Source organism: Parapontixanthobacter aurantiacus (assembly GCF_009827635.1).
Taxonomy (GTDB): domain Bacteria; phylum Pseudomonadota; class Alphaproteobacteria; order Sphingomonadales; family Sphingomonadaceae; genus Parapontixanthobacter; species Parapontixanthobacter aurantiacus.
The window spans coordinates 535,691-590,603 of the sequence record NZ_WTYW01000001.1 but is presented as its reverse complement, the minus strand read 5'-3'; the positions used below and the strand labels follow the sequence as shown (position 1 = coordinate 590,603).

Here is a 54,913-nt window from a genome sequence, read left to right as displayed (position 1 = left end):
GTGTCGCCTTCGCTGCCCCAGGTGGAGCGGGTCTGGAACTCGGTGCCGTCGGTCATCTTGACCGTGATCGTGTGATATTCGGGGTGCGTATCGGTCTTCATGATAGTCTTCTCCGTGCGCGACATGCCGGTTCCGACCGGCACAGCAATATGGATGGCTGAAAAGGATTGCGCGCGCCTAACGACAGGCAGCGCGATTGGCAAGCGATTTAGCCGTGGCGTCGTCGGTTACGCCTGCTCCGGCGCGTCCGCGATCATCGCGGTGAACTCGACATCGCAGGTCGTCTTGCCCTCGACGCTGGCGACGCCCTTGAACTTGCATACCCGCGCGCGTTTCTGGACGAACTCGACATGCAGATCGAGCAAACAGCCGGGTTCCACCGGACTGCGAAACTTCGCATTCTCGATCGCCATGAAATAGACGAGCTTGCCGGAACCGGCGAGATCGAGCGTTTCCACCGCGAGAACGCCTGCAGCCTGCGCCAGCGCCTCGATCTGGAGGACGCCGGGCATGATCGGCCTCCCGGGAAAATGCCCCTGGAAGAAATCCTCGTTGAAGCTGACCGCCTTGACCGCGTGAATGCGCTCGTCCTTCACGAGGCTCGCCACGCGGTCGACGAGCAGCATCGGATAGCGATGCGGCAGGGCCTTCAGAACCTGCGCGACATCCATCGCGCCCGTTCCGTTCGATTCCGTATCACTCATGGCCCTGCCCCGTCTCTATTTCTGTCGCTCTTACGCGGCTCAGCGGCCCTGCGGCTGCGGCGTAGCCGGCTGCTGCTGCTGACCTTGCGCGGCCGCCTGCGCAGCCTGCTGCTGGGCGACGGCACCGACGATCTGCTGAACCGTCTGGTGCAGTTGAACCGTTTCGCGACGCGGCTGCCAGCCGGCAGGCGGCGTCGTGCTGACCGTGGGCAGACGCTGATCGAGCGCGGCGGTGATGTCGTTCGTCACGTTCGCGGATTCCGGCGCATATTGTACTGCGTCGGGCGCGAGGATCATCGTGATGTTCTTCTGCTGAATGACCTGGTTGCGGGCATTCTGGTAGTCGTTGACCAGTTGCTCGATGACATAGAACTGCGCCATCTGGATCGGCTGGGCGATCTGGGCGATCTGCTGTTCCTTCGTCTGAATCTGCTGCACGACATTAGGGTTAGCCTGAATTTCGGCGTCGGTCAGCTGGCCGTCATTATTCGTGTCGAGGCTGCGCTGAAGGTTCGTCAGTTCTTGCTGGCCCGTGCGAATCTGCTGGATCTGCGTCGCATAGGTCGTCTGGATCTGCTGCTCGGCAGCAATGCGTGCGGCGGCGCGCACGATGACCGCTTCGGGGCTGGCGACGGCGATGCCGTTGACCTGGGCCGCAGCAGGAGCGGCAAGCGAAACAGCGGCTGCGCTCGCGGTGAGCGACAGGGCGGCGAAAGACAGTTTGGTAAGTTTCATCAGAATTGCGTTCCTACGTTGAAGGAGAAGAGTTTGGTATCGTCACCGGGCTCTTTCTTGAGCGCATGAGCCAAATCGATCCTGAACGGACCGAAGGGCGAATTCCAGTTGACGCCGACGCCCACGGAAATGCGCGGGCTCATAGTGTCGCCGAAATAGAGTTCCCGGAACGGTCCGATTTCGCGGGTGGCCACATTCTCGGCCCCGTCCGCATCGGTCGGCGACAAGGTCAGCGTTCCGGTAAGATTGTCGCGATAGATCGTGCGCGCGTCGGGCAGGATTGAGAGCAGCTGCGGATCGGGCGCGTTGTAGAGCGACCCGATATCGACGAACACCGACGGCCTGAGGCCGAGTTCGCGCGCCCCGCTGCCGAGCGGTATTTCGAGTTCCGCGCGGCCAAGGTAATAGGCCGTTCCGCCAATCGCGTCGTTTCCGCGGCGGCGATTGTCGGTGAAGTCGAGTTCCTCGAACTCGTCGGTCGCCGGATTGTAGTTCTGCCGGATGACGCGCGGGCCGAGGCCGCGAATGTCGAAGCCGCGGATCTGCCCTTCGCCGAGGAAGAAGCGGTCCGTCAGGCGCACCGGATCGTCATTGAGGCTGCGGATCGCGCCACCCTCTGCCGAGAGGGAGAAGATGAAGCCGCTGCCGATGTCCCAGAACTGCGCCGCATTGCCGCGGACGCGCAGATAGTCGACCGAACCGCCGAGGCCTGCAAACTCGCTGCTGATCGACAGGCGACGACCGCGGGTCGGGCGCAGGCTGCTATTGAGGGTGTTGTAGTTGAGCGTCGCCCCGAGAATCGAACTCGTTCGCTCGCCCAGCGCATCGCACAGGAACCGGCTGGCAAGGAGCGGTTCGCAGGTGCTGATCCCGTCCTCGTTGAAGTCCGCGAAGTAGTTGCGCTGATCGATCGTCACGTCTTCGATCTGGAAGGTGTAGCTGCCGATGAGCGAGATGTATTCGGTAAGCGGCACGCCCACGCGGGTGGAGAAACCGGTGCTGCTCTGCTCGAACGTCGCGCGGCCCGTGTTGAAATAGTCGTTGTCGAAATCGCGGCGGAAGATGTCGACGCCCGCCGAAATGTTGCGATCAAACAAATAGGGCTCGGTGAAGCTCACCTGCGCCGAGCGCGAAATGCGCGAATAGTTGACGGACAGGCCGATCGTCTGGCCCCGCCCGCGAAAGTTGCGCTGCCGGATCGCGCCCGACAGGATGAAGTTCTCGATCGAGCTGAAGCCCGCCGACAATTGCAACTCGCCGGTCGGCTGCTCCTGCACGTTCGCCTCGAGGATGATGCGGTCGGGCTGGCTGCCCTCGACCTGCGTCACCTCGAAGTTCTCCTGGAAATAGCCCAGCGAATTGATGCGCGCGGTCGAACGAGCGACCTGCAGCGAATTGAACGCATCGCCTTCCGAAATACGGAACTCGCGGCGCAGCACCTTGTCCTGCGTCAGCGTGTTGCCGTTGACGTCGATCCGCTCGACATAGACGCGCGGCGCCTCGCGCAGCTGGAGCGTCACGTCCATCGTCAGCGTTTCGGGATTGCGGGTGAAGCGCGGCTGCACGTCGGCAAAGGCATAGCCGTAAGCGCCGACCGTCTCGGTCAGCTGCTCGACCGTGTCCTCGATCAGCTGGGCGTTGTACCAGTCGCCCGTCTGCATCGGAAGGCGCTGCGTCAGCGCCTCGCTGTCGAAATCGCGCAACTGGCTTTCGACCTCGACATCGCCGAACTTGTAGCGCTCGCCCTCCTCGACGACGAAGGTGATGATAAAGTCGCGCCGGTCGGGTGTCAGTTCGGCCACGGCGGAAACGACGCGGAAATCGGCATAGCCCTGCGTCAGGTAGAAGCTGCGCAGATTCTGCTGGTCATAGGCCATCCGGTCGGGGTCGTAGCTCGTATTCGAGCTGAAGAAGCTCGTCAGCCGCGCCTGTTTCGTCAGCATCTCGCTGCGCAGTTCGCCGTCCGAGAACTCTTCATTGCCGATGATGTTGATCTGCCGGACCTTGGACTTGGGCCCCTCCTCGATCTCGAACACGATGTCGACGCGGTTCTGCGACAGCTGCACCATCTTTGGCTCAACGGTAGCGGCAAAGCGGCCCTGCCGCTTGTAGAGTTCGATGATGCGCGCGACGTCGGCGCGAACCTTGGAGCGAGTGAAGATCTGTCGCGGCGCCAGCCTGATTTCCGGCAGGATCTTGTCGTTCTTCAATCGCTCGTTGCCTTCCAGCACGATGCGGTTGATGACCGGGTTCTCGGTCACTTCGACGATGACGTTGCCGCCCTCGTTGCGGATCGAATAGTCGGAGAACAGTTCCGTTGCGGCGAGGTCCTTCAACGCCTGGTCGGCGGCCGCCGCGGAATAGGGTTCGCCCGCACGCAGACGGATATAGGAGAGGATCGTCTGCGGCTCGAGCCGCTCCGCACCCACCACCTGGATCGAGCGAATGATGTCGGTCTGCGCCTGCGGCTGGCTGGTCACAGGAGCCGCCGTTGCGGGCTGCGCTGCGGTAGCCGGCTGCTGCTGCGTCGTCGCCGCCGTACCTTGCACGGCGAGTGCTTCATCCGCCCCGGTGTCCTGCGCATAGGCGAGCGACGGAAGACCGGCGAGCGCCGATCCGCACAGAAGGCCGGCGATCAGCCGCGCCGAATTCGACGTTGCGCGCTTCACTATAACTCGTCCGTTCATCAGTTAGGAATTTCCCGTCCTGCCCGTTATCCAGCCAGTGCCGCGACATCCCTGTCGTCGCGGACCGGCACACGGCATCCCGACTGCCGGGATGCGACGTGCGGTCGTCCTTTAGGCGATGCGGCAGGCCAATCAACCTCGCGCTGCGCCCGTTGCACAGTTTACCCTCGCATTCCCGACGACGCCGGACTTGAAGCTACCCGAAAAAGGGCAGCGAAATCACGTCGTTGATCGTCACGAACACCATCAGTCCGAGGACCAATGCGATGCCGGCGCGATAGGCGATTTCCGTGCCGCGTGGTCCGACGGGTTTGCGCCGGACGGCTTCGGCAGCGTAAAACGCCAGGTGGCCGCCATCGAGGGCGGGAATTGGCAGGAGGTTAATGAATGCCAAATTAAGCGAGATGAGCGCGGCGAACTCGATGTAGGAAAGCCAGCCTTCCGACAGTCTTTCGCCCGAATATTTCGCGATCTTGATCGGGCCGCCAAGCTCCTGGACGGAGCGTTCGCCGAACAAAATCTGCCGCAGACCCTCGACCATGTTCCCGACGAGCGCGATGTTCGCATCGACCGCCAACCCGATCGCGGGAAGGGCGGCAACCCGCTCGAACGACACGCGGTCACCCGTCACGCCGAGCAGGCCGATCCGTCCTTCGTTGCCGTAACGGTCGGTGAACAGGTAATCTTCCGTCACGAGCGGATAGCGAAGGTTCTCGCCGTCGCGCTCCACCACGACGTCCATCGCCTTGCCGGGATAAAGGGCAACGACATTACGGATCTCGGTGAAGTCCTCGATCGTTTCGCCATCGACGCTGACGATCCTGTCGCCTATCTCGATCCCCGCCGCCTGCGCCACGGAATTTTCGGAAAAGCCGGTGACATAGGGTTCGGCGACCGGGCGGCCGCTAAAGGTGAAGAAGGCCGCGAAGATGGCGACCGCGATCAGGATGTTCATCGCCGGTCCGGCGAACACGATCAGCGCCCGCTTCCACAGCTTGGCATTGTGAAAGCCCGCGCCGGCGACCGTCCTGTCCTCGTCTTCAGCAAGCGCATCCTGCGTACCGACCCCGAAGACGGCATCGTCCTCCTTTCCGGGCGAATGAGGGATGCTGGCAGGGTTCATGTCCCCCTTGAACTGGACATAGCCACCGAAGGGCAGCGCAGAGAGCTTCCACCGCGTGCCGCGACTGTCGGTCCAGCCAACCAGCTCCTTGCCGAAACCGACCGAGAACGCCTGCGCGCCGACGCCGAACATCCGGCCGACGAGGTAATGTCCCAATTCGTGCAAGGTAACGAGCGGGCCCAGCACGGCAATAAAGCCGAGGAACCACATCCAGACCGGAATCTGCTCAGGCAAAGGCGTGTTTTCCCAATAACCGCTCGGCAAGTGTCCGGGCCGCGTCATCGGCAGCCAGCACCTCTTCGAGAGAAGTCGATTGCGGCGCGAGATCGCTCTGCGCCAGAACGTCCTCCACTACTACCGCAATCTTGGTGAACGCTATCTTACCGTCGAGGAAAGCGGCGACCGCCACCTCGTTCGCTGCGTTGAGCGTTGCGGGTGCGGTGCCGCCCGCCGCGATGGCTTCGCGCGCCATCCGGGTGGCGGGAAAGCGATCTTCGTCCGGCGCGGCGAAGGTCAGTTCGCCAATGGCCGCCAGATCGAGCGGCGCGCACGGTGTCTCCATCCGGTCGGGATAGGCGAGGCAGGAAGCAATGGGAACGCGCATGTCGGGCGGGCCAAGCTGCGCGAGGGTCGAGCCGTCACGATATTCGACCATCGAATGAATGACGCTTTGCGGATGGACGAGGATGCGCAACCGGTCGAGGCCTACCGGAAACAGGTAGTGCGCCTCGATGAATTCGAGACCCTTGTTCATCATCGTCGCCGAATCGACGCTGATCTTGGCGCCCATGTCCCAGTTGGGATGCGCCACGGCTTCTGCGGGCGTCGCGGCGTTGAGCCGGTCTTTCGACCAGGTTCGCAGCGGCCCGCCGCTGGCGGTCAGGGTGATGAAGCGAACGTCCTCCACCGCATTGCCCTGCAGGCACTGAAAGATCGCATTATGTTCCGAATCGACCGGCAGCAGGGTCGCGCCGTGCCGCTGGACCGCTGCCGTCATCACCTCGCCCGCAGAAACGAGGGCTTCCTTGTTCGCCAGCGCCAGTGTGCCGCCGCGCTCGATCGCGGCCATGACCGGCGCAAGCCCCGCACAGCCGACGATGGCAGCCACGGTGATGTCGCAGGGTCTTGCCGCCGCCTCGCACAGCGCCGCCCTGCCCCCGGCGGTTTCGATCTTCGTTCCGGCCAGCGCTTCGCGCAACTCGGCAAGGCAGGCCTCGTCGCCGACCACTGCGCATTCCGCGTCGAACTCGCGGGCCAGCGCCGCAAGTTCCACGGCGCTGCAATTCGCGGTCAGGGCAACCACCTTCCACGCAGCGCGATCGCGGCGGATGAGATCGAGCGTCGATGCTCCCACCGACCCGGTCGCGCCGAGGATCGAGATAGAGCGCATCACGGGTGCAGCTGCCACAGGAGGGCGCCGACGATCGCAACCGGCAGCAAACCGTCGACCCGGTCGAAGATGCCGCCATGACCCGGAATGAGGTTGGAGCTGTCCTTCATATTCGCCCGGCGCTTCAGCCAGCTTTCGAAGAAGTCGCCGCATTGCGCGACCACGGCAAGAATTGCACCGACGAGGAACGCGCCAACGCCTCGCGCCGAGAAGGCGTCGGAGCCGACATTGGAATAGAAGAAGCCGAGCGCGACGAGGCCCGCCGCGATGGCTCCGCCGCCCAACCCCGCCCAGGTCTTGGAAGGGCTGATCTTCGGGGCGATCTTCGGGCCGCCAATCGTCCTGCCGCTGAAATAGGCACCGGTATCGGTGGCGATGACGACCGCGACGAGGCCGATGACGACCGGAATGATCAGTTCGATGAGGGCGGATGCGGCCAGCGCGATATAGGCCGCTCCAGCGAGGAGGGCGACGAGGCGATTGACCAGCTTTGTCGTGGCTCGCCAAACGAGCCGGAGGAACTCGCCGAAACAGGCGAACGCGATGGCGACGACGAACGCGTCGAACCACACGCCCCCCGCCCACAGCGCCGCCGCCGTAATGGCGAGCATGACCGCGGCGGATGCGGCCCGGCGCGGCAGGTCCGACGTTCGCAGGCTGAGCGGCAGCTTGACGTAGCGCACCGCGCCCGCCTTGAACCGGTCGCGCTTCCTCATGCGCTGGACGGGTTCCTCAGCGCCCGCCATAGCGTCGCTCCCGCCGGTCGAACTCCTCGAGCGCCGAGCTCAGGTGATCGGGGGTGAAATCAGGCCACAGCGTGTCGACGAAGATCATCTCGGCATAGGCGACCTGCCACAACAGGAAGTTGGACAGGCGGACCTCGCCGCTGGTCCTGATGAGCAGGTCGAGCGGCGGCAGATCGGCGGTGAAAAGGTGGCGCTCGATATCCCCCGGGGCGATCTCGACATCATTGTGGCCCGTTTTGGTGCCATTGTGCGCACCCGTATCAGCACCAGCCTTTTCGCGCATGGCGAGGCTCGCCGCGCGGCAGATTTCCTGGTGTCCGCCGTAGTTGAGGGCGACCGCCAGCGTGTGGCGGCCCTTGGCGGTCTGCGCCAGCGCATCTTCGAGCATTTCGACAATGTCGGGAGCCAATGCCTTGTAATCGCCGATGATCTTCAGGCGAACGTCATTGGCGACGAACTCGGGCAAGTCCGATTTTATGAACTTCCTCATCAGGTTCATGAGGTCGCTCACTTCCTCTTCCGGCCGCTTCCAGTTCTCGCTCGAAAAGGCGTAAAGGGTCAGGCATTCCAGCCCCATCTCCTTGACCGCGCGTACCAGCGTGCGCACCGCCTCGACGCCGCGCTGATGGCCGAGAGCCCGCGGAAGACGGCGCTTTTTCGCCCAGCGCCCGTTGCCGTCCATGATGATGGCGACGTGCCGAGCGCGATGTTGCGATGAACTCATGAAGCGGACCGAAAAATCATACGCCTATTGCGTCATGATTTCCTGGACTTTCTTCGCGACGACGTCGTCGATTTCAGCGACGTGCTTGTCCGTCAGCTTCTGGACCTCGTCCTCGGATCGCTTGCGGTCGTCTTCGGAAATTTCCTTTTTCTTTTCATCCTCTTTCAAGGCTTCCATGCCATCGCGTCGCACGTTGCGAATGGCGATTTTCGCCTTTTCGCCATACTCGCCGGCGAGTTTCGCAAGATCCTTGCGTCGTTCCTCGGTCAGGTCGGGCATGGGCAAGCGGATCGTCTGGCCATCCTGCATCGGATTGAGACCGAGATTGGCCTTCGCGATGCCTTTCTCGACGGCGTTCACATTCGCCTTGTCCCACACCTGCACGCTGAGCATGCGCGGCTCGGGTGCGGAGACCGTCGCGACCTGGTTCAATGGCATCATCGCGCCATAAACCTCGACATGAACCGGATCGAGCAGGCTGGTATTCGCCCTCCCCGTTCGCAAGCCGGACAGGTCGCTCTTCAATGCTTCCACGGCCCCGTCCATGCGCCGGTCGATATCTGTTTTGTCGTATTTAGCCATGAAGGCCTCTCCTCAATCCTGCTCAGCGGCCTGTACGATAGTCTGCACGCCATCGCCAGCCAGAACCCTTGCGACATTCCCCTTTTCCCTGATCGAGAAAACGATGATCGGAATGTCGTTCTCCCGCGCCAGCGCCACTGCCGTCGCATCCATCACCTTGAGATTGTCCGACAGGACCTGGCCGTAAGTTATTGTATCGAAACGGCGCGCTTCAGGAAACAGTTTCGGGTCGCGCTCATAGACACCATCAACGCTCGTCCCCTTAAGCAGGGCATCGCAGTTCATCTCTGCCGCCCGCAGTGCCGCCCCCGTGTCCGTCGTGAAGAATGGATTGCCCGTACCAGCGGCAAAGATCACAACCCTGCCCTTGGCCAGATGCCGCTCGGCACGACGTCTGATATAGGGCTCGCACACGCTCGACATCGGGATGGCCGATTGCACGCGCGTTTCAACCCCCGCCTGCTCCAGCGCGTTCTGCATGGCGAGTGCGTTCATCACGGTCGCGAGCATACCCATGTAATCGCCGGTCGTCCGGTCGAGGCCGCGCGCTGCACCCGCAACACCGCGAAAGATATTGCCTCCACCAATGACGAGACAGATTTCCAGCCCGGTTTCCTTGGCGGCCTTCACCTCTTCGGCAAGGCGCGCGACATAGGCCGGATCGATGCCGTATTCCTGATTGCCCATGAGCACTTCGCCCGACAATTTGAGGAGAATGCGTTTCATCGGGAGAAGGGTCATGGAGGCGAGGTTCTTTTGCTGAAGGCGTTACGAGCCCGGCCTTAAAGCGTCCGCCTGCACGTGCCAAGTGCGTGTCTGCTGGTCGCCGCAAGTCCAACGCGATGGAACAAATGGAACACGGTACTGGGGTGAGAAATGCCGCTGGGCTTTTCACGGTTGTGTACAAGGCAGACGATGAGAAGGAGCGCCTCCCTCTTAGCCCATAGCACTGAAGTAGGACAGTTCATCCGGTTCGCTATGGGAGGACGGATGTTTCCCGGAGGCAATTTGCACATCTACTGTGGTTTCGGTAAAACTCCTCGAAGGGTCGCGAGGAGGTTTGATCATGCGTTTACTTCTACCTGCGCTCGCCCTCGCAGTTCTTACAACGCCGATTTATTCACCCGCGCTTGGACAGCAATTGAATAATCCCGCGGCGGATGACCACACCGAGCGCAACAAGCGTCTCGCTGCGGCGTTCTACGAAAATCTTTGGTTCTCGAAAAACACCGATACCTTCAACGAATATGTTGCTCAGGAATATGTCGTACACGACGTTGGCGAACGGAAGAATGTCACCGAGAAAGCGATCGCTCAAAAAGAGATTGCCGACCTGTTTCACAGTCTTGGGGAAATGAGCGGCGAAATCGACTATCAGATTGCAGAAGGTGACAAGGTCGCGACCAGGTGGTTCATTTCCCTAACCCCGAACGAAAACGGCCGAGCCATGGGAATGACAAGGGTCGAGCGCGTACCCATCATTAATGTTTTCCGATTTGACGCAGACGGTAAGATTGTCGAGATCTGGAATCATCGGCACGATGTGGATCTCCCCCAGCCTTCCGGCGGCGGAAACGGACCCGCCAACTAACCCTTGTGGAAAATTGGGCGCCGCTTACGTTACGGTGCAGAAACTGCCTTAGCCAGATACCGATAGAATCGCGGCCACCGGAGCGATGACTCCGATGGCCGCATGATTCAGTCGTCTGTGGCTGAGAAGCGTCAGCTGCCGCGGGTTGCGGCGACTTCTGCGGCGAAGTCTTCCTGCTTCTTCTCGATCCCTTCGCCGAGCTGGAAGCGGACATAGTCTTTCAGCACGATGTCGTGCCCGGCATCCTTGCCTGCCTTTGCCACGACCTCGGAAACCGGCGTCTTGTTGTCCATTACGAACAGCTGCGAGAGCAATGCGTTTTCCTTGGCGAATTTCGCAATCGCGCCGTCCACCATCTTTTCCTGAACGTTTTCGGGCTTGCCGCTTTCGGCAGCCTTTTCCTGAGCGATGGCGCGTTCGCGCTCGATCACTTCGGGGTCGAGACCCTCGGCATTCAGAGCCTGCGGGAAGGCAGCGGCAATGTGCATCGCCAGCTGCTTGCCGAGCGGCTCGAGAACGTCGGCGGACGCCTCGCTCTCAAGAGCGACGAGCACGCCAATCTTGCCGAGATTTTCCGAAACCGCGTTGTGGACATAGGGCACGACGACGCCCTGGCTGACGCTCACGGTCTTCATGCGGCGGATCTGCTGGTTTTCGCCAATGGTGGCGACATTGTCGGTCAGCTTGTCGGACACCGTTCCGCCACCCGGATACTGGGCCGACTTCAATGCCTCGACATCGTCGCTGTCCTGCGACGCGGCGACCTGCGTCGCCTTGCGCACGAAGTCCTGGAACTGTTCGTTCTTGGCGACGAAGTCCGTCTCACTGTTCACTTCGACGGCAACGCCGCGATTGCCTTCGACGGCCACGCCGACGAGACCTTCGGCCGCGGTACGGCTCGATTTCTTCTGGGCGGCGGCAAGGCCCTTGGCGCGCAGTGCGTCGACCGCCGCTTCGATATCGCCGTTCGTTTCTTCCAGAGCCTTCTTGCAGTCCATCATGCCCGCGCCGGATTTCTCGCGCAGGGCCTTCACGTCAGCGGCAGTATAGGCAGCCATCTGTCATTTCCTTCTTCGTATCTGCTGGTTGCACCGGATGCGCCGCGAAATGGCGATCCGGTGCGTAGATTCAATGACACGCCGGATCGGCGCGTCACTTGCATGGTCAGGCGGCGGCTTCTTCCGGCGGCTGTTCCATCGCGCCGACGTCTTCGCCTGAATCGCTGGCCGAGCCGCCCTTGCCCGCGCGTGCCGCATCGGCAACAGCGTCGCAATAGAGGCGTACCGCGCGACTTGCATCGTCATTGCCGGGGATCGGAAAAGCAATGCCGGTCGGGTCGGTATTGGTGTCGAGAACAGCGACGACCGGAATGCCGAGGACGTTGGCTTCCTTGATGGCAAGGTCTTCCTTGTTCGCATCGATCACGAACATCACGTCGGGAATGCCGCCCATGTCGCGGATGCCGCCGAGCGAGAGTTCGAGCTTGTCGCGCTCACGCGTAAGCTGAAGGACTTCCTTCTTGGTCAGACCGGACGTTTCGCCGCCGAGCTGTTCCTCGAGCGACTTCAGCCGCTTGATCGACTGGGAGATCGTCTTCCAGTTCGTGAGCATCCCGCCGAGCCAGCGGTGATTGACGAAATGCTGTCCGGATGCACGCGCCGCTTCCGCGATCGGCTCCTGAGCCTGACGCTTCGTGCCGACGAGCAGTACCTTGCCGCCCGAACGCACGGTCTGCTCGATGAAGTCGAGCGCGCGCGACATGAGCGGAACGGTCTGCGAGAGGTCGATGATGTGAATGCCGTTGCGCGAGCCGAAGATGTACGGCTTCATACGCGGGTTCCAACGGTGGGTCTGGTGGCCGAAATGCGATCCGGCTTCGATCAATTGCTGCATCGTGACGGGAGAAGCCGCCATAGGTAATTCCTTTCCGGTTGAGCCTCTGGAAGACAGGAACCTGCGGGGTTCGCCCGCGCGGCACCGGTATGTAGCGCCTTCCATGTGGATTTTCGCAAAAGCCGGAAACCGAAATGGTCGTCCGGGTGCTGCGATTTGGGCGACATAGCGGCGATCAAGAAAGAAATCCACTACCTTTTCATCGCTAGAAAGGCGCTGTTCATCGCAAATATGACTTGACCGACTGGAACATATAGGGAACAAAGGTCTGAGGCGGGAACGCAAGCGCCCTCCACCATGTTTCAACAGAGTTATCCACACCGTCTCATGGCGTGGACGACCATGTAAGGGGATGATTCCGTCATGTTAGGTTTGCTCGCTGTCCTGGTGTTCTTTGTCGCAGCAATCGCGGTCGCGCTTACACTCAGCGACAGCGCCGTTCGCTATGTTTCGGCGATACGTGCAATCAAAGCGCGCCGGGCAGCCTCGGCAGCGGCCAGCATTCGTCCCACACGCCCGCTTCGCCCGGTAATGCGTCCGCTATCGAGCCAGCGCCGTACCGTCAGCCCGACACGCGGCTATCGCGCTGCCGCCTGATCCTGCCGTATTTCCACAGGCCATAAGGCATCAGCGCCAGATACAGCACGCAGATCGCTACCAGCGCCCACCACGGTTCCGCCAGCAAGGCGGCAAAGAAGATTCCTACCAGCGCAATCATTTCGAGCCGCACCGAGCGCCGTGGACGAATCGAAGTCCAGCTCAGCGTCGCAATGTTCGAAATCATCAGAAACGCGATCAGGGTCAGCCAGACGCCCATGAGGATCGGGTTGCGGAACCATTCGAGCCCCGTTGCCATCCAGAGATAGAACGGCAGAAAAGCGAGCCCGGCCCCAACCGGCGCCGGTACTCCGGTTAGGAAACCAGCGGATTTGTGCGGCTGGTCATCGGTATCGATCTGCGCATTGAAACGCGCCAGACGAAGGGCGCAGCAGATCGCGAAGGCAAGTGCCGCGAACCAGCCCAACCTCGATAATTGTTCGAGCGACCAAAGATACAGGATCAGCGCTGGCGCCATCCCGAAGGATAGCGAATCGGCCAGACTGTCCATCTCCGCGCCGAACCGTGACTGCGCGTTAAGCAAGCGCGCGATCCGGCCATCCATTCCGTCGAGAACTCCGGCGATGATCACTGCGAAGATCGCCAGGCTCCATTGTTCCGATATGGCGAAGCGAATTCCGGTAAGCCCCGAACACAATGCCGCCGCCGTGATGGCGTTGGGCAGGACCGCGCGGAGCGACAATCCCTTCCGGCCACCAGCGCGCGGGATTTCGTCCTCGGTCGCCTTTGGGCCGATTCTCTGCGAGCGCAGCTTGTCCGCGAACGGGTCGACCGGTTCCCTCACAAGGCAATTCCTTCGATAAGTTTTTGTTGTCCGACTTCGCCCAGTACGGTTTCGCCCGCGACGGTCCGCTGCCCCAGCACGACCCGCGGATCAGTCCCGGCAGGCAGGTACACATCCACGCGGCTGCCGAACCGGATGAGCCCGACACGCTGTCCGACGGCGATCATGTCGCCGGGCTTGACGAAGGGAACGATCCGGCGCGCGACGAGCCCGGCGATCTGGGTGAAGCCCAGCTTCAACCCGTCGCCGCGGGCGATCACGATATGCTGCCGCTCGTTTTCTTCACTCGCCTTGTCGAGATCGGCGTTCACGAATTTGCCCGGCATGTAGATCACGCGCTCGACCGTTCCCGATATCGGTGCGCGATTGATGTGAACGTCGAACACGCTCATGAAGATCGAAATGCGCACGACCGGCTCACCAGGCAAACCCGGATTGCCCGCGCTGTCCGCCATCTGCATTTCGGGCGGCGGCGCAACCTTGCTGATCAGCGACACGAGACCGTCTGCCGGTGCGACGATGTAGCGATCGTCCTGCGGCACGACGCGTTCGGGATCCCGGAAGAAGGCGAACACCCAGGCGGCGACGCCGAGCAGCGGCCAGCCAATGATTTCCCAATCGAGGATAAGCAGGAAAAACAGCGCGATCGCTACTGCGATCAGTCCGAACTTGCGCCCTTCCGGATGGATCGAGGGCCAGTTCCAGCTGGCTTCTCCGCGCCCCTGATTGTCGAGTTGATTACCTGCCATCCCTAGCGATCTAGAGCGTGCTCAGCATCGGGGCAAGGCAATCCCCTGTCCAGAAGACCGCTCGGATGCGCCGATCGGTCAGTTCAACCGACCTTGCGAACGAACACGGCCCCGGCGGAGTAACCCGCGCCGAAGCTGCAGATGAGGCCGGTATCACCGGGGGCGAGGTCGTCATTGTGCTTGTGAAACGCGATGATCGAGCCCGCACTCGAAGTATTGCCGTAGGTGTCGAGCACTGTGGGGCTTTCGTCTTCCGACGCTTCGTGGCCGAGGACGCGCTGCGCGATGAGCCTATTCATCCCCGCATTCGCCTGGTGGAGCCAGAGACGGCGCAGCTTGTCTGCTTCTATTCCGAAACCTTCCGCCTCATCGACGATCATCTGCGCCACCATCGGTACGACTTCCTTGAAGACCTTGCGGCCCTCCTGCACGAAGAGCTTGTCCGGCGCCCCGGAGGTGTCGGGATGCGCGCGATTGAGAAAGCCGAAATTGTTGCGAATATTGTTCGAGAACACGGTCTTCAGTTTCGTGCCGAGTATCTCCCAATGCTGTGCCGGAGCGATCGCCGCGTCCTCGACCAATACGGCGGTCGCAACGTCACCGAAGATGAAATGGCTGTCCCTGTCGCGCCAGTTGAGGTGCCCGGAAGTGATTTCCGGAGACACGACGAGAACGCTGCGCGCATTGCCCGAACGCACGTAATCGGCGGCGGTCTGGATGCCGAAAGTGGCGGAAGAACAGGCGACGTTCATATCGAAGGCGAACCCGTCGATCCCCAACTCCTGCTGAATTTCGATTGCCATCGCGGGATAGGGGCGTTCCATATTGGACGCCGCGCACAGCACCGCATCGACATCCTCGGGTGAACGTCCGGCTTTCTCCAACGCTTCACGAGCGGCAGCCACGCCGATCTCCGCCATTTGCGAGAGTTCCTCGTCGCCGCGTTCGTCCCAGCGCGGGGCCATCGTCTCGATATCGAGAATCGGTTTTTTCGCGATGACGTGCCGCGCCTTGATCCCGCTCGCCTTCTCGATGAACTCCGTAGAGCTCGGTTGCAGTGCCTCGATCTCTCCGCTCGCGATCCTGTCTGCATTGTCCGCGTTGAAAGATGCGACATAGCGGTTGAAGCTGTCGACCAGTTCTTCGTTGGAGATGCTTTCGGGCGGCGTGAACAGGCCAGTGGCAGAGATGACGGGTCGAGGGGTCTGGGTCATGCCTCGCCTTAGTCGCAGGCCGTAGCGGCGGCAAGACCGGGCACTCTCAGAGCTCCAGTGACCGATTGTCGAATGAGATGTCGCAACCTGAGGGCTTGCAATCATCGCCCGAACGAAGCGGTCGACGCAGAAGATTCCGGATACGCGACAGAAGGCAGTGGTGGACAGGGCTTGAATCGAACCTTGCAAATAACGTTTTGATATCAATCTGGTACTCAGAGGCAGCGCAAACGCTACCCCACACTCTCCCCCACATTTTTGTTCATATAAGCTTTGTTCGATTCAGCTTTTCGGCAGTTAAGCTGAATATTTCGGGCTTTCGCGACGCACTCACATGCGATTTTCGAGGGCGGTCGAGACCTACCGAACTCCAGCTACAGGCACTGCTCCCAGCCGTCGAGCACCTGCCTGCAAGTTCGGCCCGAACTCAATTTAGCCCCCTCCCAGTTCTTGGTATTGACGTACGAAGCCCACACTGACTCAACCAGTCCAATGAGAAGACATTGCGGACGAAATTTGATCGACAGGTGCAACCATTCCAGCGCCTTGCTAGGTGTCGGATGATGAAAACCGACCTCGATCATCTGCCACCGCAAAAGCAGCGCGAGATTGAACGCGTGGTGCAGCTGATCTTTGAGGAGTTCGAAGACGCCTTTGCACTGGCCAAGCACGAGTGGAAAAAGGCCGGACGCATCCTCAAGGTGATCCTCTACGGAAGCTATGCGCGCGGCACCTGGGTCGACGAGCCGCACACCGCCAAGGGATACCAGTCGGACTACGATCTCTTGATCATCGTCAACGACAGGCGCCTGGTCGACCGCGTGAAATATTGGTCGAAGCTCGATGACCGGCTGATGCGTGAGTATGGTGTTACCAATACGCTCAAGACGCCGGTCAATTTCATTGTGCACACGCTTCAGGAAGTGAACGACGGCCTCGCACATGGGCGCTACTTCTTCATGGACGTGAAGCAGGACGGGGTTGCGCTCTACCAGTCTGAAGACACCGAACTGCACACGCCCAAGCCCAAGACACCGACACAGGCGCTCGCAATGGCGCGGGAGTATTTCGACGAGTGGATCCCAGGGGCGACTGATTTCGTTGACAGCGCCAACCACCTAATGGGCAAGGGTCGATACAAGCGAGCAGCGTTCCTGATGCATCAGGCAGCAGAGAGCCTGTATCATTGCGTGCTGCTAGTCTGCACCTTCTACACCCCTCACGTGCACAATCTCGGCTTCCTGCGCACCCAAGCCGAACGCATCGACGCGCGCCTCACCTATGTCTGGCCCCGCGAGACGAAGAAGGACCGCGCGCGCTTCGAGAAGCTGAAGGAAGCCTATGTCAAAGCGCGATACTCGAAGCACTACCGCATCACCAAGGAAGAGCTCGAATGGCTTGGCGAGCAGGTCGAGGAGCTTGGCCGCGTGGTGCACGAAGTATGTTCCGAGCGGCTCGAAAAGCTCAAAGCCGAAGCGAAGGCGAGGCCGGACAAGCAATAACCAGCCACTCGCTACAGCGCGGATTCGAGGAAATTTGGGAAAGCCGCTTCTGGCAAAAGACCGGCATCCTGTGGGCCAGTCGCGCCGCTAGATCCTACCTTCGAAGTGAGGAAAGAGCGGCAGCGTTTTCTCGGCCAGATCGGTGTCCCTTGCCTCGCGCATGATCTCGTAAGGCCGAAGCGCCGCCAGGATCCGCGCAGTCAGCGCGTCGATCGCGACGCGCTGGTTGAGCGCCCTCGTAGCGGAGAACACGTCGTGAATGGCGTAAGTCTTTGCCGTCCGCAGCGCGATCTCGATCGCCTGCGCCAGTTCATCGTCGTTGGCTCGAATCATCATTTCCACAGCTAGAACATAACGGGAACTTTGTGCCAACCGTTTTCTGCAGGCGTGCTGCAAATTGACACTCGAGCCCCCTCCGGGCAGCGCGTTCCCATGTGCAACCTCTACCGCATGACCAAGGCCCATGACGAGGTCGCACGCTGGTTCAATGCAATCGATCAGCTTGGCAAATCCAACATCGGTGCCGAGGTGTTCCCGGGATATCCTGGCGCAGTCGTCGCGGATGGAAAGCTCCAGCAGATGACATGGGGCTTTCCACTGACACTCAAGAGCAAACGCACTGGCAAGCCGCTCAAGCCGAAGCCGGTCAACATGCGCGGACCGACAAGCTCGACGAATACATGTGGCGCTACAGCTTCGAGGAGTGGCGCTGCCTCATTCCGCTGACGGCGTGGGCCGAAGCCGAAGGCAAGCCGGGCAGCAAGACGCGGACCTGGCTGAGCCGACCCGACGCCGAGTTGTTTGCAGCTGCTGGGCTATGGCGCAACAGCGACGAATGGGGTCTGGTCTACACCATAGTAATGACAGACAGCGCAGGCGCTGCCGCAGAATGCCATTCGCGAATGCCGGTTCTGCTGGCGCAGGATGATTGGTCAAAATGGACCGATGGAACGCCATCCGAAGCGCGCCGTCTTTGCAAGCCATGGGCGGGTGAGCTTGCAATCGAACGCACCGATCAGCGCTGGTAGCGATGCCAGCGTGCTGCGTCCGGAACGTCATCCGCAAGTCGCGAACCGTGCAACTAGCAAACAATGGCGATGCGTACCGTCTTCGCCCGATCTGCAAGCCTGCTGCAGCGGAGATCGGTAGGCAAAAATTGTCCGTAGGCGTCTGATTTCGAAAACAAATAAGATGGCGAGATAAAAGAGCCGCCGTCGGTCGGGCTGCAGGTGGTTGGCTTCGTTGAGTAATCTGCGACGGCACGCAGCACCGCCCTGCGGCGGTTTCCAGAAAATCCCGTTTCTTTCTAATCAGAATGGCGACGGCGCTCTGTCGAATGGCGCCCCAAGCGGTCATGACATGCTCAACAGCGCAGGTCTGCGCCAGTCCATACGGATGTGTGCAGATGCATTCTGCTCAAGCAATCTCGAGCGTCGGCGCAATAGCGTGAGAACGGCGGCCGCAGCGTAGGAACGTCATGTGGCGCGATCAGGCTTGTTCGGCAGATAATCGGTGTCGATGGCGGGCCTGACCTGCTCCCCTGCTCCATCGCTCCCAGGTCGGTCCGTCATCACCCTAAAGATGAAAGGACCGGCAGGCATGTCGATATCAGGCGCGAACGACCAGCGAGCCGACCAGAAACGCCAGAAAGACATCGAGCCGATCGCAATGCGGGTTCCCGAAGCATGTCGATATCTCGGGATCGGTCGCAGCACACTCTATGTTCTCATCGGCGAAGGCGAGATCGAATTTATCAAGCTAGGCAGTTCAACGCTTGTGCTGACCGAGAGTTTGAAAGGACTGGTCGAACGCAGGCGCAAGGTTCTCCACCCTGGCGCGGAGGCCGCATCTTGAACATGCATCCCGATCTCGTCCACGCGGTTGTGCTGGCAGCACTCACCAGGGCCCCGGACGGCGCAAAGCGAAGGCTGGTCTCATCCGTTCCGGAGCGTCGTCAGCAGGCCGAAGATGTCATCGCCGCCAGCATTGTAGTGGCCTTGGCTCAGCTGAAGTGACGCGAATCCAGATGCCGGTAGAAGAACGTCCGCTTTGCGCCCCCATCTCAGGCATTAGACCGATCGCCCACAGATCCCATAAGCCGGCAAACTCTTCCACCTTTGTATCTGCAGGCTTATTCTCGCATACGAGCATCTGCATCGATATTGGCAGGGGCTAAATTCTGAAAATTGCCTGCCCCTTTACGACGGCAGAAAACGCACTGTCGCATAGACGTTGGCTTGTTGGCGTAGTTGCGATGAGGGTCGAATGGTGAGTGCAGCATCGCAACGAAGCTGCAAGCCAATACGCTGTCGGACCGGAGAGGCGATTACCGCATGCAGTGACGCGGATAACTAAGGAACCGCCTATGCACAGGGCACCACAGCAGCCGGGGTGAGCTATCCCTGCAAGCACCTCAAGCCTATCTTCATTATTCGCGTGCAATCATCGCTGAAAGCTGCGATGATCCGTTGATGGCACCCAAGAACCAACCTCGACCCTACCCAGGAGGCAAGGGCAAGGCCTACCCCCACGTCATCAATCTAATGCCTCCGCACTCTACCTACATCGAGACGCATCTCGGAGCCGGAGCCGTGATGCGAAACAAGCGGCCCGCAGCCCGCAACATCGGAATCGAAATCGACCCCATGGTCATCGACCGCTGGACTAAGTGCGAGGATCACGGGTTCGAACTTATCCAAGGCGATGCCGCCGAGATTCTCCCGGCTCTAGATATCACCCAGGATACCCTCGTCTACTGCGATCCGCCCTATGTTCCAGACACCAGGCGCCGCGCACGGGTCTACCGGCACGACTATGATGCAGCTGATCACGAGCGCCTGCTCGCGGTACTCAGTGCGATACCAGCCCGGATTATTTTAAGCGGATACCCGAGTGATTTGTATGATAGACTGCTGGAAGGCTGGACTGTGACCGAACTCACAGTTCAGACGCACGTGGGACCGGTAAAAGAGTATCTGTGGACGAACTATAAGCCGGGCCCCGTCCTGCACGACTACTCCTTCGTCGGTATCGATTTCAGGGAGCGCGAGGCGGTCAGGCGCCGGCTGCGCACTGTCTGTACGAAGCTCGGGAGAGCGCAGGAGGTCGAGCGACGCGCCGCTTTCGACCGATTGGCAAGCTCGCACCCTCAGGAATTCCTTCAGGCAGCGGAGCGCATTAGATGAACGCTCAGCCCACGATCACGAACATCGCTGGCCCATGGTCGGCACCGGACATCAATACCTATCTCGGACGCTGCCAGATCGACACGCCCTCTGATCTGGTGGATGCCACCTGGCGCAAGGTACTGGAGAAGAGACCACATTACGATCTAGTGATCGACCTCGGCGCTGGTGACGGTCGATTCGCGAAAGCCGGGAGATATTCTTCCTACATCGGATTCGAGATCGATGCCGAGCGGTTCGGATCGTCGACGCTGCCTGACAATGCGACAATCCGGCACGAATGCGCGTTCTCCGCACCTATCAGCGGAGCGTCCTTGTGCATCGGCAACCCTCCATTCGTGCGCAACCAAGATCTGCCCGAAGGTTGGCGCGAGCAGATCGCCGCCAAGTTGAATAGGCGGTCAGGAATCAAGATCTCTGGCCTTGCCAACGCTTGGCTCTACTTCTTCGTGCAGTCGCTTGAGATCACCTCGACAGACGGCGTTTGTGCATTGGTCGTTCCGTTCGAGTGGACCAGCCGCCCTTCGGCCGCCGCCCTACGCAAACGAATAATCGACGAGGGCTGGAGCGTCGACGTATACAGGCTCTGCGACAGGACGTTCGAGAGCGTGCTGACGACATCGTCGATCACCATTGTGGACAAGGGCGATCGCTCGGGTCGCTGGCGCTATTTCGAACTCGACAGGACAGGTGCGGAGCGTGCGATCGTCTCGCCGACAGGCACCGACCAGGCGATGATCGCCTATGGTGAGGGTCGCGGCGACCGCCCGGCCGGACGTATCCGACGCGGCGTGAGCCCAGGTACCCAGAAGGTATTTGTACTCACCGAGAGCACACGAGCACGCCATGGGCTGCGGTGCGGCGTGGATGTCGTGCCATGTATCACTTCGCTGCGGCACCTGCCGCGCGAAGTCAATGTTCTCACTTGCGAAGTATTCGAGCGCTACTACAGGTCGGCTGGACAGAGATGCTGGCTGCTCGTACCTGATCGAGAAAGCACGTCGCCCAACTGGTCAGCCTACGTCGATTCTATCGATCCAGTGCTTCACGACACAGCGACATGCAATGAACGAGCGAATTGGTGGGAATATAAGATGCCCGAAGTACCGACCGCGTTAATCGCCACCTGCTTCAAGGGCCATTCTCCCAAGTGTACGGTCAATGAGTTTGCAGTTCGCGCAGTCGGTGGGGTGGCAGGACTTCATAACCTCTCGGCCCTAGAGGCGCGACGTTTCGTAAATAAGCTCTCTGCGACTGACCTTCGTCCAAGGATTGTCCCCCATGCCAATGGCCTTTTCAAGTGCGAGATTGGTCAGTTAAACCGGGTCCTTGCCGAGCTCACCGACGCATGAGCGAGGCCATCGTCAAGGTTCCGTCGCCACCGGACAACCTAATCGAAGAGGGCGAACTCGCCTTCTCGATCGAGAGCCGGCTCATCAGGGAACTGGGGGAGCGTCTGGTACGCGAGCCCGAAGTCGCGCTCCTTGAGCTCGTGAAGAATTCCTACGATGCGGATGCCCGTACCTGCGAAATCCGGCTACGAGGCAATGATGCCATTCTCATCCGAGATGATGGCCACGGAATGACCCTTGCTGAATTTCGCAACGGATGGATGCGGATCGGCACCGGTACCAAGGGAAAGAACCCTGCCAGCCGCAGGTTCGGTCGGCCGATCACGGGCGAAAAGGGCATAGGGCGCTTCGCCGTACGGTATCTCGGCTACCGACTTGAATTGACTTCCGTCGCTCACGATCCGGCGCGCGGCAAGACGACGCGGCTGACTGCCCAGTTCGACTGGCGCGAATTCGACCGGCAGGAGGATCTCGGCCGGGTGACGGTCCCATACCAGCTGGCCGAGGTCAACGAGGCCACGGCCCCCGGGACGAGCCTGCTCATAAGCGAATTGCGTCCGGTCGTTGATGACATTGATTGGAAGGCTCTACGCACGGGTTCAATGGGCGTCGTCTCGCCGATCAGGTCGCTCCTTGAAAACCCCTCGGGCGACGACGACGAGGATCCGGGTTTCGCCCTCGTGTCGAATGAGGGCGACCAGGACATCGACATAGCCATGCGGCTGCTCGATCACTACTTCCTTCGATCGAAAGTGCTCTTCGAAGACGACAGGCTGGAGCTCACGGTATTCCGGCAGGGGCAGGAAGAGCCCTATCTCGTCATCAAGGAGGAGATGAACTCGCTCCTAGGCCGGCTCTCGGCCGACATTCGTTTCTTCCCGCGCCGCGAGGGTCTTTTCGCTGATGCCGGTTTCGACGGTCGCAAAGCCTACGGTTGGGTGAGGGACAATCACGGTGTGAAGGTCTTCGATCGTGCCTTCCAGGTGCGGCCATACGGGATGGAAGGGGACGACTGGCTTGATCTAGCCAAGGACAACGCGACCAACCACCGCAAGCCCCGCTCGCAGGTCATGACCCGCCATTACCCCATGACAAAAGAGGTGGAAGGCGCGCCGAAGCTCAACTGGATGCTGCGACTGCCGGCCAACCTGCAGCTCATCGGGGTGGTCCAAGTCTCGGGCACGAGGGAGTCCGATGGCGGAGAGGAGGGCCTCATCGCAGCGGCCGACCGTGAAGGCTTCCTCGTCAATGCGGCGTCCGAACAACTCTACCAGATCGTCCGCACCGCGGTCGAGGCTATCGCGTTCGCGGACCGCGAGATCACACTGCGGGAGGCCGATCGGAGGGCGGAGGAGGAACTCAAGCACCTGCGTGCCGAGACCCGAGCAGCAATCGCGCAGATCGATGCCGACCAGACGCTCAGCAAGGAGCATCGGAACCGGCTGATCGAGGTCCTCTCGGATGCACAGGAGCGCACCGAGAGACAACAGGCCGGGAGCCGCGAGAAGGAACAGCAACTCGAGATCATGAGCCTTCTCGGCGTGGTGGCCGGCTTCATGACCCATGAATTCGGCGTCGCCCTCGCGGAACTGCGTGAAGCACGCAAGGAACTGCTCGCGCTTGCGAAGGATGATCCCCGGTTCGCCCAGAACGCCGAGGCCCTCGAAGGCCATATCGAGACGCTGCGGTCGTTCGTGCAATATTCGCGTGCCTATGTCGAAGGGACCCGCACTCCCAGTGATAAGCCCTACAAGGCCGCGCCGAGGTTTCGTCATGTCGCCGAAACATTCGGCAAGTACGCCAGCAAGAGGCAGATCGAAGTCGTGGTCGACGTCGAGGCCGACGTGATCGCAGCGCGGGTACCGCCATCGCTCTACGATGGCATCGCGCAGAACCTCTACAGCAACGCACTGAAGGCGCTGTCGCGGTCGCGGACCAAGGATCGACGCATCGTCTTCAGGGCCTGGAATGAGGGCGGAAGGCACACGATGCAGGTGTCGGATACCGGGGAAGGGATCCCCGAACCGATACGACCGCTCGTATTCGATCCTCTCTTCACGACGACGGATCGGCGCAACCCAGACCCGCTCGGGTCGGGAATAGGCCTCGGTCTTGCCCTTGTGCGCCGCGGTGCGGCCGCATTCGGTGGGAAGGCCGATCTGGTTGACCCGCCACCCGGCTTCAGCACGTGTGTCGAGGTGCAGCTTCCCGGGGTGACAGACGATGAGTGATGGAAAAGAAGGAACCCGCTCGATCCTCCTGATCGAGGACGAGCCCGCCCAGATGGAGAAGCGACTGACTGCTCTCTCGCAGGCAGTCGGAGGCACGCGCTTCACGATCGAGCCGTGGCTGCCGGGCGAGGAGGGAACCGAGTACGAAGCGGCGCTGGGACGTCGGCTGGAGACGCGTCCGATCCTCGTCGCCACCGATCACGCCCTCGATGATGGGGGAGCCCACGGATTCCGCAGCGGAGCTGTCGTATCGGCGTGTCGCAAGATGGCCATCCCGGTCGGCAACTACTCGCGCAAGCCGATCGACCTTGAGGAGCCCGACCTCTTCCTCTTCCGATTTAGCGAGGATCCCGAAGTCGCTGCTGGAGAGATCCTCGACATAGCGTCCGGGTTCGACGACTTGGCGGCACGCATATCGCAGGCGGAGGCTGCGGGAAGGAAAGGTTGGGCGCGTACGCTGGCTGATGTACTCGGCCGTGGCGACATGGCAGCTAGCTTCTCGCTCTACTCCGCCCGCAACGTCGGTTCCTTTGCGGCCACGATCAAGGCTCTCGAAGAGAGACTGGGCGAGGCGGAGGCCATTCGTAGCCTCGAGATCTACATGATCGGCCACCTGTTGAAGAACGGTATACTATCGTTCGCCGGTCCGATCATGGATGGGTTGACGCTGTGCTCCTACCTGGCGTGCGCCGACGAGCAGCAGGAGGAACTCGAGGCGCTGTTCGCGCAAGCCCAGTACGAAGGACCGTTCGGCGGACGGACGGCCTATTTCTGGCAGGATGACATCGATGAAGCGCTCGAAGGTCTCGCCGAGAAACACGACGTCGAGGAAGAGGATGGCGATCCGGGCGATGACATCTATCGGCGCAGGATAGTCGATGCGGTATTGGGCGCGAAGCCGCATGGCTGTCAGCGAGAAGGGTGCGGGGGAAGTCGCGGGGGCTTCCGTTGCCCCTATACGGACCGAACGGTCTGTGATCGGCCCGACTGCTCGGCGACCTCTTCGAGCTGGATCCCAACTGGGGCGCATCTCTGCCGCGTCGAGCGGGAGTATTATGACAGGCATGCACCACTCTTGGGTCTGTAGGTGTCCGATCAACGCATGAGATCGAAGCTCCAGAAGGAGCTGAAGGCGGCCCTGAAGGAGGTCATCGCCCGCGTTCCGGTGATTGCTCCGGGCTGCGAGATAAGGCCGACGGATCCGCGTTCGTTCTATCAGGTGCGCAACGAGCATGAAGGTCTGACCTTCGACTTCCCCATCACCGGTCTGCGTTTGCGTCGCGCTGCGGGGGATGACAAGGCGAGCCTCTATGTCGCGTTGTCCGGGACCATAGTCTTCGACACCGAGCAGAAGACAGGAAAGCCCCTGGTCCATTGGTTTAGCACCAGGATCTCGTATTTTCACACTTCAAAGGCGGGCAAGGTCGATCACCTGCTCGCGCTCCATTACGACTGCGACCCCACCAGGCCGGGGCACCCCCTCTACCACGCTCAGCTGTCCTCGAACCCCACAGAGGTGGCCGCCAACCTGCAGGAGCTGAACCGTTTGTTCGGAACGAACCTAGCTCTCGACAAGGATGCGATGTGCGCGACGGGGGCAGCAAGCAAGGTGAGGATCCCGTCGGCTCACATGGACATGATGTCGGTGATCGCGCAACTCGTCGCCGATCATCTGATCGATTCCAATTCGAACGAGGAGGAGAAGGATGGTTTCGAACGCATCCGGGAGCGGCTCCTGTTCTTCAAGAGCCACCCGGAGCGCGATGGCCGCATGAACGCGGTTGTGGCGAACAATTGCTTTAGAGGCCTGCGCTGGTATCCGATGCCCTGATGCTGTGGTTCCTCGTTGCTAAAACAAGCAACGGACCAGGCGCCTATTTGCGACCGGGTGGCCAGCTGAATGTACGCTTTCCGCACCTTGTCGGTCGGAACCGAACCGTCCCGATCCGGCCCAGCAACAGAACCATCTCTAAATCACATACTTGGCCGATCTAAAATCAGGAAGGCAGCCATATCCGGACCGCAATTCTTTTGAATGCCGTTACAGAAAGTGCGCCACGCTCGCGCGATTTCGAGCCAGGCAGGGCCAGCGCGATTTCGACGTTGGCGGAGGTCGCTTCCCAGATTTCGCGCGGGTCGAAGGTGCGGTTGTCCATGAGAACAAGCATCACCGAATCGCAGGGCGCGTCGCGTTTGATCTTCCCAATTCTCTGGCTCTTGCTTGATCCGTCTCCAAAGGCCCGGCCCTTAATCTGAATGCGCTGGGACCCATTGCTGGTCTTGCGGATCGCATCATATCCTTCGGTGCGCGGAGGAGCGAGTTCGAGGCCGAGGATTTCGGCGGCGACATATTCGGCGATCTCGCCGGTCACCCCTAGCGGTTTGCCGGTTAGCCGGTAATATTCGCCAGCGAGGGGGCGCACTTCGGCAAGAATTTCCCTAACCCGCTGCGCTTCGGGTGTTTCGGTCATCGCGCATTTTCCATCAGAAACCCCAATCTTGACGATGGCGCGCGAGATAGCCGCGCTGGCTGACCGACGGGCGTTGCCGCAACGGTTGAGGAACACCGAGAAGTCGGCGGTCTGCGGGGCTCAACCGATCAGCGATGAGCATATCGCCCGTATCGGCGAAACTGATCAGCCCGCGATCGAAAAGCGCGTCGATGTCGGCGCGCAGTAACAGCCCGTTGTTGCCGTCCAGCTTTTCATGGTCGTCGCTGTCACACCAAGCGAGGATGTGCGAGGCGCGCAGCACTTCGGATACGCCGCAGCCGGTCACGGCACACCGGCCGTCCCACTTCCGTTCAACGTCCCGCCGGAACCGTCCCTGGCCGAGCCGGGAATCGATCAGCCGTTTCTTGGTTGTCGGTCCCACGTCCTTACGCTTCTCGATCGTCTTGATGTCGCCGCTGATAATGCCTTCATCGACGGCGAGTATTGTTGACCGGATGCGATGCCACATAGGCGACCGATCAGCCTCGGGCACCGAGATCATTATTCGAAGGGCCTGAGCATCGTTCAGTTCGGTGAAGCTGTTGAACATTGTCAGGAGTTTCGAGGTGCCGCGCACAGCATGCGGGTTGATCCGCGCTGGACGGTCGAGCCACAGGAAGCTGTCGGCGGGGCAGCGCCAGTTCGGAATCCATTCAAGGTCTCTCTTCCAGACCTTGTCGAAGCGCTCTCGCTTGCCGCCATGACATGCGCGAACACTCGGAATCGCCCAAGCCTCGTCGCCGAGCCGCGCGATGTCCAGCTTACGGGTGAGGCGTTTTCGTTCTTTCGAATTGTCGATCAGGCAAGTGGCGTTCGCTGCGATGCCGACCAGTTCCTGCACGCCGTCGTGCGATGCGTAGAGGAATAGGATGGTTCTTCCGGCTTCCTCAGCAACGGGGGCGTTGCCCACGCCTTCGGTATGGAAGATGCGCCAATCGACGCCATCTTCTTTATATCTGAGCGCCGGCGCATTGTTCCACTCCTCGTGGCCAAAACCATTTTTCTTCGGATAGCCGCTGGTGGCCCTGACGCCCGAAGGTTCCTGATAGCCGTTGCGATTCCACAAAATTGGCTTTGCTATAAATAGTGCCATCCATAAACTCCCCTGATCGCAGTTTCGACGGCAGGGCGTCGGGCGGTCCAGATAGTATTGGTCCGCTTGAGAGGACGCCAATGGACGACTGGTTCGGCAGCTTGGGGCACGTCACAGCCAACTAGAGTTTCAAAGCTCTACATCGGCCTCACGCACATTCATTCCGTCGAGTCTCGCCGAAGGTTGGCATACGGAAATTGGGCGCTCAGGATTTCTTGCCGGACTTCCTCTTCTCTTTCCTACTGGCAACCACGAGCGGCGCAGATCGCGTCTGAAACAGGTTGAACAGATGCTCAACCCTTTCGCGCTCGGTGGCAAAACGCTCTTTTCGGTAGAGCCTGTCTACCAGTCGGTCATTCGCTTTGTGCGCCTTGCGCACCTCCACCGGCATGCCCCCCGCATCGTACATGTCCTCCAGCGTCGCGGGGGCGCATGCTTCCCGCGCGGCGACGATAGCCTTCGCTGAGGCCTCTAGCTTTGTCTTGTCGGCATCATCCACGACGGGCCACGGGAAGGAATTATAGACGTTTGGCGCATAGCTGTAGCGGCTCTCCAGCCTGCCTGCGACCGTCCGCATCCAAGCCATATGCATGGCCGATGTCAGCAACGCCATGATCCAGAGTTCTGGTTTTGGCAGGATCAGGAGCTTGTTGCTGCCGATCACATTCTCATCGAGAACGCAGATGGGGATGTATTCTCGAGTCTCCGACGACACCTCGGGGACCGCCAGATAGGACGATGACGGCTGTCGGTCCTGCGTGAAGACCCAGGGCGTCGCCGCAAATTCCCGAACGCTGTCCGTTGGGCTCTTCAGCCGCCCGTGCTTGACGCGGGCGAGGCGTTCCTGAATCTCGGGCGAAGATTTCAGCTCCGCCGGAGTGGCGTTTTTCAGCCAAAGACACCATCGCCACTTGCCGGAAATAAGCTCCTGCCCGCCAACATATGGGCGAAGCCATTTTGCGATGCCCGGATCGCGGGCGAGCGCAGCTTTCCGGTCTTCCTCGTCGAGGATCAGGTTGCTCGTCGTGACGTATTTGCCGTTCGGCCCTTTGAGCCGTGCGCCATCCGCAGGCTTGCTGCCTTGGAATAGCTTGGGCATACCTGCGGGCGGGCGGCTCCGTGCAGCGATGAATATTTGCGGGCTGGAGATTAGGTAACTGTTGATCTGCGGAACGATCGACATGTGAGGATCGCCCTTCACATCGTCGTAGTCGTATATCTGCCTTGATCCGTCACGGTCGAAATCGAGTCCGACTATGATGACGTGAACCGCTGCTTTGCCTCGTGCCTCGCTGAGCCATTCGAACGTGCGGTGGGCGAAGAAAATCCTCGCCCCCGACCGGAAAAGCTGGGGCCACAGGATTGAAGCCTGCTCGCCCTGACATATCGAGTTCGTCGAAACGAAGGCGATTCTGATTGCGCGATTCTTCTGCGCGTAGTCGGTCGCGAGCTTGAACCAGCAGGTAACATAGTCGAGCCGGTTGACTTGACCGTCGCGGCCCCAGACCCGGTGCATACCGGCTTTCTGATCAGCGTCGCGCAATGCATGCCCGATGAAAGGCGGATTTCCGAGGATGTGCGTACATTCCGCAGGCGGCAGAACGCTTTCCCACGCCACATCCAGAGCATCGTCATGCCGGATCACAGGCGACTTCCTAAGCGGTATGCGAACGTAGCTCTTGCCAAATGCGAGCGAGAGCCGCGAATTCATGATGTGATCCATCATCCACATCGCCGTTTCCGCGATGCGCGACGCAAACTCGCCGATCTCAATGCCCGCAAACTGATCGACGTCAACCTTCGAGAGAGCCGAGACGTCTAGGATGAGCTGGTCTTTACCCGCAAATATCTCGGTCAGGACATCGAGTTCGAGCAGGCGAAGCTCGCGGTAGGCGATGACGAGGAAGTTGCCGCAACCGCAGGCAGGATCGAGAAATCGCAGTTTGCTCAGCCTTTCCTGAAATTCGGTGAGCCTTGCGATTTTCGCAATGCGCAGGGCCTTTAGCCGTTCGAATTCGGCCCGCAGCTCGTCGAGAAAGAGTGGCCCGATGACTTTAAGGATGTTCTTCTCGGTTGTGTAATGCGCACCTTGCCGTCGCCGTTCTGCTCGGTCCATCACGGACTGGAACAACGATCCGAAGATTGCGGGCGAAATAGGGGACCAGTCGAAGGCGGAAACTTCTAGCAGAGCTTCTCGCATCGAGCGATTGAAGTCCGGGATGCGCGTCGATGTTTTGAACAGGTCGCCGTTCACGTAGGGGAACTGCGCCAAGTCTTCATCAAGATTTTTGCTACGCTTACCCGAAACAAGAAGCTCGAGGCAGACAGCAGGCTACTGTGGATCGAACATTTCCGGTTCGGCTGATTGGAAATGGGGGCTATGTCGAGAAGGTTGCCTAAAAACGGACGGCCTCTCAGCGGCCCTATTTTCTGTCGGTCTGCGATGCTGGTCAGGCAACCGCTGGATGTCCGCTTCTGGCGAAAGCTGCCGTTCGATATATCGCTCTGGAACGGCAGGATTGTCCCCGAAACAGCCGCTCGGCGCCCCGATGTGGCAGGACGACGAACGACCCCTTTCGGGATGGGCGGCTCGCCGCTTCAACGACCGATTAGAGGGCGCAAAGCGGCTATTTTTTGACCGCAGGCCAAATTGTGGGCGGGCTTCCCTAGCGGGCGACCTGCTCTATCCGCTTCGCCGACCGGGCCTGTAGTCCCGGCCCATTCGGGTGACGATCAGGAGCAAGTTCAAGTTGAGTGGGAGTTTCTGGAGGACACGCTCTGTCCCGCGCTGCGCGCTCCTGAGGGCGCGGCGTTCTTGAGCTAACCCGCAGGCAGTCTTGCCTCTCTCATTGCCGGACGCCCGCTGGCGCACTGACCGCGCGCGCAGGGCATCCGGCGGCTTCGCTCCGTTGCAAGGGTACCCCCTTTGTGCGGATCGCGGATGCGATCCTTGGCGTGGGAACGCCAAGGGCTTCGCCCTCTCGTTCCCGAAACCGCAAATAGATGCCCCCGGGTGGCGGGCTGCGCCCGCTGGCCCGCGCCAGGGCATCGATTTGCGGTTTCCCCTCCCCCTCCCATCCTCGCCGGAGGGCAGGCGGCATGGCGTAAGCCATGCGCGCCAGCCGCCATGGTGGCTCTCCCGTTGCGCGGGGATGCGCTAGCCGGCTGCGTCGGAAGGTCCGTCCGGGATGGCTGTCCCGGAACAATAGGCTCCCCACGCTTCCATCAGCTTCACGCGCGCACCCGGCTTTTCCTTGGTGCCGAGATAGGTGGTGCGGCGATAGGCAGCCTGCACCGCGTCGGGCGTCTTGTGAGCCAGTGCCGCCTCAACCACTGCATCCGGATAACCTTCGTTCGCTGCCCAGTCCGTGAAAGCGGAGCGGAAGCCGTGGACGTGGAAGGGCTCCTGCATGTCGCGCAGCACCTTGAGCAGGGTCATGTCCGACATTGCTTTGCCGGTCGCCCCGGAGAAGACCACTTCGGCTCCCTCGACCCGGAGGGCATCCGCTTTGGCAAGAACCGCCATCGCGGCTTCGGAAAGTGGGACCACGTGGGCTTTGCTCCGCTTCATATGCTCGGCGGGGATCGTCCAGAGGCGCTCGTCTAGGTCGAATTCCTCCCACGTCGCCAGCCGAACCTCTTGCGAGCGCGTGCCGGTCAGAATCAGGAGGTCGAGCGCGAATCGTCCAAAGGATGGTTTGCGCCTCAGTGCGGTCATGAACGATGGGATAGCGACGTAGGGCATCGCCTTGCGGTTCTGCGTTTGCTTTACCTGCCGGGGGAGACCGCGACCGGCCTTCAGACTGCTGTTCCCCGACGGAGCTTCGCTCGATCGCCAGCCCTTGGCATGCGCGTAATCCAGCACCGCGCAAATCCGATTGCGCACCTGGCGCGCGGTTTCCGGGATTTCCTGCCAGATCGGGGTGAGGACCGCGATTATGTCAGCCGCGGTGATGCTGCCGGTCGGCATGTCCCCCAGTTTGGGGAAGGCGTAGTTCTCCAGACTGGCCCGCCACTGGCGGGTGTAGACGTCGCTCTTCCAGCCTGCTTCGTTTTCAGAGTGGTACTGGGTGGCGGCTTCGCGGAAGGTGACCTTGGCGGCGGCCTCGTCCTTGCGTTCCGTGAGAACATCGCGCTTTTCGACCTTCACGGCCTTGCGCAGCCCGTTCGCTTTTTCCCGAGCATCCGCCAGCGTGACCAGTTTGGCGCTTCCAAGCCCAATGTCCCGCCGCTTGCCGTCTTGCTGGAGTCGAAGCAGCCATGAAGCGGAGCCGGTTTTCCCAACTTTGAGGAAAAGACCGTCGCCATCCTGATACGTGCCGGGATTCGCCAAAGCTGCCTTGACCGCCACCGCCGTGAGCTTGCCCATTTCCTTCCCCACATCTCCGCAGGCTGTTCCGGAATATTCAAGTGTGGGGAAGCGCAGTTCTTTCCCCACACCTTCCCCACACTAGGCCTCGGATAAGGGTAGATCGCGATGGCCGCGTGGGGACGGAATAGGTGCAATATACCGCAGAAACCCAAGGGTTTCCACGGATTCCTGGGGATGCTGATAGATGCTGAAAGAAAGGGCGGTGGTGGACAGGGCTGGATTCGAACCAGCGTACGCTTGCGCGGGCAGATTTACAGTCTGCTGCCTTTAACCACTCGGCCACCTGTCCACTGGTGCGACGTTCAAGATAAACGCAAGAGCGCGCCCGGTTTCATGCGGGCCTCCAGCCGAGAGGGGCCGCTTTGGCGAAGCGATGCTTGCCTGTCAATGGGCGTGCTGGCAGGAGGCGCGAAACTTTGTCCGACGAAAGCGCGAACCATGAACAAACCCAGCAAGAAACGCGCATTGAGAGGCCGGGCCGGCCGGATGCGAGGAGGCCGCGGCAGCGGTCGCGCAAGTCCGGGCCAGGTCCGCCTCTGGGGCCGTCACGCCGTAGAGGCTGCGCTGAAGAACCCTGCCCGTCAGCATCGCAAGTTGTGGGCGACGCGCGAAGGCATTGCCTCGCTCGATGGGGATCTCCCTCCCGATTTTCCCGTCGAATTCGCCGATGTCGCCGATCTGGGACGCCTCGTCGCACGCGACGCTCCGCATCAGGGATTGGTTCTTGATTGCTTTGCGCTCGAGGACATTCACCTTTCCGACATCCTCGCGGAAGAGGGGAAAGAAGGACCGATCGTTGTTCTCGATCAGGTAACGGACCCGCACAATCTCGGAGCCATCCTACGCTCTTCCGCCGCCTTCGATGCGGCTGCCATCGTGACGCAGGACCGCCATGCTCCCCCCGAAAGCGGGGTCGTGGCCAAGTCGGCCTCCGGCGCGCTCGAAACCGTTCCCTGGGTGCGCGTTGTCAATCTCGCACGCGCGCTCGAAGAACTTGCGGAAGCCGGATATTGGCGGATCGGCCTTACCGGCCATGCCGAAGCGACGCTTGCCGAAGCGCTGCCGGCCGGGCAAGTTGCACTGGTGCTGGGCGCGGAAGGCGAAGGGATGCGCCAGAATATCGAAGCGCATTGCGATGCGCTCGCCAAACTGCCGATCTCTGCGGCGATGGAAAGCCTCAACGTGTCGAATGCCGCAGCTGTCGCGCTTTACGCAATCGCGACGCGCCCGTCCGACTGATCTACTTACGTTCGACGGGTGGGAAAAAAGGAGCCACCTCCCGTCCCGGATGTGGCTCCTTCTTTATTTGCTCGATACGCGCATCCTGTCGATGCGCGGCATTTCTTACGAAATGCTTAGTTGACCGAATCCTTGAGGCCCTTACCGGCCTTGAACTTCGGCTGGTTCGATGCCTTGATGGTCATCGGTTCACCGGTGCGGGGATTACGGCCCGTCGAAGCCTTGCGCTTCGCGACCGAGAAGGTGCCGAAGCCGACGAGGCGAACTTCGTCGCCGTTAGACAGCGCTTTCTGAATGGAATCGAATACGCCTTCGACGGCGTTGGCGGCATCACTCTTCGACAGGCCGCTCGAATCCGCGACTGCACTGACCAGATCGTTCTTGTTCATTATTGTATCCCCTGAGAATCTTTCTTGGCAATTCGGTCTTGTCGTTCCGAATGCGCGGGATTTGAACGCCTGCCGCCCCTCATGTCAAAGACTTATTGGCAGTTTTGCGCCATTCTTGCACAAAAACGGGACAAATTAAGCGGAAAAACCGTCTTTCTGCACGAAAGGATTGGGGGCGGCGCCGATCTCAATGACCTGCCGCCCTCATCCGACCCCGTTACGCTTAATGGGCAGTCGGCTGATTCCCTCGATATTCGATCACCGGCTGGCTCGCCAGATCGTCGGCTTCGGTCCAATCGATCGGCTCTGGTTCGGAGGTCAGCGCCTGAGCAAGAACTTCGTCGACGTGAGAGACCGGAACGATGTTGAGCCCGTCTTTCACGTTATCGGGAATTTCCGCCAGATCCTTCAGATTGTCCTCTGGGATGAGGACGGTCTTGATGCCACCGCGGAGCGCCGCGAGCAGCTTCTCCTTCAATCCGCCGATCGCAAGCACACGTCCGCGCAAGGTTACTTCGCCGGTCATGGCAACGTCCGGACGAACCGATATGCCCGACAGGGTCGAGACGATCGAGGTGACCATGCCGATACCCGCGCTGGGGCCGTCCTTGGGTACCGCGCCTTCCGGCAAATGGATATGCACGTTCTTCCGCTGGAAGATCGACGGCTTGATCCCATAGGCGGGCGCCCGCGCCTTCACAAAACTGAATGCGGCCGCGACCGATTCGTTCATCACTTCGCCCAACTTGCCGGTCGTCTTGATCTCGCCCTTGCCGGGCGTCGTGACACTTTCGATCGTCAGCAATTCGCCGCCGACTTCGGTCCACGCGAGGCCCGTGACCGCGCCGACCTGAGCCTCTTCCTCGCCAATGCCGTGCTTGAACTTGCGCACCCCGGCGAAGTCGCCGAGATTTTCCGGAGTCACGGTCACGCTTTCGACTTCGCCTTCGAGAATCTTCCGCAAAGACTTGCGAGCCAGACGCGCAATCTCGCGCTCCAGCGTCCGCACTCCGGCCTCGCGCGTGTAATAGCGGATGAGGTCGCGCAGCCCTTCCTCAGTGAGAGTGAACTCCCCTTCGGTAAGGCCGTGATCCTCGATCTGCTTGGGCAGCAGGTGGCGCTGTGCAATCTCGACCTTCTCGTCTTCCGTATAGCCTTCCAGCCGGATGATCTCCATTCGGTCGAGAAGCGGCTGCGGCAGGTTGAGGCTGTTCGCAGTCGTCACGAACATGACGTCCGACAGGTCGATATCGAGTTCGAGATAATGATCCTGGAACTTCGAATTCTGCTCGGGATCGAGCACTTCGAGCAAGGCCGAGGCGGGATCGCCGCGGAAATCCTGACCCAGCTTGTCGATCTCGTCGAGCAGGAACAAGGGGTTCGACTTGCCTGCCTTCTTGAGGTTCGTCACGATCTTGCCGGGCAGCGAGCCGATATAGGTTCGCCGATGGCCACGGATCTCCGCCTCGTCACGCACTCCGCCGAGCGACTGGCGAACGAATTCGCGACCCGTTGCACGGGCAATGCTCTTGCCGAGCGAAGTCTTGCCGACGCCCGGCGGCCCCACGAGACACAGGATCGGACCCTTGAGTTTGTTCGTGCGAGCCTGAACGGCGAGATATTCGACGATCCGGTCCTTGACCTTGGTCAGGGCGTAGTGATCCTCGTCGAGGATGTCCTGTGCCTTGCCGATGTCCTTCTGAACCTCGCTCTTCTCGCCCCAAGGCAAGCCGAGCAGCACGTCGAGGTAATTGCGCACGACGGTCGCTTCGGCGCTCATGGGTTGCATCCCCTTGAGCTTCTTCAGTTCGGACTGGGCCTTGCTGCGCGCTTCCTTCGACAGTTCGAGCTTTTCGATCTTCTCGGCGAGTTCCGCCAGTTCATCGCCCTCGCCGTCTTCGCCGCCGAGCTCGCTCTGGATCGCCTTCATCTGTTCGTTAAGGTAATATTCGCGCTGCGTCTTTTCCATCTGACGCTTCACCCGGCCACGAATCTTGCGCTCGACCTGAAGGACGGACAATTCGCCCTCCATGAACGCCATGACCATCTCGAGCCGTTTCAGGGGATCGGCCTCGCTCAGAAGTGCCTGCTTGTCGGAGACCTTCACGTTGATCGCAGCCGCGATGACATCGGCCAGTTCGCCGGCATCGTCGATGTCGCCGAGATCGCTCGCCGCATCGTCGCCCAACTTCTTGTTCAGCTTGGCATATTCTCCGAACGCCTCGATCACTTGCCGCATCGTTGCGGTCACTTCGCTGCCCGACACCGTTTCCGGTTCGAGCATCTCGACGTCGGCAAGTACGAGATCACCCGAATCCGTCAATTCGCGAAGCGCAATCCGCTCGTGTCCCTCGACCAGCACGCGAACCGTGCCATCGGGCAATTTCAGCAGCTGCAGAACCTGCGCCAGCACGCCGGTATCGTAGAGGTCGTCACGCTGCGGATCGTCGCATCCGGGGTCGAGTTGTGCGATGAGCGCAATTTCCTTGTCACCCTCCATCACCGCTTCCAACGCGGCCACGGATTTCTCCCTGCCGACGAAGAGCGGCACGACCATGCCGGGGAACACGACGATGTCGCGAAGGGGAAGAAGGGGGTAGGCCTGAGTCATAGAAACGTCCGTCGAATTGCTTGGCCGGCGCGCATTTCAGGCGCCGTTCTGTCTTGCCTTGGCATATGGGAACGCCTCGCGGACCGCGCAATGCCGCGTCGCCCTCCATTACCCGCATTATGACGGGGAATTGGTGCGCCTCGCCAGCAATCCCGGGTTCGGGATAGCAAAGCCGTGGCGCGTTCCATCGCCGCAGCAAATTCTTCGGTAAGTTCAGCCCATTCCGGGAAGGTTGAAGCCTGGCGGCAGGCCCATGCCGCCCTGCATTTCCTTCATCTGTTCGTTCGAGACGCGATCGGCCTTGTCGCGCGCATCGTTGAAGGCTGCCGTCACGAGGTCTTCGAGCATCTGTTTCTCTTCGGGCTTCATCAGGCTCTCGTCGATCTGGACGCCGAGCATCCGGCCCTTCGCGGTGCAGCGAACCTTGACCATGCCGCCACCCGAAGTTCCCTCGACCTCGATCGAGTCCAGCTTCGCCTGCATCTCGCCCATCTGGGTCTGAATGCTTTCCGCCGCCTTCTGCGCGGCTTGGATCATTTCTTCCATCGATTTCATGCTGTCTTGCTCCAATTGTTGTGGCCGCCCGATACGCCGGGTTCTTCGTCGACGAAGCGGGCATCGGGGAACTTTGCGAATACCGCCTTGACGAGGGGATCGTCGCGCAAGGCGGCTTCGCGTTCGCGTGCCTCATCCTGCTCCCGCTCGACGAACGAGGCAAGTCCGCCCTTCTCCGCCTGTTCGAGCGTCCAGCGATTGCCGGTGACTTCGAACAACGCATCGCGCAGCAAAGCGGAAATGTCGTCGCGATAGCGACGGTCGCGCGAAAACTTCAACGTGGTCTCGCCGAGCGCGATCGGCCGAACCTGAAGGCGCATGACGCTGGCGGCGTGATGGCGGCCCGATCGCTCGACCTGTTCGATCAGTGCCCTCCAGTCTTCTTCGAGATTGTTCGAACCCGAAGCCTCTGCCCCGGGCTGTCCCGTCGAAGGTGCGTCGGTCGACGGTGCGGGCGCGCGCTTTGCCAATTCCTCCATCCGCTTCATCATCTCGCCCGGATCGGGCAAGTCTGCCGCGTGAAGAATGCGCAACAGGGCCATTTGCGCGCTGGTCAGCGGCTCGGGTGCCTGACGCACTTCCTCGTGACCCTTGAGAAGGAGCTGCCACAGCCGGTGAAGCTGCCCTGCCGAGAGCCGCTTGGCCCAGTCGGTCAGAGCGGTGCTTTCTTCGGCGCTCGGCGCGTCGGCACGGACGCCCGATATTTGCGCGACGGTGATGCGGTGGACGAGGTCCATGAGGGTGCGGATCAGTGCGATCGGCTCGACGCCAAGCGCATATTGGTCCTCGATCGCCGCGAGCAATCCTGCCGGATCGCCCTTCAGAATCGTTCCGAGCAAGCGCCGCTGTGCGCTCTTGTCGGCCAGACCAAGCATTGTGCGAACCCGCTCCGCCGTGACCTTCGCGCCCTCCGCGTCGCTTTCCATGTCAGCATGGGCAATCGCCTGATCGAGGATCGAGAGTCCGTCGCGCACCGAACCTTCTGCGGCCCCGGCGATCATGTCGAGCGCCTCTGCGTCCGCTTCGACGCCCTCCTGCGCGCAGACCCACGCAAAGTGGTTGTGCAGCAATTCGGTCGGAATTCGCCGGAGATCGAAACGCTGCGTACGCGAGAGGACCGTCACCGGAAGCTTGTCCACTTCGGTCGTGGCAAACAGGAACTTCACATGCGCAGGCGGTTCTTCAAGCGTCTTCAGAAGCGCGTTGAAAGCATTGCGCGACAGCATGTGCACTTCGTCGATGATGTAGATCTTGTAGCGGGCAGAGACCGCCGAATAGCGCACTGCCTCGATAATCTCGCGAACATCGTCGACACCGGTATGGCTCGCCGCGTCCATCTCGATCACGTCGATATGACGGCCCTCGGCAATCGCGCGGCAAGGCTCGCAAACGCCGCAGGGATCGATGGTCGGCCCGCCATTTCCGTCGGGGCCCATGCAGTTCAGCGCCTTGGCGATGAGGCGCGCGGTCGACGTCTTGCCGACCCCGCGCACGCCGGTCATCAGAAACGCATGAGCCAGCCGGTCGCGCTTGATCGCATTGGCGAGCGTGCGGACCATCGGTTCCTGCCCGATCAGTTCGCTGAAGGTCTGCGGGCGGTATTTTCGGGCCAGGACGCGATAGGGCGTTGCCGGGTCGACGGTTGCGGTCGACGCAACGTCGCTCGTCGCAGCGGTTGGAGACGGCGCAGGCGTTGGAGAAGAAGCGGGCACCGGAGGTGTCGGCTCTGCCTCGGCGAACAAGGCATTCTGTCCGGCAGCCTCCAGTTCGGCAGCGCTCGGTCCGTCGTCGCGCTCGCCTCGCGCGGAATCATCGTTCCACGGAAGTCCGCCGCTATCGTGTTCCGCGTTCGCGGGTGAATCGTCCATGCCGATTAGCTACGCCCTGAAGCGCGATTTGTCATGGTCTGCGGGGAAAGAAAAAGGAGCCGAGCGACCCGTCGCAATTCACCTGGGCTGCTTCCTTCCGGACCTGACCCGGTGAGCGAACGCAAACGTCCACCCGACTCCCGGCGCGCCATATGGTGTTTCAGAAGAACTTTGTCCAGCGCCCGGTGCAGATTCGCCGGAACGGGAGTCCGCTTACTGGAAATTGTCGGCGTAGGCCTGAAGCTTCAGCTTTTTCGGCGGCGTGGGATGAACGCGCGCCGCGATGCCGTGCTTTTCTGCATAGGCCTTCGCCGCTTCCTTGTCGGGAAACGTCAGACGAACCTGCGACTGCGTATCACTGCTGCCGGTCCAGCCCATAAGCGGATCGGGCTTGCGCGCCTCGGACTGCTCGAATTCGAGAATCCATTCGTCGACCCGCGCCTTGCCCGACTGCATTGCGCTTTTGGCTCTCTGGTAAATGCGTGCTGCCATCGGCTTGCCTTTAATCGGATTTTGCCGAACGCGCAAAGGCGTTCTTCGTCTTCAGGCTGGGTAGCTCTTCCCAAGGCCGGTCCGGCCAGCGATGCTTGGGATAGCGGCCCTTCATGTCCTTTGCGACTTCGGCCCAGCTCCCCCGCCAGAACCCCGGAAGATCGCGGGTCGACTGAATGGGCCGCCCGGCGGGGCTGGTAAGCTTCAAGAGCAAGGGGGTCCGTCCGATAAGGGGTTGCCGATCGCAGCCGAACATCGCCTGCACGCGAAGTTCTACCGACGGAGCATCGTCTCCGGTATAATCGATCGCATGCGTCGTTCCCGCAGGCGAGGTGAAATGACGCGGCGCTCCCTTTTCGAGCCGCTGGCTGCTCTCCCAATCGAGCAAGCCTGTGAGGCTGGCGACCAGCCTGTCGCGTTCGACAAAAAGGTCGCGACGTCCGTCGAGCAGCGGCGTCAGCCATAATGGCGCGCTTTCGCGAAGAGCGTCGGGAGAAAAAGCTTCGATTCCCAGAAACCGAGCCCGCGCCAGCAGATCTTGCGGGAGCAAATCGTCAAGGTGTTCGAGTGCCCGCTGCATCAGGAACTCACGTAGTTCCTCCGGGTCCGGATCGGGTTCGGGAGCGGAGGACAGAAGGATCCCGCCCAAACGCTTTTCCCGCCGCGCTTCGACGCGACCAGCGTCTTCGTTCCAGCGGAACATGCTGCGCCGTTCGATGAGATGAGCGCAATGTTCCTCGATATCGCGTTCGTCCAGTGCCAGCGCCGCCGTAATGCGCGCGTCCTTCGCCTTGCCCTGAGCGTCGCCGATGACGAGCCATTGCGCGCGGGCGAGACAGCTTGCCGGGTCGAGCCTGAAGCCCCGCCCTCCTGCGGAAAGCCATTGCTCTCCGCCTCGTGCCTTCGCGATATTGTCGGGGGCGGCGAGCGCCAGATGAATGGCCGGGTCGTGCGGCCCGTCGCTTCGTTCCGTGACCAGCTTCTCGGCCTTTGCCGCCCAGCCATCGGCAAGCCGCCGCGAGGCTGTCGCCCGGTTCGAGCGGTCGCCGTTCCAGCGCGACAGTCTTTGCGCCAGATCCTCGCTTCGTCCACCCAGCCCGCGCTCCTGTAGCAGCAGCATCATTCGTGCCGCCTGCTGCACGGCACCGTGCCTCGCTGCCGAGAGAATGGCCGCCGCGGATACGGGATCGAGCGGAAGCGCGGCAATGCTCCGACCGCGATCGGTGATGCGCCCGTCGCCGTCCAGCGCGCCCAGCTGGACGAGGCGGGACCGGGCAGCGGCCAACGAGGCTTCGGGCAGCGGATCGAGCCATTCCAGTTCCTGCGGATCGCTCGTGCCCCACTCGGCCAAGGTCAGGACGAGCGGAGCAAGGTCAGCCGTTTCGACCTCCGGTGCGGAAAAGGCAGGACGCCCCGCATGGCTTGCCTCGTTCCACAAGCGATAGGCCACACCCGGCCCCTGCCGCGCCGCTCTGCCCGCACGCTGGGCGGTGGCTGCCTGACTTGCCGCGACCGTCACGAGGTGCGTCCGGCCCGCCGCTCGGTCGAATTCGGGCTGCCGCGCTAGGCCGCTATCGACGACCACCGACACCCCGTCGAGCGTCAGCGAGGTTTCAGCGATGCTGGTGGCCAGCACGATGCGCCGCCCTTCGGTATCGCGCCGCAATGCCGCTCTTTGTGCCGCCGGTTCGACCTGTCCGTGGAGCGGCAGGACCGGCACGCCGCCGAGCCGTGCTTCCAGCCGCTCGCGCACCCGTTCGATCTCCCGAACGCCGGGCAGGAAAGCGAGAAGGTCTCCCTCGGTTTCGCGCAATGCCGTCAGGACCGCGTCACTCATCGCATCCTCGAGCGAAACCTCCGCGCGAGTGCCGAGCCATCGAACCTCCAACGGGTGGGCTTTCCCCTCACTTTCGATGACCCTCGCATTCCCGCCGAGCAACCGGGCGAAGCGCGCTCCGTCAATCGTCGCCGACATGACGAGCAGCCGCAGTTTCTCGTTCAGCACCGCGCGGCTTTCCAATGCCAGCGCCAGCCCGAGATCGCCATCCAGATGTCGCTCATGCGCTTCGTCGAACAGGATCGCCGACACGCCCGGCAATTCGGGGTCAGCGACGATCCGATTGACGAGAATGGCCTCGGTCACGACGAGAATACGGGTCGCCGCCGACTGCTTCGTATCGAGCCTCGTCGTGTAGCCGACCGTCCGTCCGACGGGCTCGCCCAGCAGTTCCGCCATCCGTTCGGCCGCCGCACGTGCCGCCAACCGGCGGGGCGAGGTCATGATTACCTGGCCTGCGCACCAGTCTTCACCGATCAATGCGGGTGCGACCGCCGTCGTCTTGCCCGCGCCCGGCGGGGCAACCAGGACAGCGCCCGTATCCTCGCGCAAGGCAGCGAGCAGGTCCGGCAGGACTGCATGAATGGGAAGGTCGCTCACGATCAAGGCCGCATTAGCGTCTCGGGCGCATATTGTCGAAAGGGCCGCCCTTCCCGCAATCGCCCGGCGCGAATCAATAGCCGCGCGAGACGGCGAACATCGCGGCTTCGGACAATGCCATGCGCGCCTTGCCGTCGGGGAAGATCGACAGTGCATCGATCGCGCGCTCTGCAAAATGCCGTGCCCGCTGACGAGTCGCCTCGACCGCGTCGTGCCGTTCCATCAGCGTTATGGCATAGGCAAGATCCGCCTCGCTCGTCCGGTGCCCGCCGATGGCGGCTTTCCAGAAGCCCCGCTCTTCCTCGTTACCACGCGCATAGGCGAGAATGACCGGCAGCGTCATCTTCCCCTCGCGAAAGTCGTCGCCACGATCCTTGCCCATTGCCGCCGCGTCGCTGGAGTAATCGAGCGCATCGTCCACGAGTTGGAAAGCGATGCCGAGATTGCGTCCATAGGCGTCGAGCGCCTCTTCCTGCGCGTCACTGCATTCCGCGACGACCGCCGAAATACGGCTGGCCGCTGCGAACAAGGCGGCGGTCTTCGCGCCGATGATCGAGAGATATCGTTCCTCGCTCGTCTCGATCTGGCGCTGCGCGGTGAGCTGATCGACCTCGCCCTCGGCGATGATCGCGCTGGCACTGGACAGGATTTTCAGGACCTTAAGGCTGCCGTCTTCCACCATCAGTTCGAAGGCACGGCTGAAGAGGAAATCCCCGACCAGCACGGTCGCGGGATTGCCGAAGATAATGTTCGCGGCCGCCTTTCCGCGCCGCAGGTCCGATCCGTCGACGACATCGTCGTGAAGCAGGGTTGCGGTGTGGATGAACTCGACCGCTGCGGCCAGCTTGTGATGGCGCGACCCCTGGTAACCGACCAGTTCCGCCCCGGCGAGCGTCAGCATCGGGCGCAAGCGCTTGCCACCGCCGGAAATGAGATGGCCTGCCAGCGCCGGGATCAGCGGTATCTCGCTCTGCATCCGGTCGAGGATCACGGTATTCACCGAATTCATCGCCGTCGCGGTCAGCGACAACATGGGGTCGAGCGTAGGCTTGTTGCGCTGTAGCGGCACGATTTCGGCGGTCATGTCCTGCCATTTGGCGCTGCCCCTGCCCCTTGGCAAGGGCGGATAGCTGCATGGTTGTTGCATGGCGCGCATGGAACAGGCAATTACGGGCGGGTCCGGGACGAGGGCTCGATCAACGAGGGATGAGGGAAGATGGCCGACGCGCAACTCGAAACCTACCGCCGCAGCATCGACAATATCGATGCCGCGCTCATCCATATCCTCGCCGAGCGGTTCCGCATCACGCAGGCGGTGGGCGAATACAAGGCGAAGGCGCAGCTGCCGCCAGCCGATCCGGGACGCGAGCAGGCGCAGATTGCGCGGCTGCGGCAACTGGCGGAGGATTCGCAACTCGACCCGGAATTTTCCGAGAAGTTCCTGCGCTTCATCATCGACGAGGTCATCCGCCACCACGAACAGGCCCGGGGCGAGTGAGCGAAGCCGACCATGCGTCTGAGCGCGGCGCAATGATACTAACGGCAAATCAGCGTATGCTCGTCGTCGCCGGAGCCGTATTGTTCCTCATCGGATTGCTGCAAGGCGCGGTCGTGCAATCCTTCGCCAATCCAAGGATGGCGCTTTCGGCTCATCTCACTGCCGTACAGAGCGGGATGGCCATGATGATCGTAGGTGCGCTGTTGTCCGCAGCGCGCCTCTCCGAAAGACCTGCCGGGATAGCGCGATGGACGATCATCGCGGGTATGTATTTGTTGTGGTTCGGTCTCACGGCATCGGCAGCAACCGGGGCTAGCGAATCCCTGCCCATTGCCGGTGCGGGCTACAACGCGGATGCGATGATGGAATGGCTGGTTTCGGCGACAATTATGCTCGGAAGCGTTTTGATGATCGTCGGCTGGACGATTTTTGTCGTGGGACTGGTTCGACGTGGTCGGTAGGTCCTGAAGGCTACAACGCGACGAGACGAATAAGCTCTTTCATGACCTGTTTTATCCTCATCGAACACAGCCCTCGCTATGGTTTTCCGCGGAAGGTTCGCTACCCCGCCCTCGGCAGCATCAGCCTGACGAGCAACCCGCCCAGATCCTCGCTTTCGTCGAGTGCCACCGATCCGCCGTAAATTTCCGCGACGTCCCGCACGATCGCAAGGCCTAACCCCGTTCCCGGCTTGTCCGTGTCGAGCCGTGCGCCGCGTTTGAAGATGCGCGTCCGCTCCTCTTCTGGGATGCCCATGCCGTCATCCTCGACCCAGATGACGCATTGCGCCGCCTCCGGCTCGGCATCGACGGTCACGAACACGCTGCCGCCGCCATATTTCGCTGCGTTCTCGATCATGTTGCCGAGAATTTCGTCGAGATCCTGCCGCTCTATGGCGACGGTCGCCCCGCGATTGCCGTCGAGATCGAAGCGCACGTCGGGATAGAGCCGCGCGATGGCGCGCTGCACCGCGTCGGCACTTTCGCAGACCGGCGTTCGCGCATGACCGATCGCCCGGCGACCGACCGCACGCGCCCTTGCAAGGTGATGATCGACATGGCGGCGCATGGTCGTCGCCTCGCGAATGACCGTATCCGGCAGATCGGTCGCTTTCGCGGTCGCGGCATTGTTGATGACGGTCAGCGGTGTTTTCAGCGCATGGGCGAGATTGCCCGCATGGGTCCGCGCTTCCTCCGCTTGCTTCTCGCTATGGGCGAGCAGTGCGTTGATCTCTTCCACCAGCGGCTCGACCTCGAGCGGCAGCGAATCGGTGATCCGGTTCGCGCCCGTCGTTCGCAAGTCCTGGATTGCCTGACGCACCCGGCGCAGCGGTCTGAGGCCGAAGCGGTTCTGCAGGAAAGCGAGGAGCAGGAGGCCGAGCCCCAGGACCGCGAAACTCCAGTAGAGAATGCTGCGGATTTCGGCGATGTCTGCGTCCAGTTCCTCGCGCGCATAAGCGACGGCGAAGGTCCAGCGCGTCTCGCTGTCGGGCAGGATGACGGTGCGCTCGACGACGCGCAGGGGTTCGGTCGGAAACTGGTAGGAATCATAGGTGTGGATGTCCATGTCGACATGGTCGCCGCGCAGGTCCAGTGCCCGGTCCCACAGGCTGCGCGAAGGGAAGTCGTCATGGCCCGGTCCGCTGATCTGCCAGTAGGCCCCGCTATTGGGTTCGAGGAACCGCTGATCGCCCAGCGCGCGATAGAAGAACACCTCGCCATCCGGGCCGATCTCCGCCGAATTGAGCATCGCGGTGAGGACGTATTCGAGCTGGTCGTCGAAATTGTTCTCAACGAGATTGGTGAGCGTGCGATCGAGCGCGAAGCCTCCGCCCAGCAGCAGGACCGCGATCCAGCCGGCGGCAATGACCATGAGGCGGCTGGCAAGGCTGCGCTTGGGCGCCCCGGAGGCTACCGGGCTGGCAAGGGTCACGGCATCGTCCCCGGCGGCGGCGGAGGTAGCGGCGGGCGCCTCCGTCAAACCGTCGGGCCGATGCACGTTCATCTCAAGCGCGCGGCTGGTCGGCCGGGTCGTCGAGGCTGTAGCCGAGGCCCCTGATCGTGGTGATGACGTCCGCACCCAACTTCTTGCGGATGCGGGTCACGAACACCTCGATCGTGTTGGAATCGCGATCGAAGTCCTGATCGTAGATATGCTCGATCAGCTCGGTGCGGCTGACGACCTTCCCCTTGTGATGCATGAGGTAGGACAGCAGCTTGTATTCCTGCGCGGTCAGCTTGACCGGTTCGCCCTTCAGAGTGACGCGGCCCGAACGCGTGTCGAGGCGCACATCGCCCGCCGTCAGTTCGCTGGAGGTATTGCCCGAGGCGCGGCGGATGAGTGCGCGCAGCCGCGCGATCAGTTCCTCGGTCTGGAACGGCTTGGCAAGGTAGTCGTCCGCACCCGCGTCGAGACCCGCGACCTTGTCGGACCAGCTGTCACGCGCCGTCAGCACGAGGACGGGGAAGGTGCGCCCTTCCTTGCGCCACATGCCGAGCACCGTCAGCCCGTCGATTTCCGGCAGGCCGAGGTCGAGGATGACGGCGTCGTAGTCCTCGGTCGAGCCGAGGAAATGGCCGTCCTCCCCGTCGGTCGAGAGATCGACGGCATAGCCGTTCTGTTCGAGCGTGGTCTTGAGCTGGTTTCCGAGTGTCGGTTCGTCTTCGACGATCAATACGCGCATAGGCTTGGCTTTCCCCTGTGAACCCGGTCGTTGCCGGCGATGTGCTGTATTGGCGGGAACGCGTCAAGCAAGGCGTAGGTTTCGCAAAACCTTACGCCTGCACGCTGCGGCCTAGTCGCTGCGCTTGAGGATCTTGCCGGTCCGCGCATCGACGTCGACGAACAGGACCCGCCCGTTGCGGATGAACTTAAGGCGATAGGCGCGCGCCTGCGAATCGTAGGACGGGCCGAGATATTCGGCGCCCTGCATCATCGGCAGGATCCGGCGCTCGATCTGGCGCAGCGAAAGCTGGTTGCCCGCGCGCATTTCCTTGCGCGCCTCGCCCTGCTCGCTCAGCGGCTGCGCGGCGAGCGGCGTTGCGGCAGGCAATGCGAATGCCCCCGCCAGCAGCGCGGCCAGCGCCAGTTTGTTCATGCGTTTCATAATGCGAAGGATACTAGGCCAAAGGCATTGAACAAGGTGTGAATGGTGCGCGCACGACGTCCTTTTCCACACCTCGTTCTCTGCCGTCGCATGCCTCAGCGGGTCATCTCGTACTTGATGAGGAGATTGACATTGACGCCGACTTCACCCGGTTCGATGCGGGTTCCGGTTACCTGAACGCTCTCGGCGCGCGCCATTGCCGGGGGCGGCGGGGGCACGGGGCCATAGCCTGAGAAGTTCTCGCTGATCTCGAGGATGCGAACTCCGCTGTAACCTGCCAGCCGGGCATAGGACTGGGCCTGCGCCATACCGCGGGCGAAGGCCGTCTCGCGCGCCTCTTCCTTGATCGCGGCGTCGTCCTCCAGCATGAAGTTCGGGCCGTAGACGTTGTTCGCACCGGCATCGACCATCGCATCGAGGATGTCGCCCGCCTGATCGAGATCGCGCAAGGTCACGCTCACCGAATTGTTGACGTTGTAACCTTTGAAGGTCTGCTCGCCGGTTTGCGGGTTGTACTGGTAATCCGGGTTGAGGTTGAAGCTCGAGGTCTGGATGTCCTTACGCTCTATGCCGAGCGAACGCAGCCGCGCGATCAGCCGATCCATCGCCTCGCCATTCTGCTCGATCGCCTCGCGCGCGGTGGCTGCGCGGGTCTGTACCCCGGCATTGATCATGGCGACATCGGGCGCGGCACGCGCCATTTCCGTGACGTTGAGTTCGATGACGGGATTGGTCGCCTGGATAGTGACCTCGGCAGCCGAAAGCGATGCGGGCAGCAAGGCCGCCCCGGTCAGTGCGAAAAGCGGAAATACGTATCTGTTCATCGGTGATACCTCCTGATGGGCCGGTCATCGGCCCGCTGTGCTTGACTGTCGATGAACCGCCTTGTTCCAGCGACGGCGAGCGTCTAAGCGCGCCCCAGCACCATGGCGCAGCCCCCCATCCTCAGTCTCGAAAGCATCGGCCTGCAGATCGGCGGCAAATGGCTGTTCGGCAATCGCGAGGAAGGCACGCTCGACCTGCATATCGGCCCGCGCGATCGCATGGCCCTGATCGGTCGCAACGGAGCAGGAAAGACGACGCTGTTCCGGCTGATCATGGACCGGCTCGAACCCGATCGGGGGCAGCGCAAGGTGAAGCCCGGCACGCGCATCGTCCTCCTCGAACAAGAGCCGGATTTTTCCGCCCACGCGACGCTGATGGAATTCGCGCTATCGGGCGAACATCCCCCCGCAGAGCACGAGATCGAAGCCATTGCGGGACAGCTCGGCATCGACATGAGCAAGCCGGCGGACGGCGCAAGCGGCGGGGAGAAGCGACGCGCCGCCATCGCGCGCGCCCTGGCGCAGGAGCCGGACCTTCTGCTGATGGACGAACCGACCAACCACCTCGACCTGTCGGCGATCGACTGGCTCGAGGACTGGCTGGCCCGCTACAAGGGCGCCTTTCTCGCAATCAGCCACGACCGCACCTTTCTGAAGCGGCTGACCAATGCGACCCTGTGGCTCGACCGGGGATCGTTGCGCCGCAAGGATGTCGGCTTCGGCGGCTACGAAGCGTGGGAAGAGCAGGTCTATGCCGAAGAGGCGCGCGCGGCGGAAAAGCTGGATGCGAAGCTGAAGATCGAGGCGCACTGGTTGGAACGCGGCGTCACCGCGCGGCGCAAGCGCAATCAGGGGCGGCTGGAAAAACTGCACGACATGCGCGCAGCCCGCGCCGCGATGATGACGCCGGGCGGAACGGCGAAGCTGAAGCTGGCAAGCGACGAGGATTTCCGGTCCAAATCGATCATCGTCGCGGAGGATATCGGAAAATCTTATGACGGCCGCGCGATCATCAAGCCCTTCTCCCTGCGCATCCAGCGCGGCGACCGGATCGGCATCGTTGGAGCGAACGGCGCCGGCAAGACGACCTTGCTCAAGATGCTGACCGGCGAACTGGAACCCGATACAGGCAGCGTAACACTCGCCAAGACGCTAACCGGCGTGATGATCGACCAGCAGCGCAGCCTGCTCGCCGAGGGCAAGAGCGTGCGCGACGTGTTGGCCGAAGGCGGCGACTGGATCATGGTGGGCGACGCGAAGAAGCACGTGCAGGGCTATCTCAAGGAATTTCTGTTCGACCCCGGCATCGTCGATACGAAAGTCGCAACGCTGTCCGGCGGCGAGCGTTCGCGCCTGCTCCTCGCCCGCGAATTCGCGCGCAAGTCGAACCTCCTCGTCCTCGACGAGCCGACTAACGATCTCGACCTGGAAACGCTCGACCTGTTGCAGGAGGTCATTGCCGACTATGACGGCACGGTCCTCATCGTCAGCCACGATCGCGACTTTCTCGACCGGACGGTGACGGTGACGCTCGGCCTCGACGGGTCCGGCAAGGTCGATGTTGTCGCGGGCGGTTACGAGGACTGGGCTGCAAAGAAGGCGTCCCCGCCCCCTGCAAGACAGGCACCGGCAAGCGGGTCCGACAAGGCGAACCAGTCAGGGAACGCACCTCCCCCGCCCGCATCAGGTCAGAACCAGGGAAGCAGGAAGCTGTCCTATAAAGAGCAGCGCGACTACGAACTGCTGCCCGCACGAATCGACGAACTGGACGCCGCGATCCGCCGTGGCGCGGAAATTCTGTCCGATCCGGACCTCTATTCAACCGATCCCCAGAAATTTGCCAACATCACCAAGGGCATAGAGAACGCGCGGACCGAAAAGGACGCGGCGGAAGAACGCTGGCTGAACCTTGCCGAGCGGGTCGAGGCGCTTTGACGGCGGAAGCGCTCAAACGCGAGATCAGGGCCTGTACCTTATGCGCCGGGCACTTGCCCCTCGGCCCCAAGCCCATCGTTCAGTTCAGTGCGACCAGCCGGGTGGTCGTCATCGGACAGGCGCCGGGGCGGATCACGCACGAAACCGGCCTCGCCTTCGACGACAAGTCCGGCCACCGGCTTGCCGGATGGCTGGGCGTCAGCTTCGATACGCTGCACGATCCGGCCCGGTTCGCCATCGTTTCGATGGGCTTCTGCTATCCCGGCAAGGCGAGCGGCGGCGACAAGCCTCCCCGGCCCGAATGTGCGCCGACCTGGCACGATCGGGTGTGGCGCGAATTGCCGGAGGACCGCCTGACCTTGCTGGTCGGAGCCTACGCCCAGCGCGCCTATCTGACGGAGACGAAGGCACTGACCATGACGGCGCGCATCGAGCGCTATCGCGAATTTCTGCCGCGTTTCATCCCATTGCCGCATCCCGCGTGGCGGAGCGCGCTATGGATGGCCAAGCACCCGTGGTTCGAGGCAGATGTGCTGCCCGAATTGCGGCGGCTGGTGGCTGAGCGGATAGGCACGGCTTAGAACGCTCAATTGATGCGGTAGAAGTTCGCCACCCTATCGAGCGCCAGTTTCAGCACCAGTTTCCCGCTGCGCGCGGGCCAGTCCAGTTGCTTCTCCGCCATGGGCAGGCCCTCCCCCGCGCAGACGACCCGCCACAGAATGTCCTGCAACCCTTTGCCCGCTTCGATCATCGCGCCGTCGAACCGCTCCTTGGCCGCAAGTTGCCGCTCGCTGGACGTGAGCCCCGCCTCACCCGTTCCCTTGATCCGCACCGGGTCCCAGCGCATCGTGACGTTCGGCCCCAATTGCGCGCGCTCGTAATCGGCCCGCAGCCGCTCGCCCGCATCGAACAGACGGTCGTCGAGATGGCCGCGCGCATGCAGCCAGGTCAGCGGCGATTCGCCTACATTCACGGCGACGCTGCGACGACGCTTCACCCCTCCCCCGACCCGGCGCGGTCCTTCGAGGGTCAGTTCCTTTTCGACGATTTCGCGGCGGATCATCGGCGGTATCCTTTCGGCTGGGGATTGCTGAGGCATCCCCTTGCCAAATCCGGTCGGCTGTAGGAAAGACAAATATCACCGATATGGTTAGAGTTCGGCGATCGAGGGAAAGAGCGGGATGATCAATCGCATTCGTGACATTCGCAAGGACAAGGGGCTGACGCTCGCGGAACTGGCGGAAGCCTGCGATCCGCCGACGACGGCGCAGACCATCGGACGGCTCGAAACGGGGATGCGCAACCTCTCGCTCAAATGGATGGAGCGGATTGGCGCGGCGCTCGATGTCGACCCGGAAATGCTGGTGCGTAGCGAAACCGCCAACCACCCGCAGCTCGTCGCCCGGCTGACCGGCAGCGGGCCGGAGGCGCTGGACACGCCGCGCGATGCCATCCTCTCCACCGATCTCGGCGGGGAAAGCCCGCTCATGGTGCTTTCGATCGATGAGCCGGTCGGGGAGTATCGGCAGGGCGACCAGCTCTGGCTGCGGCAACTTGCTCCGGAGGATTCGGCGCGCGCGATCAATCGCGACGTCCTCGTTCCGCGGAAGGCGGGCCGCTTCGCTTTCGGGCGACTGATCGACCGGCGCGGCACGCTCGTCGGATTGCTGCCGCCGGGTCATGGCGAAAAGCAGCAGGTGGTGGACGATCCGCCGTGGATCGCAGTGGCCGAAATGCTGGTTCGCCGGCTTTAGCCCGAAGCAGACACCCGAAAGGGCGCACCTGGCATCGCTGACATCGGGCTAGGTGCGCTTAGACCCCCGCTCGACATCCTTGTTCAGCGTTCGCCGCGCGCGACCTTTTCCTGCCGATCGGCGACCGATTCCTGCGGTATGAAGCTGTCGGAATCGACGCCGAGCCACAGGAGCAGCGGGGCCGCCATATAGACCGAGGAGTAGGTGCCGACGAACAGGCCGAGCGTGATCGCAGCGACGAGGCCGAACAGGCTCGCGGGGCCGAAGAACAGCAGCGGCACGAGGGCGACGAGCAGCGTCAGCGAGGTCATCACGGTACGCGCCAGCGTCTCGTTCACCGACAGGTCGAGAAGCTCGGGAAGCGCCATTTTCCGGTACTTTTTCAGGTTCTCGCGGATACGGTCGTAAACGACGATCGTGTCGTTCAGCGAATAGCCGATGATGGCGAGGATCGCCGCGATGATCTGGAGGCTGAATTCGAGCTGGAACAGCGCGAACATGCCGAGCGTCAGCGAAACGTCGTGGAACAGGGCGAACAGCGCGCCGACCCCGAACTGCCATTCGAAACGGACCCAGATATAGATCGCGACCGCCAGCATCGCCGCGAGCAGGGCATAGACCGCGCTCTGGCGGAACTCGCCGGAAACCTTGCCCGAGACGGTGTCGCGCCCATCCAGCTGGAAGTCCGAGAATTCGCTCTGCAAAGTGCCGGTAATTTGGTCGGCGATCCGGTCCGCCGCTTCCTTGTCGCCCGTCACCTCGTCGGGCAGGCGCACGCGGATCGAAACCTGGTTGGGCTCGCCGAACCGCTGGACGAGCGGGTCGCCATATCCCAGCGCGCCTACCGCTTCGCGCAGTTCCGCGACGGGCGCGGTTTCGCTCTCGGTAAAGGTCGCGCGAATTTCCTGACCACCGGCGAAATCGACGCCGTAATTCAAGCCTTGGGTGAAGACGAGCGCCCAGCTCGCCGCGATCAGCAGGATGCTCACCACGAAGAACGGCACGCGCCATTTCAGAAAGGGAATGTTCGTGTCGTCGGGGACAAGTTTCAAAAGTCGCATGGTCTCGTCCTCCTTACAGGTTCAGCTCGGTCGGGCGAGCCTTGCGCATCCATCCCGCGACCCACATCCGGGTCAGCGTCACCGCGGTAAAGACGCTCGTGAACAGGCCGATGACGAGCACCACTGCGAAGCCGCGAATGGGGCCCGAGCCGAACAGGAACAGCAGTACCCCGGCAATGAAATTGGTGACGTTCGCATCGTAGATCGCGCGGCTTGCTTCCTTGTAGCCGTTCTCGACCGCGGCGACGATCCGCCGCCCGCGTTTGCGCTCCTCCCGGATGCGTTCGTTGATCAGCACGTTCGCGTCCACCGCCGCCCCGATGGTCAGGACGAAGCCCGCAATGCCCGGCAGAGTGAGCGTCGTATTAAGCGCGGCCATGATGCCGAGCAGCATGAGGACGTTGATGACGAGCGCGACGGTAGCGTAAATTCCGAAGCGGCCATAGGTCGCGATCATCAGGACGATGACGGCAACCGAGCCGATCAGCATGGCAATCATACCCTTGCGGATCGAGTCCGCACCCAGATCGGGACCGACCGTGCGTTCCTCGATAATCGCAAGATCGACGGGCAGCGCGCCCGAGCGAAGCGATATGGCAAGGCGGTTGGCGCTTTCGACCGTGAAATTGCCGGAAATCTGCGCGCTACCGCCAAGGATCGGCTCGTTGATATTGGGCGCGGAAAGGACTTCACCGTCGAGGATGATTGCGAAAGGCTTGTTGACGTTCTCGCTGGTCAGCGTGCCGAAACGTGCCGCCCCCTGCTGGTCGAACTGGATGGTGACGACCGGCTGATTGTCCTGATCGAAAGTCTGCTGCGCGCCGACGAGATTGTCCCCGCGGATGCCGCCGAGCCGACGGACCGCCACGGATTGTCCGGCAAAGGGCGAATCCTCGACATAGGGAAAGATCTGCGAACCCGGAGGCGCGACACCGGCCGCAACGTCGGCAGCATTGGCATTCTCGTCAACCAGCTTGAATTCGAGTTGCGCGGTTTCGCCGAGCAAGGCCTTCAGTTCCTCGGGATCCTGCAGACCCGGAACCTGGACCACGATGCGATTGTCGCCCTGGCGGATGATCGTGGGCTCGCGCGTGCCCAGTTCGTCGATCCGCTTGCGCACGACCTCGACCGCGCTTTCCATCGCCTGTTCGACCGCAGCATCTATGCCCTCGCTCGTCGGAGTGAGGACGAAGCGGTTCTGGTCGACCACTTCAAGGTTCCAGTCACGCGTCAGCCCCGAACCGTTGAGGATCGGCAGCAGCAATTCACGCGCACGGTCGACATCGCTCATGTCGTCGAGAAGGAAGCTTAGACGACCGCCCTGCGCGGAAACATCGCCGATGCGAATGCGTGGCTCGGCGCGGCGCATTGTCGTGCGGACGGTCTCTTCCAGATTTTGCAGACGTTGCGTGGCGACTTCCGCCGGGTCGGCTTCGAGCAGCAGGTGACTGCCGCCTGCAAGGTCGAGCCCGAGATTGACGGTCGGCGACGGCAGGGGCTCGGGCCAGGCCCGGTTCGCGAGATTGGCAAGCGAGGGAAGAGCCGCCAGGACGGCGATCAGCGCCAGGCCCCAGAGCCAAAGTTTCTTCCAGGTGGGGAAATCCAGCATTTCTGCGTCCTAGATCGAGATTACGGGGCCGATGGCGAACTAGGCGTCGGCTTTGGCCTTGCCGGCGGGCGGGATGACGTCGCCGATCGTGCTTTTCACCGCCTTCACCCGGACGCCCTGCGCGATCTCGAGTTCGGCATAATCGTCATCGACCTTCATAACCTTGCCCACGAGGCCGCCGGCGGTGACCACCTGATCGCCTTTCTTGAGACCTGCGACCTTCTCCGCATGCGCCTTTTGCTGGCGCATTTGCGGACGGATGATGAGGAACCAGAAGATCGCGATCATTCCGATGATCGGCACCCACTGGATCCATCCGGGAGGCGCGTCGGCAGCGCCTGCGGCAGCAGCAATGAGATACAGCATCGAAAATCCCTAGTCCAAGTAAAGCGGTCCGCGCCTTTCAGATAGGGCGCGCGTCGCGCAAGTCGAGGGGCGAACCCCGCCCGACATGCGGATTGGGTTGCGCGACTAGCAGCAAATATTCGCCGGAGCAACGCGCATTGCGACGGGTTCGAGAGAGACGCTTGCCAAGCTATCGGGCCGCGCCTATAGCGCGCCTTCCACTGGATCGGGACGTAGCGCAGCCTGGTAGCGCATCACACTGGGGGTGTGGGGGTCGCTGGTTCGAATCCAGTCGTCCCGACCAGTGGTTTTTCTCTCAAAAGAAGTTTCGGTCAGCCCGGACTGTCATTGGGCGGCGTCGCCGCTTGCCGTTCCTCGTCCGAACCGCTGGACAGCGCGACAAATCCTCCCAGCGCGGCGACATTCGCAGCGATGCCAAGTCCCATTCCGCCCCCACTTGCGGCGCTTCCCTCAACCAAGGGTGCACCCAGCGCGCAGCTTCGCTCGTACCAGTTCAGCCATTCGCTCCAGTCGTAGCTGCGCTCGTCACCCGCTTCGCGATAGGTCTTGCCGGCGAACTTCCAGTCCTGCGGCGCGTTGTCCGCTTCGAGCCAGGCGCGATATTCGGGGGCAATCCGCGAACAATCCCACAGGCGCGGCGGTTCGAGGCCTTCGCCCTCGCCTGTCCAGACGATCGTGTCGGCGTCCTGCGACGCGGGCTGCGCGGCCACGCCAATGGACAAGAGAAGAGCGGAAGAGCCGAGGCCCAAACCGACAAGCATAGCGTTGCGTCTCATGGCGTTTTTCGAAGGCCCCTTATAGCTGCGGACAAACCGCTCTCGCGTCGCTCGCTCGACTTCTAAACCCGTGCGCGCCTCTTGTCTATCTTGCGCGAAAGCACGCCCCGCTGCCTAAGCGAAGGACCGACAATCCGAAAACCGGCAGCCGCGGAGGCCGATTTCCTACACGAACCTATTTGGTTATAGGAGGTTTCTTTGCGGAGAACAGACATGGCATTTATCGAAACGATTATCGGTCCCATCGCCTCGATCATCGACAAGATCATTCCGGACAAGGGAGCGGCCGCCGAAGCGAAGCTGCGGCTCATCGAACTCGAAGGCAGCCAGGAATTGAAAGCGATCGAGACCCGGCTCGGCGCGATCGTCGCGGAAGCCAATTCCCGCGATCCGTGGACCAGCAGGGCGCGGCCCAGCTTCCTCTACGTCATTTACGTCATTATCCTGGCTGCGATCCCGATGGGCATCCTCGCCGCCTTCACGCCGGAAACTGCCGAAGCCATTGCCCGCGGCATGAACGCCTATCTCAACGGGATACCCGATCCGCTGCTCGCATTGTTCGGAACCGGATATCTCGGATACACGGCGGCGCGGCAAATCGGAAAGAACAAGGGCGTCGCCTGATC

Annotated in this window: 54 protein-coding genes, 2 tRNA genes and 1 other RNA gene (1 of these 57 only partly in view); 19 read left to right on the top strand and 38 right to left on the bottom strand. The window is 61.8% G+C overall.

Annotation, left to right across the window (positions count from 1 at the left end; translation table 11 throughout):
- From rpmE to pyrH, 10 genes are all read right to left on the bottom strand, one after another.
- Positions 1-101, bottom strand: the beginning of a protein-coding gene (gene rpmE / locus GRI38_RS02865; protein ID WP_160681463.1) for a 50S ribosomal protein L31. The gene continues 124 nt to the left of window position 1, outside the view; only the first 101 of its 225 coding nucleotides appear in the window; its start codon is at positions 99-101; its stop codon lies off the left edge, out of view.
- Positions 102-227: 126 nt separating this feature from the next.
- Complete coding sequence (gene fabZ / locus GRI38_RS02860) at positions 228-704, bottom strand: 3-hydroxyacyl-ACP dehydratase FabZ (RefSeq protein WP_237487323.1); 477 nt, start codon at positions 702-704, stop codon at positions 228-230.
- A 39-nt stretch (positions 705-743) separates the two neighbouring features.
- Positions 744-1,439: an OmpH family outer membrane protein gene (locus GRI38_RS02855; protein WP_160681462.1), complete on the bottom strand. Its 696-nt coding sequence runs from the start codon at positions 1,437-1,439 to the stop codon at positions 744-746.
- Positions 1,439-4,126, bottom strand: coding sequence for an outer membrane protein assembly factor BamA (gene bamA / locus GRI38_RS02850; protein ID WP_160681461.1), 2,688 nt, complete (start codon positions 4,124-4,126; stop codon positions 1,439-1,441). Before bamA ends, GRI38_RS02855 begins: the two co-directional genes overlap by 1 nt.
- A 196-nt stretch (positions 4,127-4,322) precedes the next feature.
- On the bottom strand, positions 4,323-5,483 hold the full coding sequence (rseP, locus tag GRI38_RS02845; protein ID WP_237487322.1) for an RIP metalloprotease RseP: 1,161 nt from the start codon (positions 5,481-5,483) through the stop codon (positions 4,323-4,325).
- The gene (locus tag GRI38_RS02840) at positions 5,476-6,639 is read right to left on the bottom strand and encodes a 1-deoxy-D-xylulose-5-phosphate reductoisomerase (RefSeq protein WP_160682432.1); all 1,164 of its coding nucleotides are present in this window, start codon (positions 6,637-6,639) and stop codon (positions 5,476-5,478) included. The genes rseP and GRI38_RS02840 overlap by 8 nt, the downstream gene beginning before the upstream one ends.
- A complete protein-coding gene (locus GRI38_RS02835; RefSeq protein WP_202389825.1) occupies positions 6,639-7,355 on the bottom strand; it encodes a phosphatidate cytidylyltransferase in 717 nt (238 codons plus the stop codon). The genes GRI38_RS02840 and GRI38_RS02835 overlap by 1 nt, the downstream gene beginning before the upstream one ends.
- Before the next feature lie 16 nt (positions 7,356-7,371).
- Positions 7,372-8,109 carry a polyprenyl diphosphate synthase gene (gene uppS / locus GRI38_RS02830; protein ID WP_160681460.1) on the bottom strand — a complete coding sequence of 246 codons (738 nt, stop codon included), beginning with the start codon at positions 8,107-8,109 and terminating at the stop codon, positions 7,372-7,374.
- Positions 8,110-8,133: 24 nt separating this feature from the next.
- Positions 8,134-8,691, bottom strand: a complete 558-nt coding sequence (frr, locus tag GRI38_RS02825; RefSeq protein WP_160681459.1) for a ribosome recycling factor — start codon at positions 8,689-8,691, stop codon at positions 8,134-8,136.
- Between the two features lie 12 nt (positions 8,692-8,703).
- On the bottom strand, positions 8,704-9,432 hold the full coding sequence (pyrH, locus tag GRI38_RS02820) for a UMP kinase (RefSeq protein WP_160681458.1): 729 nt from the start codon (positions 9,430-9,432) through the stop codon (positions 8,704-8,706).
- Positions 9,433-9,757: 325 nt separating this feature from the next.
- On the opposite strand from pyrH, the gene GRI38_RS02815 reads away from it, so the two are divergent.
- Positions 9,758-10,282: an ester cyclase gene (locus tag GRI38_RS02815; RefSeq protein ID WP_160681457.1), complete on the top strand. Its 525-nt coding sequence runs from the start codon at positions 9,758-9,760 to the stop codon at positions 10,280-10,282.
- Between the two features lie 131 nt (positions 10,283-10,413).
- Here GRI38_RS02815 and tsf read toward each other — a convergent pair whose 3' ends face one another.
- Together tsf and rpsB are read right to left on the bottom strand one after the other, a co-directional pair.
- The gene (gene tsf, locus GRI38_RS02810; protein WP_160681456.1) at positions 10,414-11,340 is read right to left on the bottom strand and encodes a translation elongation factor Ts; all 927 of its coding nucleotides are present in this window, start codon (positions 11,338-11,340) and stop codon (positions 10,414-10,416) included.
- Between the two features lie 106 nt (positions 11,341-11,446).
- The gene (rpsB, locus tag GRI38_RS02805) at positions 11,447-12,196 is read right to left on the bottom strand and encodes a 30S ribosomal protein S2 (protein ID WP_160681455.1); all 750 of its coding nucleotides are present in this window, start codon (positions 12,194-12,196) and stop codon (positions 11,447-11,449) included.
- A gap of 342 nt (positions 12,197-12,538) precedes the next feature.
- On the opposite strand from rpsB, the gene GRI38_RS02800 reads away from it, so the two are divergent.
- Positions 12,539-12,772: a hypothetical protein gene (locus tag GRI38_RS02800; RefSeq protein ID WP_160681454.1), complete on the top strand. Its 234-nt coding sequence runs from the start codon at positions 12,539-12,541 to the stop codon at positions 12,770-12,772.
- Here GRI38_RS02800 and pssA read toward each other — a convergent pair.
- From pssA to GRI38_RS02785, 3 genes are all read right to left on the bottom strand, one after another.
- Positions 12,738-13,529 carry a CDP-diacylglycerol--serine O-phosphatidyltransferase gene (pssA, locus tag GRI38_RS02795; protein ID WP_160682430.1) on the bottom strand — a complete coding sequence of 264 codons (792 nt, stop codon included), beginning with the start codon at positions 13,527-13,529 and terminating at the stop codon, positions 12,738-12,740. The two genes, GRI38_RS02800 and pssA, sit on opposite strands and share 35 nt — an antisense overlap.
- Positions 13,530-13,573: 44 nt before the next feature.
- Positions 13,574-14,326: a phosphatidylserine decarboxylase gene (locus GRI38_RS02790; protein WP_160681453.1), complete on the bottom strand. Its 753-nt coding sequence runs from the start codon at positions 14,324-14,326 to the stop codon at positions 13,574-13,576.
- An 83-nt stretch (positions 14,327-14,409) separates the two neighbouring features.
- The gene (locus tag GRI38_RS02785; RefSeq protein ID WP_160681452.1) at positions 14,410-15,540 is read right to left on the bottom strand and encodes a beta-ketoacyl-ACP synthase III; all 1,131 of its coding nucleotides are present in this window, start codon (positions 15,538-15,540) and stop codon (positions 14,410-14,412) included.
- A 563-nt stretch (positions 15,541-16,103) separates the two neighbouring features.
- On the opposite strand from GRI38_RS02785, the gene GRI38_RS02780 reads away from it, so the two are divergent.
- On the top strand, positions 16,104-17,042 hold the full coding sequence (locus GRI38_RS02780) for a HEPN domain-containing protein (protein ID WP_160682429.1): 939 nt from the start codon (positions 16,104-16,106) through the stop codon (positions 17,040-17,042).
- Between the two features lie 87 nt (positions 17,043-17,129).
- Here GRI38_RS02780 and GRI38_RS02775 read toward each other — a convergent pair whose 3' ends face one another.
- On the bottom strand, positions 17,130-17,378 hold the full coding sequence (locus GRI38_RS02775; RefSeq protein ID WP_160681451.1) for a hypothetical protein: 249 nt from the start codon (positions 17,376-17,378) through the stop codon (positions 17,130-17,132).
- Positions 17,379-17,626: 248 nt separating this feature from the next.
- Here GRI38_RS02775 and GRI38_RS02770 point away from each other — a divergent pair, with 248 nt between their 5' ends.
- The 8 genes from GRI38_RS02770 (at position 17,627) to GRI38_RS02735 (ending at position 25,641) form a co-directional block, all read left to right on the top strand.
- Entirely contained in the window at positions 17,627-18,070 is a 444-nt protein-coding gene (locus GRI38_RS02770; RefSeq protein ID WP_337191228.1) for an SOS response-associated peptidase family protein, read from the top strand.
- Between the two features lie 571 nt (positions 18,071-18,641).
- A complete protein-coding gene (locus GRI38_RS02765; protein WP_160681450.1) occupies positions 18,642-18,896 on the top strand; it encodes a helix-turn-helix domain-containing protein in 255 nt (84 codons plus the stop codon).
- On the top strand, positions 18,893-19,057 hold the full coding sequence (locus GRI38_RS02760; RefSeq protein WP_160681449.1) for a hypothetical protein: 165 nt from the start codon (positions 18,893-18,895) through the stop codon (positions 19,055-19,057). Before GRI38_RS02765 ends, GRI38_RS02760 begins: the two co-directional genes overlap by 4 nt.
- Before the next feature lie 456 nt (positions 19,058-19,513).
- Complete coding sequence (locus tag GRI38_RS02755) at positions 19,514-20,227, top strand: DNA adenine methylase (protein ID WP_160681448.1); 714 nt, start codon at positions 19,514-19,516, stop codon at positions 20,225-20,227.
- Positions 20,224-21,579: an Eco57I restriction-modification methylase domain-containing protein gene (locus GRI38_RS02750; protein WP_160681447.1), complete on the top strand. Its 1,356-nt coding sequence runs from the start codon at positions 20,224-20,226 to the stop codon at positions 21,577-21,579. The genes GRI38_RS02755 and GRI38_RS02750 overlap by 4 nt, the downstream gene beginning before the upstream one ends.
- On the top strand, positions 21,576-23,810 hold the full coding sequence (locus GRI38_RS02745; RefSeq protein ID WP_160681446.1) for a sensor histidine kinase: 2,235 nt from the start codon (positions 21,576-21,578) through the stop codon (positions 23,808-23,810). Before GRI38_RS02750 ends, GRI38_RS02745 begins: the two co-directional genes overlap by 4 nt.
- Positions 23,803-24,897 carry a hypothetical protein gene (locus GRI38_RS02740; protein ID WP_160681445.1) on the top strand — a complete coding sequence of 365 codons (1,095 nt, stop codon included), beginning with the start codon at positions 23,803-23,805 and terminating at the stop codon, positions 24,895-24,897. Before GRI38_RS02745 ends, GRI38_RS02740 begins: the two co-directional genes overlap by 8 nt.
- A complete protein-coding gene (locus GRI38_RS02735; protein ID WP_160681444.1) occupies positions 24,898-25,641 on the top strand; it encodes a hypothetical protein in 744 nt (247 codons plus the stop codon).
- 166 nt (positions 25,642-25,807) lie between these two features.
- On the opposite strand, the gene GRI38_RS02730 is transcribed toward GRI38_RS02735, so the two are convergent.
- The 5 genes from GRI38_RS02730 to GRI38_RS02710 form a co-directional block, all read right to left on the bottom strand.
- Positions 25,808-26,281 carry a DUF6998 domain-containing protein gene (locus GRI38_RS02730; RefSeq protein ID WP_160681443.1) on the bottom strand — a complete coding sequence of 158 codons (474 nt, stop codon included), beginning with the start codon at positions 26,279-26,281 and terminating at the stop codon, positions 25,808-25,810.
- Positions 26,282-26,294: 13 nt separating this feature from the next.
- A complete protein-coding gene (locus GRI38_RS02725; RefSeq protein ID WP_160681442.1) occupies positions 26,295-27,476 on the bottom strand; it encodes an HNH endonuclease in 1,182 nt (393 codons plus the stop codon).
- 124 nt (positions 27,477-27,600) lie between these two features.
- Entirely contained in the window at positions 27,601-29,667 is a 2,067-nt protein-coding gene (locus GRI38_RS02720; RefSeq protein WP_160681441.1) for a class I SAM-dependent DNA methyltransferase, read from the bottom strand.
- A gap of 885 nt (positions 29,668-30,552) precedes the next feature.
- On the bottom strand, positions 30,553-31,764 hold the full coding sequence (locus tag GRI38_RS02715; RefSeq protein ID WP_160681440.1) for a tyrosine-type recombinase/integrase: 1,212 nt from the start codon (positions 31,762-31,764) through the stop codon (positions 30,553-30,555).
- A gap of 206 nt (positions 31,765-31,970) precedes the next feature.
- A tRNA-Tyr gene (locus GRI38_RS02710) sits at positions 31,971-32,056 on the bottom strand.
- Between the two features lie 149 nt (positions 32,057-32,205).
- On the opposite strand from GRI38_RS02710, the gene rlmB reads away from it, so the two are divergent.
- Complete coding sequence (gene rlmB / locus GRI38_RS02705) at positions 32,206-33,006, top strand: 23S rRNA (guanosine(2251)-2'-O)-methyltransferase RlmB (protein ID WP_160681439.1); 801 nt, start codon at positions 32,206-32,208, stop codon at positions 33,004-33,006.
- A 116-nt stretch (positions 33,007-33,122) separates the two neighbouring features.
- Here rlmB and GRI38_RS02700 read toward each other — a convergent pair whose 3' ends face one another.
- The 8 genes from GRI38_RS02700 to GRI38_RS02665 form a co-directional block, all read right to left on the bottom strand.
- Positions 33,123-33,395: an HU family DNA-binding protein gene (locus GRI38_RS02700; protein WP_160681438.1), complete on the bottom strand. Its 273-nt coding sequence runs from the start codon at positions 33,393-33,395 to the stop codon at positions 33,123-33,125.
- 223 nt (positions 33,396-33,618) lie between these two features.
- Positions 33,619-36,006, bottom strand: a complete 2,388-nt coding sequence (gene lon / locus GRI38_RS02695) for an endopeptidase La (RefSeq protein WP_160681437.1) — start codon at positions 36,004-36,006, stop codon at positions 33,619-33,621.
- 213 nt (positions 36,007-36,219) lie between these two features.
- Positions 36,220-36,561 carry a YbaB/EbfC family nucleoid-associated protein gene (locus GRI38_RS02690; protein WP_160681436.1) on the bottom strand — a complete coding sequence of 114 codons (342 nt, stop codon included), beginning with the start codon at positions 36,559-36,561 and terminating at the stop codon, positions 36,220-36,222.
- Positions 36,558-38,429 (bottom strand): DNA polymerase III subunit gamma/tau, encoded by a 1,872-nt coding sequence (locus tag GRI38_RS02685; RefSeq protein ID WP_160681435.1) that lies wholly within the window; start codon positions 38,427-38,429, stop codon positions 36,558-36,560. Before GRI38_RS02685 ends, GRI38_RS02690 begins: the two co-directional genes overlap by 4 nt.
- A 49-nt stretch (positions 38,430-38,478) precedes the next feature.
- Positions 38,479-38,573: signal recognition particle sRNA small type (gene ffs / locus GRI38_RS02680), an RNA gene on the bottom strand.
- Positions 38,574-38,642: 69 nt separating this feature from the next.
- Positions 38,643-38,921, bottom strand: a complete 279-nt coding sequence (locus GRI38_RS02675) for an ETC complex I subunit (protein WP_160681434.1) — start codon at positions 38,919-38,921, stop codon at positions 38,643-38,645.
- A 10-nt stretch (positions 38,922-38,931) separates the two neighbouring features.
- Positions 38,932-41,358 carry an ATP-dependent helicase HrpB gene (gene hrpB / locus GRI38_RS02670; protein ID WP_337191227.1) on the bottom strand — a complete coding sequence of 809 codons (2,427 nt, stop codon included), beginning with the start codon at positions 41,356-41,358 and terminating at the stop codon, positions 38,932-38,934.
- Between the two features lie 73 nt (positions 41,359-41,431).
- Entirely contained in the window at positions 41,432-42,442 is a 1,011-nt protein-coding gene (locus GRI38_RS02665; protein ID WP_160681432.1) for a polyprenyl synthetase family protein, read from the bottom strand.
- 132 nt (positions 42,443-42,574) lie between these two features.
- On the opposite strand from GRI38_RS02665, the gene GRI38_RS02660 reads away from it, so the two are divergent.
- The gene (locus GRI38_RS02660) at positions 42,575-42,856 is read left to right on the top strand and encodes a chorismate mutase (protein ID WP_160681431.1); all 282 of its coding nucleotides are present in this window, start codon (positions 42,575-42,577) and stop codon (positions 42,854-42,856) included.
- 32 nt (positions 42,857-42,888) lie between these two features.
- Positions 42,889-43,317 (top strand): hydrogenase, encoded by a 429-nt coding sequence (locus GRI38_RS02655; RefSeq protein WP_160681430.1) that lies wholly within the window; start codon positions 42,889-42,891, stop codon positions 43,315-43,317.
- A gap of 100 nt (positions 43,318-43,417) precedes the next feature.
- On the opposite strand, the gene GRI38_RS02650 is transcribed toward GRI38_RS02655, so the two are convergent.
- From GRI38_RS02650 to GRI38_RS02635, 4 genes are all read right to left on the bottom strand, one after another.
- On the bottom strand, positions 43,418-44,860 hold the full coding sequence (locus GRI38_RS02650) for a sensor histidine kinase (protein ID WP_160681429.1): 1,443 nt from the start codon (positions 44,858-44,860) through the stop codon (positions 43,418-43,420).
- Between the two features lies 1 nt (position 44,861).
- Positions 44,862-45,539, bottom strand: a complete 678-nt coding sequence (locus GRI38_RS02645) for a response regulator transcription factor (RefSeq protein WP_160681428.1) — start codon at positions 45,537-45,539, stop codon at positions 44,862-44,864.
- 111 nt (positions 45,540-45,650) lie between these two features.
- A complete protein-coding gene (locus tag GRI38_RS02640) occupies positions 45,651-45,953 on the bottom strand; it encodes a PepSY domain-containing protein (RefSeq protein ID WP_160681427.1) in 303 nt (100 codons plus the stop codon).
- A gap of 104 nt (positions 45,954-46,057) precedes the next feature.
- Positions 46,058-46,786, bottom strand: a complete 729-nt coding sequence (locus tag GRI38_RS02635) for an SIMPL domain-containing protein (protein WP_160681426.1) — start codon at positions 46,784-46,786, stop codon at positions 46,058-46,060.
- A gap of 102 nt (positions 46,787-46,888) precedes the next feature.
- Here GRI38_RS02635 and GRI38_RS02630 point away from each other — a divergent pair, with 102 nt between their 5' ends.
- Positions 46,889-48,721 (top strand): ABC-F family ATP-binding cassette domain-containing protein, encoded by a 1,833-nt coding sequence (locus GRI38_RS02630; protein ID WP_160681425.1) that lies wholly within the window; start codon positions 46,889-46,891, stop codon positions 48,719-48,721.
- Positions 48,718-49,302 (top strand): uracil-DNA glycosylase family protein, encoded by a 585-nt coding sequence (locus GRI38_RS02625; protein WP_237487320.1) that lies wholly within the window; start codon positions 48,718-48,720, stop codon positions 49,300-49,302. Before GRI38_RS02630 ends, GRI38_RS02625 begins: the two co-directional genes overlap by 4 nt.
- Positions 49,303-49,307: 5 nt before the next feature.
- Here GRI38_RS02625 and GRI38_RS02620 read toward each other — a convergent pair whose 3' ends face one another.
- Entirely contained in the window at positions 49,308-49,781 is a 474-nt protein-coding gene (locus GRI38_RS02620) for a DUF6456 domain-containing protein (protein ID WP_160682427.1), read from the bottom strand.
- 121 nt (positions 49,782-49,902) lie between these two features.
- Here GRI38_RS02620 and GRI38_RS02615 point away from each other — a divergent pair, with 121 nt between their 5' ends.
- Entirely contained in the window at positions 49,903-50,475 is a 573-nt protein-coding gene (locus GRI38_RS02615) for a helix-turn-helix domain-containing protein (RefSeq protein ID WP_160681424.1), read from the top strand.
- A gap of 83 nt (positions 50,476-50,558) precedes the next feature.
- Here the strand turns inward: GRI38_RS02615 and secF are convergent, their stop codons facing one another.
- From secF to yajC, 3 genes are read right to left on the bottom strand one after another with little or no spacing between them, the layout of a single operon-like run.
- Entirely contained in the window at positions 50,559-51,536 is a 978-nt protein-coding gene (secF, locus tag GRI38_RS02610; RefSeq protein ID WP_160681423.1) for a protein translocase subunit SecF, read from the bottom strand.
- Between the two features lie 13 nt (positions 51,537-51,549).
- On the bottom strand, positions 51,550-53,145 hold the full coding sequence (gene secD, locus GRI38_RS02605) for a protein translocase subunit SecD (RefSeq protein ID WP_160681422.1): 1,596 nt from the start codon (positions 53,143-53,145) through the stop codon (positions 51,550-51,552).
- 39 nt (positions 53,146-53,184) lie between these two features.
- Complete coding sequence (gene yajC / locus GRI38_RS02600; RefSeq protein ID WP_160681421.1) at positions 53,185-53,511, bottom strand: preprotein translocase subunit YajC; 327 nt, start codon at positions 53,509-53,511, stop codon at positions 53,185-53,187.
- Positions 53,512-53,717: 206 nt separating this feature from the next.
- Here yajC and GRI38_RS02595 point away from each other — a divergent pair.
- A tRNA-Pro gene (locus tag GRI38_RS02595) sits at positions 53,718-53,794 on the top strand.
- Positions 53,795-53,822: 28 nt separating this feature from the next.
- On the opposite strand, the gene GRI38_RS02590 is transcribed toward GRI38_RS02595, so the two are convergent.
- Complete coding sequence (locus tag GRI38_RS02590; protein ID WP_160681420.1) at positions 53,823-54,287, bottom strand: hypothetical protein; 465 nt, start codon at positions 54,285-54,287, stop codon at positions 53,823-53,825.
- A gap of 213 nt (positions 54,288-54,500) precedes the next feature.
- On the opposite strand from GRI38_RS02590, the gene GRI38_RS02585 reads away from it, so the two are divergent.
- Positions 54,501-54,911, top strand: coding sequence for a holin family protein (locus GRI38_RS02585; RefSeq protein ID WP_160681419.1), 411 nt, complete (start codon positions 54,501-54,503; stop codon positions 54,909-54,911).
- The last annotated feature ends 2 nt before the right edge of the window (positions 54,912-54,913 follow it).

What these genes read in the sequence shown, in the direction of transcription:
- GRI38_RS02685 (WP_160681435.1), bottom strand. Translation starts at nt 38,429, where the DNA reads ATGGACGATTCACCCGCGAACGCGGAACACGATAGCGGCGGACTTCCG.
- GRI38_RS02765 (WP_160681450.1), top strand. Translation starts at nt 18,642, where the DNA reads ATGTCGATATCAGGCGCGAACGACCAGCGAGCCGACCAGAAACGCCAG.
- GRI38_RS02640 (WP_160681427.1), bottom strand. Translation starts at nt 45,953, where the DNA reads ATGAACAAACTGGCGCTGGCCGCGCTGCTGGCGGGGGCATTCGCATTG.
- tsf (WP_160681456.1), bottom strand. Translation starts at nt 11,340, where the DNA reads ATGGCTGCCTATACTGCCGCTGACGTGAAGGCCCTGCGCGAGAAATCC.
- secF (WP_160681423.1), bottom strand. Translation starts at nt 51,536, where the DNA reads ATGCGACTTTTGAAACTTGTCCCCGACGACACGAACATTCCCTTTCTG.
- GRI38_RS02715 (WP_160681440.1), bottom strand. Translation starts at nt 31,764, where the DNA reads ATGGGCAAGCTCACGGCGGTGGCGGTCAAGGCAGCTTTGGCGAATCCC.
- GRI38_RS02615 (WP_160681424.1), top strand. Translation starts at nt 49,903, where the DNA reads ATGATCAATCGCATTCGTGACATTCGCAAGGACAAGGGGCTGACGCTC.
- GRI38_RS02660 (WP_160681431.1), top strand. Translation starts at nt 42,575, where the DNA reads ATGGCCGACGCGCAACTCGAAACCTACCGCCGCAGCATCGACAATATC.
- GRI38_RS02790 (WP_160681453.1), bottom strand. Translation starts at nt 14,326, where the DNA reads ATGGCAGGTAATCAACTCGACAATCAGGGGCGCGGAGAAGCCAGCTGG.
- GRI38_RS02815 (WP_160681457.1), top strand. Translation starts at nt 9,758, where the DNA reads ATGCGTTTACTTCTACCTGCGCTCGCCCTCGCAGTTCTTACAACGCCG.
- GRI38_RS02675 (WP_160681434.1), bottom strand. Translation starts at nt 38,921, where the DNA reads ATGGCAGCACGCATTTACCAGAGAGCCAAAAGCGCAATGCAGTCGGGC.
- GRI38_RS02630 (WP_160681425.1), top strand. Translation starts at nt 46,889, where the DNA reads ATGGCGCAGCCCCCCATCCTCAGTCTCGAAAGCATCGGCCTGCAGATC.
- rlmB (WP_160681439.1), top strand. Translation starts at nt 32,206, where the DNA reads ATGAACAAACCCAGCAAGAAACGCGCATTGAGAGGCCGGGCCGGCCGG.
- GRI38_RS02775 (WP_160681451.1), bottom strand. Translation starts at nt 17,378, where the DNA reads ATGATGATTCGAGCCAACGACGATGAACTGGCGCAGGCGATCGAGATC.
- GRI38_RS02650 (WP_160681429.1), bottom strand. Translation starts at nt 44,860, where the DNA reads ATGAACGTGCATCGGCCCGACGGTTTGACGGAGGCGCCCGCCGCTACC.
- yajC (WP_160681421.1), bottom strand. Translation starts at nt 53,511, where the DNA reads ATGCTGTATCTCATTGCTGCTGCCGCAGGCGCTGCCGACGCGCCTCCC.
- GRI38_RS02700 (WP_160681438.1), bottom strand. Translation starts at nt 33,395, where the DNA reads ATGAACAAGAACGATCTGGTCAGTGCAGTCGCGGATTCGAGCGGCCTG.
- GRI38_RS02590 (WP_160681420.1), bottom strand. Translation starts at nt 54,287, where the DNA reads ATGAGACGCAACGCTATGCTTGTCGGTTTGGGCCTCGGCTCTTCCGCT.
- rpsB (WP_160681455.1), bottom strand. Translation starts at nt 12,196, where the DNA reads ATGGCGGCTTCTCCCGTCACGATGCAGCAATTGATCGAAGCCGGATCG.
- GRI38_RS02835 (WP_202389825.1), bottom strand. Translation starts at nt 7,355, where the DNA reads ATGAGGAAGCGCGACCGGTTCAAGGCGGGCGCGGTGCGCTACGTCAAG.
- pyrH (WP_160681458.1), bottom strand. Translation starts at nt 9,432, where the DNA reads ATGACCCTTCTCCCGATGAAACGCATTCTCCTCAAATTGTCGGGCGAA.
- fabZ (WP_237487323.1), bottom strand. Translation starts at nt 704, where the DNA reads ATGAGTGATACGGAATCGAACGGAACGGGCGCGATGGATGTCGCGCAG.
- GRI38_RS02770 (WP_337191228.1), top strand. Translation starts at nt 17,627, where the DNA reads ATGGGGCTTTCCACTGACACTCAAGAGCAAACGCACTGGCAAGCCGCT.
- GRI38_RS02690 (WP_160681436.1), bottom strand. Translation starts at nt 36,561, where the DNA reads ATGAAATCGATGGAAGAAATGATCCAAGCCGCGCAGAAGGCGGCGGAA.
- GRI38_RS02840 (WP_160682432.1), bottom strand. Translation starts at nt 6,639, where the DNA reads ATGCGCTCTATCTCGATCCTCGGCGCGACCGGGTCGGTGGGAGCATCG.
- secD (WP_160681422.1), bottom strand. Translation starts at nt 53,145, where the DNA reads ATGCTGGATTTCCCCACCTGGAAGAAACTTTGGCTCTGGGGCCTGGCG.
- frr (WP_160681459.1), bottom strand. Translation starts at nt 8,691, where the DNA reads ATGGCTAAATACGACAAAACAGATATCGACCGGCGCATGGACGGGGCC.
- GRI38_RS02785 (WP_160681452.1), bottom strand. Translation starts at nt 15,540, where the DNA reads ATGACCCAGACCCCTCGACCCGTCATCTCTGCCACTGGCCTGTTCACG.
- GRI38_RS02855 (WP_160681462.1), bottom strand. Translation starts at nt 1,439, where the DNA reads ATGAAACTTACCAAACTGTCTTTCGCCGCCCTGTCGCTCACCGCGAGC.
- GRI38_RS02665 (WP_160681432.1), bottom strand. Translation starts at nt 42,442, where the DNA reads ATGACCGCCGAAATCGTGCCGCTACAGCGCAACAAGCCTACGCTCGAC.
- GRI38_RS02755 (WP_160681448.1), top strand. Translation starts at nt 19,514, where the DNA reads ATGGCACCCAAGAACCAACCTCGACCCTACCCAGGAGGCAAGGGCAAG.
- GRI38_RS02780 (WP_160682429.1), top strand. Translation starts at nt 16,104, where the DNA reads ATGAAAACCGACCTCGATCATCTGCCACCGCAAAAGCAGCGCGAGATT.
- GRI38_RS02740 (WP_160681445.1), top strand. Translation starts at nt 23,803, where the DNA reads ATGAGTGATGGAAAAGAAGGAACCCGCTCGATCCTCCTGATCGAGGAC.
- bamA (WP_160681461.1), bottom strand. Translation starts at nt 4,126, where the DNA reads ATGAACGGACGAGTTATAGTGAAGCGCGCAACGTCGAATTCGGCGCGG.
- uppS (WP_160681460.1), bottom strand. Translation starts at nt 8,109, where the DNA reads ATGAGTTCATCGCAACATCGCGCTCGGCACGTCGCCATCATCATGGAC.
- GRI38_RS02645 (WP_160681428.1), bottom strand. Translation starts at nt 45,539, where the DNA reads ATGCGCGTATTGATCGTCGAAGACGAACCGACACTCGGAAACCAGCTC.
- GRI38_RS02585 (WP_160681419.1), top strand. Translation starts at nt 54,501, where the DNA reads ATGGCATTTATCGAAACGATTATCGGTCCCATCGCCTCGATCATCGAC.
- GRI38_RS02800 (WP_160681454.1), top strand. Translation starts at nt 12,539, where the DNA reads ATGTTAGGTTTGCTCGCTGTCCTGGTGTTCTTTGTCGCAGCAATCGCG.
- GRI38_RS02750 (WP_160681447.1), top strand. Translation starts at nt 20,224, where the DNA reads ATGAACGCTCAGCCCACGATCACGAACATCGCTGGCCCATGGTCGGCA.
- GRI38_RS02655 (WP_160681430.1), top strand. Translation starts at nt 42,889, where the DNA reads ATGATACTAACGGCAAATCAGCGTATGCTCGTCGTCGCCGGAGCCGTA.
- GRI38_RS02730 (WP_160681443.1), bottom strand. Translation starts at nt 26,281, where the DNA reads ATGACCGAAACACCCGAAGCGCAGCGGGTTAGGGAAATTCTTGCCGAA.
- GRI38_RS02745 (WP_160681446.1), top strand. Translation starts at nt 21,576, where the DNA reads ATGAGCGAGGCCATCGTCAAGGTTCCGTCGCCACCGGACAACCTAATC.
- lon (WP_160681437.1), bottom strand. Translation starts at nt 36,006, where the DNA reads ATGACTCAGGCCTACCCCCTTCTTCCCCTTCGCGACATCGTCGTGTTC.
- GRI38_RS02635 (WP_160681426.1), bottom strand. Translation starts at nt 46,786, where the DNA reads ATGAACAGATACGTATTTCCGCTTTTCGCACTGACCGGGGCGGCCTTG.